This is a genomic window from Epilithonimonas sp. (assembly GCF_032055105.1).
Classification (GTDB): domain Bacteria; phylum Bacteroidota; class Bacteroidia; order Flavobacteriales; family Weeksellaceae; genus Epilithonimonas.
The window spans coordinates 173,015-229,585 of record NZ_DAMBRK010000004.1; the positions used below are offsets into that span (position 1 = coordinate 173,015).

At 35.6% G+C, this 56,571-nt stretch carries 65 protein-coding genes and 1 riboswitch (1 of these 66 running past the window's edge); of the genes, 52 read left to right on the forward strand and 13 right to left on the reverse strand.

From position 1 onward, the window contains the following. Positions 1-151: the 5' portion of an RNase adapter RapZ gene (locus tag RTY06_RS05000; RefSeq protein ID WP_312823273.1), read on the reverse strand. 281 nt of this gene lie to the left of the window's left edge; the window shows 151 of its 432 coding nt (coding positions 1-151); it begins with the start codon at positions 149-151; the stop codon falls past the left edge of the window. 149 nt (positions 152-300) lie between these two features. On the opposite strand from RTY06_RS05000, the gene RTY06_RS05005 reads away from it, so the two are divergent. The 5 genes from RTY06_RS05005 to RTY06_RS05025 all read left to right on the forward strand — a co-directional run bounded on the left by RTY06_RS05005 (position 301) and on the right by RTY06_RS05025 (position 4,292). Continuing rightward, a complete protein-coding gene (locus RTY06_RS05005) occupies positions 301-1,464 on the forward strand; it encodes a DUF6694 family lipoprotein (RefSeq protein ID WP_312823275.1) in 1,164 nt (387 codons plus the stop codon). Between the two features lie 9 nt (positions 1,465-1,473). Next, complete coding sequence (locus tag RTY06_RS05010) at positions 1,474-2,010, forward strand: adenine phosphoribosyltransferase (RefSeq protein WP_312823277.1); 537 nt, start codon at positions 1,474-1,476, stop codon at positions 2,008-2,010. Between the two features lie 83 nt (positions 2,011-2,093). Then, positions 2,094-2,798, forward strand: a complete 705-nt coding sequence (locus tag RTY06_RS05015) for a tetratricopeptide repeat protein (protein ID WP_312823278.1) — start codon at positions 2,094-2,096, stop codon at positions 2,796-2,798. 3 nt (positions 2,799-2,801) lie between these two features. Continuing rightward, the gene (ribH, locus tag RTY06_RS05020) at positions 2,802-3,293 is read left to right on the forward strand and encodes a 6,7-dimethyl-8-ribityllumazine synthase (RefSeq protein ID WP_312823279.1); all 492 of its coding nucleotides are present in this window, start codon (positions 2,802-2,804) and stop codon (positions 3,291-3,293) included. A gap of 153 nt (positions 3,294-3,446) precedes the next feature. Further along, positions 3,447-4,292: a neutral zinc metallopeptidase gene (locus RTY06_RS05025; protein WP_312823280.1), complete on the forward strand. Its 846-nt coding sequence runs from the start codon at positions 3,447-3,449 to the stop codon at positions 4,290-4,292. 85 nt (positions 4,293-4,377) lie between these two features. On the opposite strand, the gene RTY06_RS05030 is transcribed toward RTY06_RS05025, so the two are convergent. Further along, positions 4,378-6,648 carry an aconitate hydratase gene (locus tag RTY06_RS05030; protein ID WP_312823282.1) on the reverse strand — a complete coding sequence of 757 codons (2,271 nt, stop codon included), beginning with the start codon at positions 6,646-6,648 and terminating at the stop codon, positions 4,378-4,380. Positions 6,649-6,930: 282 nt separating this feature from the next. Beyond that, positions 6,931-9,711, reverse strand: coding sequence for a bifunctional aconitate hydratase 2/2-methylisocitrate dehydratase (locus tag RTY06_RS05035; RefSeq protein ID WP_312823284.1), 2,781 nt, complete (start codon positions 9,709-9,711; stop codon positions 6,931-6,933). Between the two features lie 292 nt (positions 9,712-10,003). On the opposite strand from RTY06_RS05035, the gene RTY06_RS05040 reads away from it, so the two are divergent. The 13 genes from RTY06_RS05040 to RTY06_RS05100 all read left to right on the forward strand — a co-directional run bounded on the left by RTY06_RS05040 (position 10,004) and on the right by RTY06_RS05100 (position 21,727). Beyond that, positions 10,004-10,423 carry a DUF2752 domain-containing protein gene (locus tag RTY06_RS05040; protein ID WP_312823286.1) on the forward strand — a complete coding sequence of 140 codons (420 nt, stop codon included), beginning with the start codon at positions 10,004-10,006 and terminating at the stop codon, positions 10,421-10,423. Between the two features lie 11 nt (positions 10,424-10,434). After that, positions 10,435-11,118, forward strand: a complete 684-nt coding sequence (locus RTY06_RS05045) for a WG repeat-containing protein (RefSeq protein ID WP_312823287.1) — start codon at positions 10,435-10,437, stop codon at positions 11,116-11,118. A 9-nt stretch (positions 11,119-11,127) separates the two neighbouring features. Then, positions 11,128-11,218: riboswitch (TPP riboswitch) on the forward strand. 127 nt (positions 11,219-11,345) lie between these two features. Next, complete coding sequence (locus RTY06_RS05050) at positions 11,346-13,439, forward strand: TonB-dependent receptor (protein ID WP_312823288.1); 2,094 nt, start codon at positions 11,346-11,348, stop codon at positions 13,437-13,439. A 122-nt stretch (positions 13,440-13,561) separates the two neighbouring features. Further along, positions 13,562-14,242 (forward strand): hypothetical protein, encoded by a 681-nt coding sequence (locus RTY06_RS05055; RefSeq protein WP_312823289.1) that lies wholly within the window; start codon positions 13,562-13,564, stop codon positions 14,240-14,242. Next, positions 14,214-14,732, forward strand: a complete 519-nt coding sequence (locus RTY06_RS05060) for an acyl-CoA thioesterase (protein WP_312823290.1) — start codon at positions 14,214-14,216, stop codon at positions 14,730-14,732. Before RTY06_RS05055 ends, RTY06_RS05060 begins: the two co-directional genes overlap by 29 nt. Positions 14,733-14,852: 120 nt before the next feature. Next, entirely contained in the window at positions 14,853-15,779 is a 927-nt protein-coding gene (locus RTY06_RS05065; protein ID WP_312823291.1) for a 2-hydroxyacid dehydrogenase, read from the forward strand. Positions 15,780-15,829: 50 nt separating this feature from the next. Continuing rightward, complete coding sequence (locus RTY06_RS05070; RefSeq protein WP_312823292.1) at positions 15,830-16,207, forward strand: hypothetical protein; 378 nt, start codon at positions 15,830-15,832, stop codon at positions 16,205-16,207. 11 nt (positions 16,208-16,218) lie between these two features. Further along, positions 16,219-16,767, forward strand: coding sequence for a hypothetical protein (locus RTY06_RS05075; protein WP_312823294.1), 549 nt, complete (start codon positions 16,219-16,221; stop codon positions 16,765-16,767). A 149-nt stretch (positions 16,768-16,916) separates the two neighbouring features. Next, on the forward strand, positions 16,917-18,176 hold the full coding sequence (locus RTY06_RS05080) for a serine hydrolase domain-containing protein (RefSeq protein ID WP_312823296.1): 1,260 nt from the start codon (positions 16,917-16,919) through the stop codon (positions 18,174-18,176). Positions 18,177-18,578: 402 nt separating this feature from the next. Continuing rightward, positions 18,579-19,097 carry a sigma-70 family RNA polymerase sigma factor gene (locus tag RTY06_RS05085; protein ID WP_312823298.1) on the forward strand — a complete coding sequence of 173 codons (519 nt, stop codon included), beginning with the start codon at positions 18,579-18,581 and terminating at the stop codon, positions 19,095-19,097. Further along, complete coding sequence (locus RTY06_RS05090; protein WP_312823299.1) at positions 19,063-19,800, forward strand: hypothetical protein; 738 nt, start codon at positions 19,063-19,065, stop codon at positions 19,798-19,800. The genes RTY06_RS05085 and RTY06_RS05090 overlap by 35 nt, the downstream gene beginning before the upstream one ends. A 149-nt stretch (positions 19,801-19,949) precedes the next feature. Then, the gene (locus RTY06_RS05095) at positions 19,950-21,197 is read left to right on the forward strand and encodes a DUF4252 domain-containing protein (protein WP_312823300.1); all 1,248 of its coding nucleotides are present in this window, start codon (positions 19,950-19,952) and stop codon (positions 21,195-21,197) included. 62 nt (positions 21,198-21,259) lie between these two features. Continuing rightward, positions 21,260-21,727, forward strand: coding sequence for a DUF4252 domain-containing protein (locus RTY06_RS05100; RefSeq protein ID WP_312823301.1), 468 nt, complete (start codon positions 21,260-21,262; stop codon positions 21,725-21,727). A 49-nt stretch (positions 21,728-21,776) separates the two neighbouring features. On the opposite strand, the gene RTY06_RS05105 is transcribed toward RTY06_RS05100, so the two are convergent. From RTY06_RS05105 to RTY06_RS05130, 6 genes are all read right to left on the reverse strand, one after another. Next, the gene (locus RTY06_RS05105; protein ID WP_312823302.1) at positions 21,777-22,232 is read right to left on the reverse strand and encodes a YciI family protein; all 456 of its coding nucleotides are present in this window, start codon (positions 22,230-22,232) and stop codon (positions 21,777-21,779) included. A 61-nt stretch (positions 22,233-22,293) separates the two neighbouring features. Next, complete coding sequence (locus RTY06_RS05110; RefSeq protein WP_312823303.1) at positions 22,294-23,499, reverse strand: FAD-binding oxidoreductase; 1,206 nt, start codon at positions 23,497-23,499, stop codon at positions 22,294-22,296. A gap of 100 nt (positions 23,500-23,599) precedes the next feature. Beyond that, positions 23,600-24,268, reverse strand: coding sequence for a hypothetical protein (locus tag RTY06_RS05115; RefSeq protein WP_312823304.1), 669 nt, complete (start codon positions 24,266-24,268; stop codon positions 23,600-23,602). 90 nt (positions 24,269-24,358) lie between these two features. Further along, positions 24,359-27,706 (reverse strand): methylmalonyl-CoA mutase family protein, encoded by a 3,348-nt coding sequence (locus RTY06_RS05120; protein WP_312823306.1) that lies wholly within the window; start codon positions 27,704-27,706, stop codon positions 24,359-24,361. A gap of 211 nt (positions 27,707-27,917) precedes the next feature. Further along, positions 27,918-29,552 carry a leucine-rich repeat domain-containing protein gene (locus RTY06_RS05125; protein ID WP_312823308.1) on the reverse strand — a complete coding sequence of 545 codons (1,635 nt, stop codon included), beginning with the start codon at positions 29,550-29,552 and terminating at the stop codon, positions 27,918-27,920. A 155-nt stretch (positions 29,553-29,707) separates the two neighbouring features. Beyond that, entirely contained in the window at positions 29,708-30,184 is a 477-nt protein-coding gene (locus tag RTY06_RS05130; RefSeq protein WP_312823310.1) for a Dps family protein, read from the reverse strand. 201 nt (positions 30,185-30,385) lie between these two features. Between RTY06_RS05130 and rpsL the strand changes: the two genes are divergently transcribed. The 6 genes from rpsL (at position 30,386) to RTY06_RS05160 (ending at position 36,792) form a co-directional block, all read left to right on the forward strand. Next, complete coding sequence (gene rpsL, locus RTY06_RS05135) at positions 30,386-30,796, forward strand: 30S ribosomal protein S12 (RefSeq protein WP_312823312.1); 411 nt, start codon at positions 30,386-30,388, stop codon at positions 30,794-30,796. A 23-nt stretch (positions 30,797-30,819) separates the two neighbouring features. Then, the gene (rpsG, locus tag RTY06_RS05140) at positions 30,820-31,296 is read left to right on the forward strand and encodes a 30S ribosomal protein S7 (RefSeq protein ID WP_027371737.1); all 477 of its coding nucleotides are present in this window, start codon (positions 30,820-30,822) and stop codon (positions 31,294-31,296) included. A gap of 6 nt (positions 31,297-31,302) precedes the next feature. Beyond that, on the forward strand, positions 31,303-33,420 hold the full coding sequence (gene fusA, locus RTY06_RS05145; protein ID WP_312823314.1) for an elongation factor G: 2,118 nt from the start codon (positions 31,303-31,305) through the stop codon (positions 33,418-33,420). 17 nt (positions 33,421-33,437) lie between these two features. Beyond that, positions 33,438-33,743, forward strand: a complete 306-nt coding sequence (gene rpsJ / locus RTY06_RS05150; RefSeq protein WP_002661363.1) for a 30S ribosomal protein S10 — start codon at positions 33,438-33,440, stop codon at positions 33,741-33,743. Between the two features lie 252 nt (positions 33,744-33,995). After that, complete coding sequence (locus RTY06_RS05155) at positions 33,996-34,433, forward strand: low affinity iron permease family protein (protein WP_312823316.1); 438 nt, start codon at positions 33,996-33,998, stop codon at positions 34,431-34,433. An 85-nt stretch (positions 34,434-34,518) separates the two neighbouring features. Further along, complete coding sequence (locus RTY06_RS05160; RefSeq protein WP_312823318.1) at positions 34,519-36,792, forward strand: TonB-dependent siderophore receptor; 2,274 nt, start codon at positions 34,519-34,521, stop codon at positions 36,790-36,792. Positions 36,793-36,856: 64 nt separating this feature from the next. Here RTY06_RS05160 and RTY06_RS05165 read toward each other — a convergent pair whose 3' ends face one another. The 4 genes from RTY06_RS05165 to RTY06_RS05180 all read right to left on the reverse strand — a co-directional run bounded on the left by RTY06_RS05165 (position 36,857) and on the right by RTY06_RS05180 (position 42,167). Then, positions 36,857-37,834 carry an FAD:protein FMN transferase gene (locus RTY06_RS05165; protein WP_312823319.1) on the reverse strand — a complete coding sequence of 326 codons (978 nt, stop codon included), beginning with the start codon at positions 37,832-37,834 and terminating at the stop codon, positions 36,857-36,859. 152 nt (positions 37,835-37,986) lie between these two features. After that, entirely contained in the window at positions 37,987-40,182 is a 2,196-nt protein-coding gene (locus tag RTY06_RS05170; protein WP_312823320.1) for a PepSY domain-containing protein, read from the reverse strand. Then, entirely contained in the window at positions 40,179-40,673 is a 495-nt protein-coding gene (locus RTY06_RS05175; RefSeq protein ID WP_312823321.1) for a DUF2271 domain-containing protein, read from the reverse strand. Before RTY06_RS05175 ends, RTY06_RS05170 begins: the two co-directional genes overlap by 4 nt. A 12-nt stretch (positions 40,674-40,685) precedes the next feature. Then, positions 40,686-42,167, reverse strand: a complete 1,482-nt coding sequence (locus tag RTY06_RS05180) for an ankyrin repeat domain-containing protein (RefSeq protein WP_312823323.1) — start codon at positions 42,165-42,167, stop codon at positions 40,686-40,688. Positions 42,168-42,608: 441 nt separating this feature from the next. On the opposite strand from RTY06_RS05180, the gene rplC reads away from it, so the two are divergent. From rplC to rplQ, 28 genes are all read left to right on the forward strand, one after another. Then, complete coding sequence (gene rplC / locus RTY06_RS05185) at positions 42,609-43,235, forward strand: 50S ribosomal protein L3 (protein ID WP_116034115.1); 627 nt, start codon at positions 42,609-42,611, stop codon at positions 43,233-43,235. After that, positions 43,226-43,855, forward strand: coding sequence for a 50S ribosomal protein L4 (gene rplD, locus RTY06_RS05190; protein ID WP_312823329.1), 630 nt, complete (start codon positions 43,226-43,228; stop codon positions 43,853-43,855). The genes rplC and rplD overlap by 10 nt, the downstream gene beginning before the upstream one ends. Positions 43,856-43,858: 3 nt before the next feature. Beyond that, the gene (gene rplW, locus RTY06_RS05195; protein ID WP_027383319.1) at positions 43,859-44,149 is read left to right on the forward strand and encodes a 50S ribosomal protein L23; all 291 of its coding nucleotides are present in this window, start codon (positions 43,859-43,861) and stop codon (positions 44,147-44,149) included. Positions 44,150-44,168: 19 nt separating this feature from the next. Further along, on the forward strand, positions 44,169-44,990 hold the full coding sequence (gene rplB, locus RTY06_RS05200) for a 50S ribosomal protein L2 (RefSeq protein ID WP_312823331.1): 822 nt from the start codon (positions 44,169-44,171) through the stop codon (positions 44,988-44,990). A gap of 2 nt (positions 44,991-44,992) precedes the next feature. Continuing rightward, on the forward strand, positions 44,993-45,271 hold the full coding sequence (gene rpsS, locus RTY06_RS05205) for a 30S ribosomal protein S19 (protein WP_028122169.1): 279 nt from the start codon (positions 44,993-44,995) through the stop codon (positions 45,269-45,271). 2 nt (positions 45,272-45,273) lie between these two features. Beyond that, positions 45,274-45,669 (forward strand): 50S ribosomal protein L22, encoded by a 396-nt coding sequence (rplV, locus tag RTY06_RS05210; protein WP_116034120.1) that lies wholly within the window; start codon positions 45,274-45,276, stop codon positions 45,667-45,669. Between the two features lie 8 nt (positions 45,670-45,677). After that, a complete protein-coding gene (rpsC, locus tag RTY06_RS05215; RefSeq protein WP_116034122.1) occupies positions 45,678-46,406 on the forward strand; it encodes a 30S ribosomal protein S3 in 729 nt (242 codons plus the stop codon). A gap of 78 nt (positions 46,407-46,484) precedes the next feature. After that, the gene (gene rplP / locus RTY06_RS05220) at positions 46,485-46,910 is read left to right on the forward strand and encodes a 50S ribosomal protein L16 (protein ID WP_027383314.1); all 426 of its coding nucleotides are present in this window, start codon (positions 46,485-46,487) and stop codon (positions 46,908-46,910) included. Positions 46,911-46,921: 11 nt separating this feature from the next. After that, positions 46,922-47,107 (forward strand): 50S ribosomal protein L29, encoded by a 186-nt coding sequence (gene rpmC, locus RTY06_RS05225; RefSeq protein ID WP_116034123.1) that lies wholly within the window; start codon positions 46,922-46,924, stop codon positions 47,105-47,107. 12 nt (positions 47,108-47,119) lie between these two features. Continuing rightward, positions 47,120-47,374 carry a 30S ribosomal protein S17 gene (gene rpsQ / locus RTY06_RS05230; RefSeq protein ID WP_027383312.1) on the forward strand — a complete coding sequence of 85 codons (255 nt, stop codon included), beginning with the start codon at positions 47,120-47,122 and terminating at the stop codon, positions 47,372-47,374. A gap of 2 nt (positions 47,375-47,376) precedes the next feature. Next, on the forward strand, positions 47,377-47,745 hold the full coding sequence (gene rplN, locus RTY06_RS05235) for a 50S ribosomal protein L14 (protein WP_027383311.1): 369 nt from the start codon (positions 47,377-47,379) through the stop codon (positions 47,743-47,745). A 17-nt stretch (positions 47,746-47,762) separates the two neighbouring features. Next, entirely contained in the window at positions 47,763-48,083 is a 321-nt protein-coding gene (gene rplX, locus RTY06_RS05240; protein ID WP_116034125.1) for a 50S ribosomal protein L24, read from the forward strand. Positions 48,084-48,095: 12 nt separating this feature from the next. Further along, positions 48,096-48,647: a 50S ribosomal protein L5 gene (gene rplE / locus RTY06_RS05245; RefSeq protein WP_312823333.1), complete on the forward strand. Its 552-nt coding sequence runs from the start codon at positions 48,096-48,098 to the stop codon at positions 48,645-48,647. Between the two features lie 3 nt (positions 48,648-48,650). Next, positions 48,651-48,920 carry a 30S ribosomal protein S14 gene (gene rpsN / locus RTY06_RS05250; RefSeq protein WP_034962852.1) on the forward strand — a complete coding sequence of 90 codons (270 nt, stop codon included), beginning with the start codon at positions 48,651-48,653 and terminating at the stop codon, positions 48,918-48,920. A 347-nt stretch (positions 48,921-49,267) separates the two neighbouring features. Next, positions 49,268-49,666 (forward strand): 30S ribosomal protein S8, encoded by a 399-nt coding sequence (rpsH, locus tag RTY06_RS05255; protein ID WP_027383307.1) that lies wholly within the window; start codon positions 49,268-49,270, stop codon positions 49,664-49,666. Positions 49,667-49,684: 18 nt separating this feature from the next. Next, complete coding sequence (gene rplF / locus RTY06_RS05260; protein WP_312823339.1) at positions 49,685-50,230, forward strand: 50S ribosomal protein L6; 546 nt, start codon at positions 49,685-49,687, stop codon at positions 50,228-50,230. Positions 50,231-50,241: 11 nt separating this feature from the next. Continuing rightward, the gene (gene rplR / locus RTY06_RS05265; protein ID WP_116034131.1) at positions 50,242-50,595 is read left to right on the forward strand and encodes a 50S ribosomal protein L18; all 354 of its coding nucleotides are present in this window, start codon (positions 50,242-50,244) and stop codon (positions 50,593-50,595) included. Positions 50,596-50,614: 19 nt separating this feature from the next. Further along, complete coding sequence (gene rpsE, locus RTY06_RS05270) at positions 50,615-51,133, forward strand: 30S ribosomal protein S5 (protein ID WP_027383304.1); 519 nt, start codon at positions 50,615-50,617, stop codon at positions 51,131-51,133. 11 nt (positions 51,134-51,144) lie between these two features. Further along, positions 51,145-51,321 carry a 50S ribosomal protein L30 gene (gene rpmD, locus RTY06_RS05275; protein WP_027383303.1) on the forward strand — a complete coding sequence of 59 codons (177 nt, stop codon included), beginning with the start codon at positions 51,145-51,147 and terminating at the stop codon, positions 51,319-51,321. A gap of 80 nt (positions 51,322-51,401) precedes the next feature. Continuing rightward, positions 51,402-51,851, forward strand: a complete 450-nt coding sequence (gene rplO / locus RTY06_RS05280) for a 50S ribosomal protein L15 (protein WP_312823341.1) — start codon at positions 51,402-51,404, stop codon at positions 51,849-51,851. A gap of 9 nt (positions 51,852-51,860) precedes the next feature. After that, a complete protein-coding gene (secY, locus tag RTY06_RS05285) occupies positions 51,861-53,240 on the forward strand; it encodes a preprotein translocase subunit SecY (protein ID WP_312823343.1) in 1,380 nt (459 codons plus the stop codon). Positions 53,241-53,248: 8 nt separating this feature from the next. Beyond that, complete coding sequence (gene infA, locus RTY06_RS05290; RefSeq protein ID WP_027383300.1) at positions 53,249-53,464, forward strand: translation initiation factor IF-1; 216 nt, start codon at positions 53,249-53,251, stop codon at positions 53,462-53,464. Positions 53,465-53,474: 10 nt separating this feature from the next. Continuing rightward, positions 53,475-53,591, forward strand: coding sequence for a 50S ribosomal protein L36 (gene rpmJ / locus RTY06_RS05295; RefSeq protein ID WP_007839480.1), 117 nt, complete (start codon positions 53,475-53,477; stop codon positions 53,589-53,591). Between the two features lie 16 nt (positions 53,592-53,607). Further along, positions 53,608-53,985, forward strand: coding sequence for a 30S ribosomal protein S13 (rpsM, locus tag RTY06_RS05300; protein ID WP_116034136.1), 378 nt, complete (start codon positions 53,608-53,610; stop codon positions 53,983-53,985). Between the two features lie 12 nt (positions 53,986-53,997). Beyond that, complete coding sequence (rpsK, locus tag RTY06_RS05305) at positions 53,998-54,387, forward strand: 30S ribosomal protein S11 (protein ID WP_027383298.1); 390 nt, start codon at positions 53,998-54,000, stop codon at positions 54,385-54,387. Between the two features lie 24 nt (positions 54,388-54,411). After that, entirely contained in the window at positions 54,412-55,020 is a 609-nt protein-coding gene (rpsD, locus tag RTY06_RS05310) for a 30S ribosomal protein S4 (protein WP_116034138.1), read from the forward strand. Positions 55,021-55,051: 31 nt separating this feature from the next. Next, the gene (locus RTY06_RS05315; RefSeq protein WP_116034139.1) at positions 55,052-56,047 is read left to right on the forward strand and encodes a DNA-directed RNA polymerase subunit alpha; all 996 of its coding nucleotides are present in this window, start codon (positions 55,052-55,054) and stop codon (positions 56,045-56,047) included. An 8-nt stretch (positions 56,048-56,055) separates the two neighbouring features. After that, on the forward strand, positions 56,056-56,571 hold the full coding sequence (rplQ, locus tag RTY06_RS05320; protein ID WP_312823345.1) for a 50S ribosomal protein L17: 516 nt from the start codon (positions 56,056-56,058) through the stop codon (positions 56,569-56,571).

Below are 56,571 nucleotides of genomic sequence, written 5' to 3' on the forward strand. Positions count from 1 at the left end.
CGGTTTGAGTTTTATATTCTTCAATTCTTCCCGGATTAAGGATTCCTCTGCAATCGAAAACGAAACCGCCTCCGTTCTCTGTATTATCTTTAGGGATTCCGCCTTTTTTATAAGAAAAACTGTGAATATCTATTACTAATTTGTTCTGCATCAACTTTAATTTTCTGTAAAGTTACTTTTTTTAATTTTCTTTGAAAAATTGATTAATTCTGAATTTTAAATTTAATTTTGCATATTAATTGGTATGAGGGGTTTCAAATCAAACATATTCCTTATTTTTAAAAATAAATCAAAATTAAAATGAAATTTATAAAATACTGTCTGTTAGCAACTTTACTGATTCTAATGGTAGGTTGCAAAAAAACAAGTGTTGACGGGAGCAACCGCAAAAGCTTTCAGGAAAGTATCAATGATATGGCTTCCAGCCTTTCAACCTTGCAACAAGTGAAATTCAACGAAGCTTTATATATTCTAAAGACATTTGGCGTAGAAGCTGATGGAGATATTGCAGAAATTGCAGCTCTTGGGAAACTTCTTGATGGAAAAAAAACAGCAGAAATTTTTGCATTGGCTGACCAAGTTGCACAGAAAAACGGTGTTGACTGGAGCAGTACAGCACCGCCAAGTCTCGGAGAAATGAACATCTTCGGAAATGAAGTGGCTTCTGAAAAAGACCCTAACGATATTGATGCAGCAGCACTAAATATTATTGTGACCAATATTGCTGGCGACAGTTTGACAGGTTCAAAAGGATTGATAATCACGCCGCAATTGGTTGACAACAATGGAAAAAAAGTTGATTTTGAAGGTGCTGCATTGGAAACTGTGATGGAAATCTCAAGTGGAGGAAACAAAATCTCTACTTCGAAAAACCTGATGCAAGACCCTGCTTTCAGAGGATTTACGATTAAATATTCATCGCTTCCAAAAGAAAAAATCTTTGAAGAAAAAATCGATATCAAGCTAACTGTAAAAACAACTAAGAAGCTTTTACAAATGCTTAAAATGGGAATTCCTGTGAATGGAAAAGCACTTTACACTCCGCCGGCTCCTGTAGTTTCGGATTCGCTTCAAGTTTCTGAGCCACAAGTTGACCCGCAGACCGGAGAAACTGTTACGCCTCCACCAGCTCCAAAAGCTGCAAATCCTGACCCAAAAACTACCGTAACAAAATTCCTGAACAATTTGTCTTCTCAGAATTTCAAGGCAGCTTTTGATGCTTCAGAAAACCCGAATTGGGGTTCTTATGACAAATTTTCGAATCCAAATTCAGGTTTTGGTTCTGTAAAAAACATCAGCGTAAAAAATATTGCTGTTCCTTATAATAAGGATAATTCGGCAAACGTTAACGTTACTTATGATGTAACCGACAAAAACGGAAAAACAACTTCCTTGAATGTGACTTACGGATTGAAAGCTGTTAACAACAACTGGAAAATTACAACTTATAAAATCAACAATTAAAAATAGAAGATGGCATCTGCAGAATTGATTAACAAATTAGAAGAGACAATCGATAATATTCCTGACTTTCCGATTCCGGGAATTCAATTTAAAGATATTTGTCCGATTTTTCTTCAGCCAAAGTTATATGAAGAAGTCATCGCAGATTTGGCTAATTTCAGCCGAGGAAAAATTGATGTCGTTTGTGGAATCGAAAGCCGAGGTTATCTTTTTGGGATCGCGATTGCTGTTGCTTTGGATGTTCCTTTTGTTTTAATTAGAAAAGCTGGAAAATTACCTCCGCCTTTCATCGGAGAAAAATATGATTTGGAATACGGTTCTGCTGAAATCGAAATGAAAACCGGACATTTGAAAGAAGGACAACGCGTTTTGATTCACGATGACCTTTTAGCAACTGGCGGAACTACAGAAGCTGCTGCAAAACTTGTTTCAAAGCAAGGCGCAATTCCTACACAGTTCAGCTTTTTGATTGATTTGAAAGATTTGAATGGCGAAGAAAGACTCAAAAAATTTAACGCAGAAGTTTACTCGATTCTGAAATATTAAAATAATTTAACCATCAGAAAAAGAAGTCTTTGCATATCAAAAGGAAAACATTAAATTTGCACTCTATTTATTAAAAAAAAATTATGGCAAACCAGCATAACAAAAATCACGAACAAGAAGGAAAAGAAACCGTAGAATTTTTCAGAGACCTTGATAAAGAAGCACTTAATATAGAATCATTCTTAGAAAAAAATGCAAAAGCACTTAGCATTGGTTTCGGAGTTCTAATTGTTGCAGTTTTAGGTTGGTTCGGATATCAGCAGTTCATTGTTGCTCCTAAAAATGAGGAAGCTACAAAAAGTTATCTTGCTGCTCAGAAAAATTTAGCTGATGGAAAAGAAGACCTTGCTCTTGGTGGGAAATCTGTTGCAAACCCAGGTTTTATTGGAACTTACGATGAATACAGTGGAACAAAAGCTGGTAAATTATCTGCTTACAATGCTGGACTAATAGAATTCAAAAAAGGAAATTATCAAAAAGCTTACGATTTGTTGGACAAATTCAGTTCAGATAACAAAGTTTTGGTAGCGCTTAAATTTGGAGCGATGGCAGATTGTCTTTCAAACCTTAACAAGGCTGATGATGCGCTAGCTATGGCAGATAAAGCTTCTTCTGCTTCTGATGATGCTTACACTTCTTATTATTTTACAAAAAAAGCAGGAATGTTGGCTTTAGCACTTAAGAAAAACGCTGATGCTAAAAAATATTTCGCTACAATCGACGAAAAATATCAGGACTATGACAACGGACAATCCGATGCTTTCATAGAAATGACAAAATATTACTAAACAATGGCAACTATTAATCTATCAGATTATAAGCCACTCAACATTTCTAATGCCGATGAATATTCAATCGGCATTGTTGTTTCTGAGTGGAACGATTTCGTAACTTATAACCTTCGAAACGGCGCAATCGAAACGCTGAAAGCCGAAGGAATCAAAGAAGAAAACATTCACATTTATTACGTTCCGGGCGCTTTCGAGTTAAGCTTTGCAACAATGAAACTTTGTCGATCTAACAAGTTCGCAGCAGTTATTGCAATAGGCAATGTGATTCGTGGAGAAACACCTCATTTTGAGTTTGTTTGTTCAGGCGTTACGCAAGGCATCAAAGATTGTAATATCTTGACCGATACACCGGCTATCTTCTGTGTTTTGACAGATGATACCAAAGAACAGTCCATTGCCAGAAGTGGAGGAAGTCTTGGGAATAAAGGCGTAGAAGCTGCTGCTACCGCTTTGAAAATGATTGATTTCAATAATAAAACATCTAAGCTTTAGATTTAATTCTCAAAGTCTTAATAAATTAGGCATCTTTTTTGTCTTTGGAAAGTTATTCTAAGAAATTTCAACAATAATATCTTTTTAGTAAAATTATGTTGGTTTTCTTTTCCAGAAAGAACTATGAATTTTAAAAATAACATAATCTAAGTTATGAAATGGACCAACGACAGAAGTGACAACGTAGATGACAGACGTGGCTCCGGCGGCGGTGGCATGCTTGTTGGCGGTGGATTAGGAACCATCATTATTGCAGCTATTGTCTTCTTTCTAGGAGGCGACCCATCTGCAATTCTACAAAACAGTAATTCTGCACCTCAACAAACAGAACAGAGACAACTTACCAAAGAAGAGCTCAACATCAGAGAATTTGTCAGAATGTTGACTAAAGAAAATGAGCAAACTTGGGACAAGGTTTTTCAAGAAAACGGAATCCAATTCAGACCTGCAAAAGTTGTTTTGTTCGAAAGTACAACAGATTCAGGCTGTGGAACTGCACAGTCAGAGATGGGACCTTTTTATTGCCCGTCAGACCACACTATCTATATGGATATGAGTTTCTTTAACGAGCTTCAGCAAAAATTTGGAGCCAAGGTTGGACAGTTTACAGTTGCTTATGTTCTTGGTCACGAGTATGGACATCATATCCAGAACCTTTTAGGGACATTGGATAAAGTTCATCAATTAAGCCAAAGAGGGAGCGAAACTCAAGCCAACAGAATCTCTGTCGCCAATGAATTACAAGCAGATTTCTATGCAGGACTTTGGGCAAAGCAAACCGATAACAGAGAAAAGATTATAGAACCTGGAGACATTCAAGAAGCGATGAGTGCTGCCGCTGCAGTTGGTGATGACAATATTCAGAAAAGAGGACAAGGTTATGTAAACCAAGAAAGTTTTACCCACGGTTCTTCCGCTCAACGCGAAGAATGGTTTATGAGAGGTTACAATACTGGTGATATCAGACAAGGCGATACGTTCAGTGCATTGCTGAAATAAATAAGAGAAACAGAGTTTTATAAAACAGAAAAAGCAAGAATCATTCAATTCTTGCTTTTTTATTATCCAGATATTGGACTTTATATTATCCTTGTTTTTCCATTTTCTTAATGAGATTAAGAGCAGAACCAGCTTTAAACCATTCGATTTGTCCAGCATTGTAGGTATGGTTAGCTTTAATAATATCTTTAGTTCCATCAGCGTGAATAAATTCCAAAGTCAGTTGTTTACCCGGTGCAAATTGATCTAAATCTAAAAAGTTAATCGTATCATCTTCTTGGATTTTATCATAATCTTCTTTGTCTGCAAATGTGATTCCTAACATTCCTTGTTTTTTAAGGTTGGTTTCGTGGATACGAGCAAATGATTTTACCAAAACAGCTCTTACACCAAGATGTCTAGGTTCCATCGCAGCGTGTTCTCTGGAAGAACCTTCACCATAATTCTCATCGCCTACAACAATGGTTGGAATTTCTGCAGCTTTATATTGTCTTGCAGAATCCGGAACTGGTTTATATTGCCCGTCCAATTCGTTTTTAACTTTGTTGGTTTCCATATTAAAAGCATTCACAGCACCAATTAGCATATTGTTGGAAATGTTGTCAAGGTGTCCACGATATTTCAGCCAAGGTCCAGCCATAGAAATATGGTCAGTCGTACATTTTCCGTAAGCTTTTATGAGTAATCTTGCGCCTGTAATGTTGAGTCCGTCCCAAGCCGGGAATTCTTCTAATAACTGAAGTCTGTCAGATTCTGGCGAAACAATAACTTCTACATTAGAACCATCTTCCGCCGGCGCAATATAACCCGGATCGTCCACATCAAATCCTAATCTTGGTAAATCATCTCCGTTTGGTTCGTCAAGAAGAACTTCTATTCCGTCTTTATTTTTAAGTTTATCTGTTAAAGGGTTGAATCTCAAATCTCCTGCAATTGCCAAAGCTGTTACCAATTCAGGAGAACCTACGAAAGCGTAAGTATTTGGATTTCCATCTGCTCTTTTTGAGAAGTTTCTGTTGAAAGAGTGAACAATTGTATTTTTCTCTTGTTTATCAGCTCCTTCACGAGCCCATTGTCCAATACAAGGTCCGCAAGCATTAGCAAAAACTTTACCTCCAATTTCATCAAATGTTTTCAAGAAACCGTCTCTTTCGACAGTGAATCTGACTTGTTCCGAACCTGGGGTAATAGTATATTCTGCTTTCACTTCCAGATTTTTATCTTTTGCTTGTTTTGCAACAGAAGCAGCTCTTGCTATATCTTCGTAAGATGAGTTGGTACAAGAACCAATTAACCCAACTTCGATTTTTGTTGGCCATCCGTTTTTCTCTGCAATTTCTTTCATTTTAGAAATCGGAGTGTAAAGGTCTGGTGTGAAAGGCCCATTCAGTGCAGGTTCTAGTTCATTTAAATTGATTTCAATAAGCTGGTCATAATATTTTTCAGGTTCTGCGTGAACTTCTGGGTCAGCTTTCAAAACGTGAGCAATTGCATCTGCTGCATCAGCCAAATCTTCTCTATCGGTTGAACGAAGATATTTGCTCATATTTTGGTCGTATTCGAAAATAGAAGTGGTTGCTCCGATTTCTGCGCCCATATTACAAATCGTTCCTTTTCCAGTACAAGACAATGAATTCGCACCTTCTCCGAAATATTCTACAATCGCACCAGTTCCACCTTTTACAGTAAGTATTCCGGCTACTTTTAGAATGATGTCTTTTGGAGCAGCCCAACCATTCAGTCTTCCGGTTAATTTAACACCAATCATTTTGGGGAATTTTAGTTCCCAAGGCATTCCTGCCATCACATCAACGGCATCTGCGCCACCAACACCGATGGCGACCATTCCGAGTCCACCCGCATTTGGTGTGTGAGAATCTGTTCCGATCATCATTCCTCCGGGAAATGCGTAATTTTCTAAAACAACCTGGTGAATGATTCCTGCGCCGGCTTTCCAGAAACCAATGCCGTATTTGTTCGAAACGGATTCTAAAAACTGATAAACTTCGTTGTTTTTGTTATTAGCATCTACCAGATCAGTTGCAGATCCAACTCTTGCCTGAATCAAATGGTCTAGATGAACAGTTGAAGGAACCGCAACTTTTTTCTTACCTGCTTGCATAAACTGTAAGAGAGCCATCTGTGCCGTCGCATCCTGCATCGCAACTCTGTCGGGAGCAAAATCTACATAAGATTCTCCTCTTTTAAATGCTTCTTTTACCTGTGATGGAAAAAGGTGAGCGCAAAGAATTTTTTCTGAATAAGTAAGAGGTCTTCCCATAAAGGCTCTTGCTTCGTTTACTCTGCTTTCGAAATCAGAATAAACTTTTTTAATCATATCCAAGTCAAAAGTCATATCTCGATTTTATTTTATTAATAGATTTTTCCTTGTTTTAAAAGGGAAATTAACTCTTGTATGATTAATCAAAATCCATTCCTACGCTTGATTTAAAAGAATAAATATGATTAATGATTACAATAATTTCTACCTATCAAGTTAAGCAAAAAATAAAGTCTCTTATTTTAAATTTCAATTGAAAACTTAATATGGAAACATTCTAAACAAAAAAATGGAAGAATTCAAAAAGAAATCTCCCATTTTATATTTAAAAAGTCTAAGACTTTAGTTTAAAATCAATTAATGACCAACCGTTACCAATTCTTTAATAGAAGGTACAAAAGTCGTCAAATCAATACCTTCAACAGCTGTTTTGTACTCTTCAATACTTGGGATTCTACCGATAATTGCAGACAATACAACAACCGGAGTAGATGCCAATAAAGATTCTCCTTTTTTACGTTCAGAATCTTCAACCACTCTTCCTTGGAATAGACGGGTAGAAGTTGCCAAAACAGTATCTCCTTTTTCAGCTTTTTCCTGGTTACCCATACACAGGTTACATCCTGGACGCTCTAGGTACATCATATTTTCGTATTGCGTACGAGCTTCGCCTTTTGGAGCCGCATCATTGAATTCAAAACCTGAATATTTTTCTAATAATTCCCAGTCACCTTCAGCTTTTAATTCGTCAATGATATTGTAAGTAGGAGCCGCAACTACTAATGGAGCCTGGAATTCTACTTTACCATTTTTCTTTTCAAGATTTCTCAACATCTGAGAAACAATTTTAAGGTCACCTTTGTGAACCATACAAGAACCTACGAAACCAAGGTCAACTTTTTTCTCACCTCCGTAATAGGTAAGATCTCTGATCGTGTCGTGCGTATATCTTTTAGAAACGTCGTCGTTGTTTACGTCTGGGTCGGCAATCATTGGTTCAACGATTACGTCTAGGTCTACAACAACTTCAGCATAATATTTAGCATTATCATCTGGAGTCAAAGCAGGTTTATCGCCTGTTCTGATTTCCTCGATTCTCTTGTTTGCTTTGTTAATTAAACCTTGAAGAACGTGATTGTGATTATCCATTCCTTTGTCAATCATAATCTGAATTCTGCTTTTCGCAATTTCCAATGATTCAATCAAAGTATCGTCTTCTGAGATGCAGATTGAAGCTTTTGCTTTCATTTCTGCAGTCCAGTCTGTAAATGTAAATGCTTGGTCAGCTGGAAGAGTTCCAATATGAACTTCGATAATTCTACCTTGGAAAACATTCTCTCCGTCAAATTGCTTCAACATCTGAGCCTGAGTTGCGTGAACCACATCACGGAAATCCATATGCTCTTTCATTTCACCTTTGAAAGTTACTTTTACAGATTCAGGAATCGGCATTGAAGCCTCACCAGTTGCTAAAGCCAAAGCTACCGTTCCAGAGTCAGCGCCGAAAGCTACACCTTTAGACATTCTTGTGTGAGAGTCACCTCCGATGATGATTGCCCATTCATCAACCGTAATATCATTAAGAACTTTGTGAATAACGTCTGTCATTGCGTGGTATTCACCTTTCGGGTCACGAGCTGTGATTACACCGAAATCATTCATAAATTTCATTAATTTAGGAATGTTTGCCTGTGCTTTTTTATCCCAAACTGAAGCGGTGTGACATCCTGACTGATAAGCTCCGTTTACGATTGGAGAAATCACCGTTGCAGCCATAGATTCTAGTTCCTGAGCAGTCATTAAACCAGTCGTATCCTGAGATCCAACGATATTAACTTCAACTCTAACATCAGAACCTGCGTGTAATAATTTACCTTCAGTAACACCCACGGCATTTCGGTTGAAGATTTTTTCAACAGCTGTTAAGCCTTGTCCTTCAATAGAGATTTCTTTAGAAGGAGCGAAAACCGTTGGAGCTGTAATTCCTAAAGTTTTAGCAGCAAACGTCTGGATTTTTTTACCAAAAACGATAGCGTAAGAACCACCAGCTTTGATAAATTCTAATTTTTGCGGAGTAAATGATTTTGAAATATCTTTCAATTCAACATCTCCGTTGTATAATTTCTTTTCTTTTGTATTGATAGTTAAAACAGTTCCTGTAGCAACAGAATATTTTTCTTCTAAAACGATGTCGCCGTTTTCGTTACGAACAGGATGTCCGTTTTCGTCTGTTTTCTTAACCCAGTTTTGAAGGTCGATTCCGATACCTCCGGTTACGTCAACTGTTGTTAAGAAAATCGGGGAAATACCGTTAGTTCCTGCAACAATCGGAGCGATGTTTACAAAAGGTACGTAAGGGCTTGCCTGTTTACCTGTCCAAAGTGCAACGTTGTTTACACCAGACATACGGGATGAACCAACTCCCATTGTTCCTTTTTCTGCGATCAACATTACGCTTGCATCAGGATGTTGTGCCTGTAAAGCCTTTATTTCTTCCTGCTGAGCAGGAGACATCATACATTTTCCGTGCAATTCACGGTCAGAACGAGAGTGTGCCTGATTTCCCGGAGATAATAAATCTGTTGAAATATCACCCTCTGCAGCGATGTAGGTCACCACTTTAATTTCTTCTGGAACTTTAGGCAGCTTAGTGAAAAATTCTGCTTTGGCATAGCTTTCCAGTATATCTTTAGCGATTGCACTACCCAATTCGTAAGCTTCTTTCAGACGAGCAGTATCAGCATCGTACAAGAAAACCTGAGTTTTAAGAACTTCCGCAGCTTGTTTTGCAATAGTTTCATCGTTTCCTAAAGCCAAATCAAGAAGAACTTCGATAGAAGGTCCACCTTTCATATGAGACAATAATTCAAAAGCATAAGTTGGAGTGATTTCCGCCACTACAGCTTCGCCAAGAATGATTTCCTTTAAAAATTTAGACTTTATACCTGCAGCACTTGTAGTACCCGGCAAAGTGTTGTAGATGAAAAATTTTAGAGAATCAGCTCTGTGCTCGTTCGCTGTATCTTTGATTTGCTCAATGATTGCGCTTGTTAAATCTGCGCTGTCAATTGGTTTTGGGTGAAGCCCCTGTGTTTTTCTTTCCTCGATTTCTTGGATGTAATCCTGATAAATATTCATAATAATGTACGTCTTTTCATTCTTTAAAAAATAGATTTGAAATTTCAAAAATTGTCTAAATCTAATTGATAACTAAATGTTTTTTTTGATTTTAATCCAACTTAATCAAAAATTCTATTTGAAGAGAAAATTTAATCTTGCTAAATTCGCCCAAATTTACGAAATTATAAGCGTTTTTAAGAATAGAATAATTTAGATTAATAATAAATTAGATATGTTTTATCTATGTTTTATATTTTTATCATATTAATTTATATTTTGAAAATCAGAATAATTTTAAAACTGTATCATTTTGAAAATCAAATTATTACTTAGAGATAGAAAAAAGGCAATCGCTGTTTTTGTCTTTTTTTTAATATTGATTTGTGTCTATTATTTTTTTGATCCTTTAAAATATTCCTTTTTCTTAAAATGTCCTTTGAAAACAATTACAGGTTATGAATGTGCTGGTTGTGGCGTACAGAGGGCGTTTCATTCATTGTTGCACTTTAGGTTTTTGGAAGCGTTTAAATTCAATCCGTTATTTGTTATTTCCATTCCTTTTTTATTGATGTTAGTTTTTATTAATTTTTCTAAAAATCCAAAACTTAAAGTTGGAGTTGACCGTTTCATCATTAATAAAATGTTTGTTTTTGTAGTATTAATAATAGTTTTCGTATTTTCGTTGTTGAAAAACACAGACTTTTATAAAGATTTTATAACTCATTTATAAAAACAAACACGATGAAAAAACTATTTAGCTTAATTCTTGTAAGCTTTTTTGGCGTCGCCTTTACTCAGGAAAAAGACGATTCTTTGCCGGCGTTGATTCCTCAAAAAATTAATCAAATGTCAGGCTATATTAATCAACAAGGAAAGATTGTTATAGAACCAGAATATCATATTGCAATGTTCTTTTCCCAAGATTGTAATCTTCTCAATTCTCCTAAGAAAGCCGTGAGGGTTTTTGGATCTGCAAATTATGCAACGGTTGAAAAAAATAATATATCGTATCGTATCAATAAAAAAGGGAAGAGAGTTTACCGCTACAAAAAAACAGACATAGGAAAGTGTTCCCAGCCATATGTCGTGCAGAAGTATAAAGCTTTTGTGTTAAATGGTGCGTATGGTTTGGTTAGTAAAGAAGATATTGACCTAGGTGGTTATAAGGATTTTGACATCTATCCACAATATCAGATGTTGTATGTGTTAGAAAGTGATCGTGAAAATCCGATGATTGTAGCGGTTAAAAATGATAAGTTTGGGATAGTAGATAAAAATAATAAAATAGTTATTCCATTTGTTTATAATGATATTAAAACTAATTTAAGTTGGAAAACAGCTAATCTTTTTGAAGTTTCTACAGATGGAAAAGATTATTTTTTTGTCAATAAGAATAATCACGCTTATCTGGCGAAAAAGTTGTAATTTCGCCGTCAGAAATTTAAGGGGTGCTGTCACAAGCTGAGATTATACCCAATGAACCTAGAACAGGTAATGCTGTTTAGGGAAACATTCATTATAATTGATGAATGATAATCGATAAATTGATTAATAATAACGTTATAAAAAATCATTTATCATTATGGATTATCAATTATAATCATAATCGCCCCTTTTATTCCAATAAATTTTAACAACAAAAATTTAAACGAATGAAAGGATTTATTTTTTTAGGGGTATTCATTGCTCCATTTTATCTTTCACAAACTGTTCAGGATTCTACACATGTTACATCAATCCAAGCAGTTGAATTTACCAAAAGAACACCGGTTGCAAAAGCAATCATCAATGTCGAAAAAGATTTGGCGGACAAAAATCTAGGTCAGGATTTACCAATTCTTTTGAAAAACCAAATGTCAGTAGTTTCTACTTCCGATGCAGGAAATGGCGTTGGTTATACAGGGCTTAGGATTAGAGGTACGTCGGGAACAAGTATCAATGTGATGTTGAACGGTGTTCCTTATAATGACTCCGAATCTCAAGGGACTTTTTTTGTTAATGTTCCGGATTTGACAAGTTCTGCTTCACAAATTGTAATTCAAAGAGGTGTTGGAACATCTTCAAATGGAGTTTCTGCCTTTGGAGCGAGTGTGAATGTGATTTCCAGAGATCCGTCTGATGAATTTTCTGTGAAAACAGATGATTCTTATGGTTCTTTCAATACTTACAAATATTCTGCTGAGGTCAACTCTGGAAAATTCTGGAAAAACCGATTGTCTGTAATGGGAAGATATACTTACATTCATTCTGATGGTTATATCGATAGAGCTTTTTCAAAACTTCATTCTTATAATTTTTCGGCTTTGTTTCAGGAGAAAAATACGGAGTTGAGATTCTTAGCTTTTGGAGGAAAAGAAAAAACTTACCAGGCTTGGAATGGTGTTGATAAAGCGACTTGGGAAACTAATCCGAGATTCAATTATTCTGGAGCGATTTATGATTCCAACTGGGAAAATATCACAGGGTATTATAATAACGAAACGGATAATTACAGACAAAATCATTATCAGTTATTATGGAATCAAAGATTCTCTGACGATTGGAAATTGGAAACAACGGCGCATTATACCAAAGGAAAAGGTTTTTACGAGAATTATAAACAAGGTGACCCTTTTGCGAGATATAATTTACCGGACTATAATGGTGAAGAATATTCTGACTTTATTAGAAAAAAATGGCTCGATAACGATTTTTATGGTGTGATTTCTACTTTATATGGAAACTTGGGAGATTTGAGTGTTAATGTTGGAGCGGTTGCGAATCAATATTATGGAAGACATTTTGGAAATGTTACAGGTGTTTTTATTCCGGAAATTAATGAATCAGAATATTACAGAAATCGCTCTATTAAGAATGAAGTTTCCGGATTTGCAAAAGCAATTTATAAATTGAATCGATTTGAGTTCTTTGGAGATTTGCAACTGAGAAACATTGATTATGATACCAAAGTCATTCAGCAAGGTGATGATGAAGGTGTGGATCTTGATAAGAAATGGACTTTTTTCAATCCAAAAGCCGGAGTTAATTTTAATTTAGAAAATGGGAAAGTTTTTGTGTCTTATGCGAATGCACATCGAGAACCGAATAGAGATGACCTTTTCGCTAATCCGGATACGAAAGCAGAAACACTTCACGATTTTGAAGCGGGTTGGGAACAACAGATCGGGAAAATTGCTTTCACAGCGAACGCTTATTATATGTATTATAAAAACCAATTGGTTTTAAACGGACAAGTTAATAATGTTGGGGCTTTTATTAGGACTAATAGTGGTACAAGTTATCGGCTTGGTTTGGAATTAGGTGTTTTGTCAAATATTACAAAAGATTTGCAGGTTTCGGCTAATGCGACATTCAGTAGTAATAAAAATCAAAATTTTTATTCAGAGAATGATGGTGTGATTCAGAATTTTGGAAACACAGATATTTCTTTCTCGCCAAGTTTCTTAGCGAATGGAAATGTTTTATATTCACCGTTTAAGAATTTTAATCTTGGAGTTACGGCTCAATATGTTGGGAAACAATTTATGGATAATTCTGGAGATAAAGAGAATCAATTAGATGCCTATTTTGTCCCTGATTTTAATATGTCATACAAATTGCCTCTCAAGAAACAAGATGTGACTTTGAGATTCTTGTTAAATAATTTTACTGATACCAAGTATGTCAATAACGGTTTTAGTGGACCATATTATTTCGCGCAAGCCGGAATTAACTTCCTTTTTGGGGTTTCTTTGAAATTGAAATAAATGTTTCTGATTTTAAAATCAAAGGTTTGTACATAGACCTTATATACAAACACAATTAAGGTTGCTGCAAAAGCAACCTTTTATATTTTCTTTAACATCAAAAATTATGTAGTTTTGCACCGATGAATTTTGAGTACTTTTTATATCAATATCTTCTGAAGCATAATAGAGCAGAGGTTCCGGAATTTGGAGTTTTCGAACTTACCAAAGAGTCTGCTAAAATTGATGCAGAAAATTCTATTATAATTCCACCGAAAGAAATTGTTACTTTCGATTACAACCCATCTGTATATGATAATCAGTTGGCGAAATATATTACCGATGAAACCAATTCTAATCTTTTCGTCGTTCAGAAAGATTTGAAAAACCAAGTGGCAAAATGGTTTCAAATATTACAAACAGCCAATTTCTTAAGCCTCGAAAATCTAGGACAATATCAATTGAATGAGGATAACAAAGTTGTTAAATTAACGGATGACGAGGAAGATGTTTTTGGTTTTGAGAAAGTTGATTTACAGCAACTCAAAACTTTAAAATCCAAAAAAACGTCTAAAGAAGAAAATTATACGTTCAACAAAAATGTTATTTGGACTTTTGTCTCTCTTATCATTATTGGCACTTTAGCGCTATTTCTTTTTGGTAATCAGGAGTTGATTTTCGGAAAGTCATCTAACATTCCAACGAAACCAATGGTCAAAAAAGAGAAGCTGAAAAAAGCGGTGACAATTCCTAAACAAGATTCTATAAAAACAGATAGTATAAAAACAACAACGAATGCAAAAATCCAAAAAACCATCAGATAGTCTAACAGTAATGACTAATATGGTGTTACCAAACGAGACCAATCACTTAGGAAATATGTTTGGAGGAGAATTATTAGCAAGAATGGATAGAGCAGCTTCTATTGCAGGTACAAGACATTCTGGCAATATAGTAGTAACAGCCTCTGTTAATCACGTTTCTTTTTCAAAATCTATCCCAGAAGGCGGAATTGTTGTTTTGGAAGCCAAAGTTTCTAGAGCTTTTTCTACATCTATGGAGGTTTATGTAGATGTTTGGTTAGATGATCCCATCAACCAGACAAAAGTGTATACCAATTCGGGCATCTATACATTTGTTGCGGTGGACGAGAATGGAAAACCAGTCAAGATTCCGGAAATTGTACCTGAAACCGAAGTTGAAATCGAAAGATTTGCCGCTGCAAAGAGAAGAAAAGAATTATCTCTCATCCTTTCTGATAGAATGAAACCAACAGATTCTGTAGAGCTGAAAAAGTTATTCTTAGGAGAATAATTATTAATAATATAAACAAAAAACGGGCTTTAGCTCGTTTTTTTTGAGTTTTACACATCTCAGACTGTGGTCAAAAATAATTAATCCAAAGTCTAATATCTAAAGTCTAATATCTAAATTATGAAAATCCTTCAACTCGATAAAAATCATCCATTAATATCCGAACAATTGACAGCAAAAGGTTTTGTTGTAGAAGAAGACCATTCTTCCCCTTATGATGAGGTCTTGGAAAAAATAAAAGATTATCAAGGAATCATTATCCGAAGCCGAATTCCATTAGACAAAAATTTTCTGACTAATGCTTCTCATCTCAAATTCATTGCGAGAGTAGGAGCGGGAATGGAAAATATCGATATCGAAACTGCTGAAAATTTAGGAATTAAATTAATTAATTCTCCAGAAGGTAACAGAGATTCTGTTGCAGAACACGTTGTTGGGATGCTATTGATTCTAATGAACCGATTGTTTATTGCATCTAATGAAGTCAAAAACGGAATCTGGAAACGGGAAGAAAATCGTGGTGATGAATTGCTAGGAAAAACTTTCGGAATCATCGGTTACGGAAATATGGGAAAAGCGACTGGTAAAAGACTTTCAGGTTTTGGGGTTGAGGTTATTTTCCACGATATTTTACCAAATCTTTCCGATGAATTTGCAACACAGGTCTCTTTGGAAGAACTCCAAAAAAGAGCAGATGTTTTAAGTCTTCATATTCCTTTGACTTCGGAAACGCATTATTTGATTGACGAAGAATTCATTTCGAAAATGGAAAAGAATTTTTATTTCGTAAACACAGCTCGAGGGAAAAATTTAAAAACTAAAGCTTTAGTACAAGCAATTGAGTCGGGAAAAGTTTTAGGTGCTTGTCTTGATGTTTTGGAATACGAAAAGTCTTCTTTTGAAAATTTGGAAACAGAAAATCAGGATCTGAAATATTTATTAGATTCTGAAAAAGCGATTGTTACGCCACATATTGGAGGTTGGACCAATCAAAGCAAGATTAAATTAGCACAATTTATCGTTGATAAGATTCTTGCAGATTTTTAAATTATTTGTTGTTTCTTTTCTTTGCAAAAACTAATTCCAAAAAAACTCAAATGAAATATTTTCTCTTAATTCAAATTTTAGGATTGTTTCTGTTATCCTGTTGTACTTCCGATGAAAATTTACAGATGCAATCCAATTCAAAGTATGAAGGAGAATATGTTGGTTTTTATGATGGAGGTGACAAGGGAGAAATGACCTTTAAAATAACTGATGCTGGCAATATTGTTGGAAATTTAAAATATAATAATTCTACTGCAACGGAAGAGTTTTTAGGATATGTCCAAGTTACAGGTGCGCTCTCCGCAAACACAAGAAGTGGTTTTGTTTTCAACGGACAAATAACAAATTTTGAAAACTCAACAGGTCAGTGGACGAAGAAAAATGGAAACGAGATATTAAAAGGGAACTTTAAAATTCAAAAAAAATAAAACTATATCCTATGAAAAAAATCATTCTAATGACTACCTTATTTTTAGGAATTCAGGTTTTCTCTCAAGAAAAGGCAAGTGTAGAAAAATCTGTAACAGGAATCCAAATAGGATTTTTTGGTGCAGAATTTTATAATGAAGCTGGGCTGTCGGAAAAATTTTCTATCAGAAGTCAATTGGAATTGTATCCTTCCATTTGGGGTGGCGATATGTACAGTAAAACAGGTTTTGCTTTGACACCAGCAATTTCATTAACGCCTAAATTCTACTATAATTTTCAAAGAAGAAAAGATTTAGGAAAAAATACTTCTAATAATTCAGGGAATTATGTCGCTCTTAAAGTAGAGTATATCCCTGAGTGGTTTGTGATTTCTAATACAAAAGATATACAGGTGAGCGAAACGATTTCCATTGTTCCGACTTGGGGATTTAGAAGAAATTTTGCAAAGAATTTCAATTACGAGTTCAAAGCAGGTTTGGGAGTTGGAAAGATTTTGAAAAAAGGATATTCTACTCAGGTAATTCCCGATTTAAGTTTCAAAATTGGGTATGATTTCTAAATATTATAATTACCAAAAACGAAAAACCTTTCAGAAATCTATTTTGGAAGGTTTTTTATTTCTCAAAATTTAACAATTCTTAAGAAAATTAGAGACTTCTAAAAACTCATTTTATGTTAACTTGCGAACCTTAAAGAAGTTTGGATATAATGAATTTTAGAAAAGTAATTACGGTAGGTTTAGCAGTGTTATGTATTAGTTCTTGTAAAAAGAAAGAAGAACAAATCAATGAGAATTACGAATCTAAACTTCCCAATTACGGCAACGTAGATTTAACCAAAGTTTTCACACCACAAGAATCTACACTTTCCAACGAGGCTACAATTCTTCCTCAAATCAACAATTATTATCAAAAAATCTGGGAACAAGGTGACCTTAGCGGTGGAATTCTTGTTGCAAAAGGGGATAAAATCATCTTTGAAAAGTACAGAGGTTTTGGAAGAGAAGGCAAGCAAATGCCGATTGATGCGAATACGCCACTTCACGTAGCATCCGTCAGTAAAACGATGACCGCAATGGCAGTTTTAAAATTGGTAGAAGCTGGAAAACTGAAAATGGAAGATAACTTGACCAAGTTCTTTCCAAAATTCCCTTACAAAGAAATCACGGTTTTCAGTCTGTTGTCACAAAGAAGCGGACTACCAAAATATGAACATTTTGACCAAAGTATAAAACCAGCTCCTGAAGAACTGAAGAAAGATTTCATTACCAATCAGGACGTTTTGGATATGCTCATCAAATACAAACCAGAATTGGCGCGACTTTCCAACACCGGATTTATGTATTGCAACACCAACTTTGCTTTGTTGGCGCTGATTGTCGAGAAAGTGACTGCAACACCTTTTCCGGAAGCCATGCAGGAGATTGTTTTCAAACCGTTGAAGATGAATCACACCTTTATCTTCCAAAAAAAGGATATTCCTACAGTGTCGCAATCGTTTTACAGCGGTTATAGATTATATCCTTTGGCGAATCTGGATTTGATTTATGGCGATAAAAATGTTTATACAACGCCGAGAGATTTGCTTAATTTTTCCATTGCCTTATATTCCAAAGATTTCCTGAAACCAGAGTTGGAAAACAAAATCTTCGAACCTTACAGCAACGAGAAAAAAGGAGTTAACAATTATGGTCTTGGTTTCCGAATGAAAGAATTTGACAACGGCGAAAAACTCACTTATCATAATGGCTGGTGGCACGGAACCAATTCGGTTTTTGCGCATCTTTTGAAATCCAAAGTAACCATTGTAGCCATTGGGAACAAGTATTCCGGGAAAGTTTATTCCGCATTGTCGTTGTCCGGTTTGTTTGAAAATTTCCCTTTAGAATTAGATAAATTCAACAAAACAATGAATCCAAAAGGAGCTTCGGAAAGTGATTCAACGTCCGCAGGAAACGGCGAATTGTAAAATACTTTGGGCGCCTTTATCCGCCTGTAGTTTATCCTGAGCTTGACGAAGGGTTCCCGCTTTTTTCTTTTTTGAGAAAAAAGAAAAAGAGCTCCACTCAAGTCGGGGCGCAGATTCAACATAAAATCAACATTTAACATAAAAATACAATTTTGTCATTCTTAGTTACTTTGAGTAACACATAACGTAAGAATTTTAAAAATATTATAAAAATAATAAATTGATTATCAGGACTTTGACGATTGTTGGAGTTCTTTTTTTTATTTTTGATGTAATAATTTGTAATTCCAAAATGTCTTACTTTTAAACAACCAAGAAATTAAAAAGGTTTTAAAATTTGATAGAGAGTCTTCGACAGGCTTAGACTGACAAAATTTTAACCTCAAACATTAAACAGAATCTATGACTCAAGAAATCTTTCAGCAAACGGTATTTATTCTCAAGGATGAGATGTATCGTTTTGCGAAAAAGTTTTTGATGAGTGCAGACGAAGCCGAAGATGTAGTCATGGATTTGATGATGAAGTTTTGGCAGAAAAAAGAAGAATTAATGGTTGTAGAAAATCTGAAAAGTTTTGCTTTGCGAAGTGTAAAAAACGAATGCCTGAACCGCTTGAAACATCACGAAGTGAAACTTGGGTTCGCAAGCCAAACGAGACACAATTCGGAGCTTTATCAGATTGAAACCAATAATATGAAAGAGCAGATTTTGGGATTTATCAACCAACTGCCAGAGAAACAAAAAATGGTCATTCACTTAAAAGATGTCGAGGAATATGAGATTTCGGAGATTTCGGAAATGATGGAAATGGAAGAAAATGCAGTCCGAGTCAACCTGATGAGAGCCAGACAAAAAGTGAAAGATTCTATTAACAAACTTTACGCGTATGAACACCGACAGATACAAGGATTGGGAATCTAAATTCTTCGAAGGCGAAGAGTTGACGCCAGAAGAGGAATTGTTCCTAAAAAATGAAAGCGATAATCCATATTTTTCTTTTCTAAAAGAAGAGAAACAGGAGAAATTAGATATCAACTTCGAGGATTTCTTAAACAAAGCGACAAAACTTGATATTGAAGAAGAACCGAAAATAGTGGCGCTTCCAATTGCGAAAAGAAAATCTTATACACAATATTGGATGGCAGCGAGTTTAGTTTTATTAATGGGAATCGGTGGATTTTGGATGTTTAACAATCCGGAAAATATAGAAACTCAAATTGTAAAACATACAGAAATTCCTAAGAAAGTTGAAACTCCAAAAGTTTCTCCAATTGAAAATGCTTCAACTCAACAACCAGTTTTGGCTCAACAAAATACTCAACCCAAAACACAGAAAGTAGAGAAGAAAAATGCAGTTGAAAATCAAGAATCAAAAGCACAGTTCGCTTATCATCAACCAAAAGAAATTAAAAAAGATCAAAACCTAAATAAAGTAAACTCAGATTTGGAATACAATCCTAATTATGTTATCATCAATGGAAAGCCGGTTTACAGCGAGCAGGAAGCAATTGCGGTGACAGAGGATACTTTTAATTATTTCGCAAGTAACGTTATTCAAACCATAAATCACGCAGAATCTGCTCAAAGTCAGTCATTAGACTTTTACAGGATTCTTAATTTTTAAATATTAATTAATTGAAATCGCTATCAAAGAATATTCTGAAAATAGTACTAAATAAAATGGCGATTGCAAGACCTTAGACCAAAATATTAAAATCATTATGAAATCGTTTTACGATTGCATAAGACCTTAAACAAATTATAAAATTACTTATGAAAAAAATATCATTATTAATCGTATTATTTCTTCTCTCGACGAATATTTTCGGACAGACGGAAGAACTCAATAAGCTCTTTGATAAGTATCAGGACACGGAAGGTGTGACCTCTATCAAGATTGCAAAACCTATGTTCAAATTGTTGAATAATCTTAAAATCGATGATGAAGAGCTTAGTAAGATTCAACCACTTTTAGGGAAAGTTAATGGGCTTAAAATGTTGGTTCTAGAAAAATCTGCAAAATCAGATAATCCGCTTGTAGATGAAAAGAAAATCGAAAAGGAAATAGCGAATTCTCTCAAAAATATGAAGTATGAGGAATTGGTAACTGTCAACAATCGTGACGCTAAAATCAAGTTTATGGCGCAGGATATCACTGCCAATGTAATGGATAATTTGATTCTTAATATTATGTCAGAAGATAGTTCTGTTCTGATGATGTTGGACGGTAAAATTTCTATGGAGGATGTCAATAATTTGATGCAGGAAACCAAAAATGTGACTTCTCTAAATCCGGTTTCTACGATCAAATCTGATAAAACGAATATTGGAAGCGTGAGGGATGTTCCTGCATTTAACGGCATAGAGACCTCTTCTGGCGTGGATGTAGAATTCACTCAAAGTGCAAAACAAAGTGTGATTGTGAAAGTGGAACCTGAAAAACAACAATACATTATCACAGAAGTAGAAAATGGTGTTTTGAAAATCTTCGTTAGAAACAAAGGTGTTAAAAACTTAAATTTCAACAGTCTTAAAGTCATCGTTTCTGGACCAAAATTATCAAAATTGATTACCAAATCCGGTTCTATATTCAAAGCTGTCAATCCAGTTAGCGAATCTACTTTTGCGGCAAGCTGTTCATCAGGTTCACAAGTTTCGGGAAGTTTTAAAATCTCCACAAACACAGCATTGGATGTTTCTTCTGGTGTAAGCGTAAAAATGAATCTGGAAACCAAATCTCTGGCTTTGGAAGCAAGCAGCGGAAGTTCTATTAAATTATCAGGAAAAGCAGACTCGGGAGTTTACAGTGCAAGCAGCGGAAGTTCTATCTCGGCAGGAGATTTCGTGACTAAATCTGCAGTTGTAGATGCATCTTCCGGAGCAAGTGTAAAAATCAATACAACGGAAAGTTTGACGGCAAGTGCAACATCAGCAGCGTCTGTACAATACAGAGGAAATCCTTCTAAAGTGACAAAATCTGCTAGCGAAAGAACAGGCTCAACTATTAACTCGATAAACTAAAGAATTATGTTAAGATTTATATACATTATCATTTTGACGATTGTTGGTTTCTTTCTACAGTCGTGTATGGTTTCTCAGAAAAAAGTTCACACCGATTTTTTGATAATCCAGGATTCAAAGAAAGTTCAACTTTCGTGAGTATTAATGTTCCTACTTTCTTAGCGAAATCTTATGTGAAGCAGGCTTTGAGAGAAGATGGAGAAAGTCAGGAAGTGATAGACCTAGTAAAGAAAATCAGTGATGTAAAAGTTTTGATTGTGGAAAGTTCCAAAACACCATTCAAAGCCGAATTTCAAAAATATCTTGACAAAAATAACTACGAAGAATGGATGTCTGTAAAGCAACAAGGAAATCTGATAAGCCTTAATGCGAAACAAACAGACGACATCATCAAACGTATGATAATTACAGTCAGAGATGATAATGATGAAACGATTTTTGTAGATGTAAAAGGGAAATTCACACCGGATGATGTTTCAAAAATCATCAATGCGACCGAAAAAAATCAAATCAAAATCATTAGAAATTAATTTTTCAACAGCCACTATTTTGTAGTGGTTTTTGTGCTTTGGAGAATTTCTAGAAATGAGTTTTTGTCACTTTGTCGTGAGATTTCAAATAGAGTGGAAGTGCGGCAGAACCATACCATTTATAAATTTCAACATCGAAAATTCCAGATTTTATAGAAGGGTCAGTCAAAACTAAACTTTCTGCTTCTTCTTTAGTTTTCGCATCCAGAATGAAAATTCCACTGTAATCATTTGGGTTTTTCTCCGCCATTGGTCCCGCGACAATCAGTTTTCCTGCATCAGCCAATTTTTGAATATTCGCCATATGACCTTTCATCAATTCTGATTTCTTGGCTTTATCTGTAATTTCTGTCTTTCCTTTTTTGAGAATCACGAGATAATAAGTTTTCATTCCGTATTGGTCAGCTCCGAGAGAGTCTGCTAATTTTTGGTCAAAACCTTTATTCTGAGCATTAATGAATGATGAGAATATAATTAAAGAAAGAATTGTAAATAGTGATTTCATTTGTTTAAGTTTCTTTCAAAATTAAAATAAAAAATGAAATCTCAAATTCGCATAAAACTTATTATCTTCGGAATCTGAAATATTTGGTCAACTCGTGTTTTTTACCTTTTAGAAAATCAGAAGCCATTTGCATTCCGATGACCGAAAATGTAATGCCATTTCCTCCAAAACCTAAAACAAAATAAGCACTCGGGAAATTGGGATGTTCTCCGATATAAGGCAATCCATCTTTGGTTTCTCCGAAAGTTCCAGCCCAAACAAAATCGGTTCGGAAATTATTTTCGGGAAGATACTTATCGAGTTTTTTAACCAGTTTTTTTTCTTTGTCCAAAAGTAGAGAATCTCGTTTTTGAGCATCTACAAATTCTTCATCTTCACCACCAATCAGAATCCGATTATCATCAGTTGTTCGCATATAAATGTAAGGTTCTGCTGTGTTCCAAACCAAAAGATTGTTCAGTTCTTTGTGATTTTTCTCGTGACGTTCACCGACAATCGCATAAGTTGAAAGTAGATTTACAAACTTGTCTTTAATGATCTCGGTACTTTCGAAACCGTTGCAGAAAATCACTTTTTTAGCTTTTATCTTATTTCCAAATTCTGTGGTCGCAGTAACTCCATTTTTCTTATAATCGAATTTTATAATATCGGTTTTATCGAAGATTTGTAACCCTTTTTTGTGATTGTAATGTAGAATGTCGTGAGCCAGACAAAACGCATCAATGCTTCCGCCTTGTTCCGATAAGATTCCACCAAACGTATTATCAATTTTAAATTCTTTTTTGATGTCTTCTGCTGACAGCCATTTTACAGGAAACTTCGCCGTTTTTCTAGCTTCGAATTCCTTTTTCAAATCATCCACATCTTTTTTGAAAGCAGCAAAATAAAGCGATTGTTTTTTCTTGAAACCACAATCGGATTTCACTTCTTTAGCAACCTTCTGCAAATCATCAATCGAATTATAACAAGCCCAATAAGATTTTTCTGCACCTTTTCGTCCAATCATTTTGGAAAGTGCAAAAAGCGGAACATCAATCTCATATTGCAACATAGAAGTTGTAGCGCTTGTACTTCCATTTCCTATTTCTCTTCGGTCAACCAAAACAGTTTTGTAGCCATCTTTTATCATTTGATGGGCGAGAAGAGAACCTGTGATTCCACCTCCGATGATGAGGATTTCGATTTCAATGTTTTCTCGAAGTGAGGGATAAGAATGTTTCAATCCATCTTTTACCAGCCAAAATGGTTCGGGAGATTTTAGTTTCATATAGTTCATTTTTGATTTGATTTTTTGTTCTAATCAAAAAGTAAACCGTTGAATTTTTAACAAAAAAAACCTCTCAAATTTGAGAGATTTTAAAGTCTTTTTATTTAGGATCAAATATTGCCTTTTCTTCTGATTCAGCTTTATCTAAAGCTGTTCTAACACCTTTGATTGAATTTTCATAATTATTGTCCTTCCATTTTTTCAAAATTTCATTTTTGAAATTATAATTAGCAAGAATTAAATGCTGGTCATTCAAATCAATGATTTTTGTGTCAAGTGCAGCGTGAGCCATCTTTCCAGTTTCAATCATTCCATAGTATGAAATCATAAAACCATAATTTACATTTACAAAGAGAAGTTCATCAACACCATACTTTGCTTTCAAATCGCTGAAATCATAACTCGAATATTTTTTACCTTCAGCCTTTGTTCCAGAAAATTTCTTTGCAGTTTTAGAGTCAAATTTTTCTTCAATAATGATTACTTCTTTACCTTTAGACTTGAAAATGTCCGAGTAAATAATTGTCAGTTCATCTTTGGGATGAATATTTTGTCCTATCAGATCTAGGGCTTCCTTGTATTTGTCGCCAGATGTCACCGCCATATCTAAAAGGCCTTGGGATCCTTCTTTGAATTTGGTAGGAGGATTGGAGTTTATTAGAATGCCGACTTTAGTTGGTTTTTGCCAATAGTCAGCGGACAACGCTACTTTTGGGACACAACTTGTTATTAATAATAAAAAGGAGAAAAATAAGATTAATTTTTTCATGATGATAATTTTTTCGATCGCGAAAATAATAAAAAAACCTCAAAGAATTTCCTTGAGGTTTTAATTAATAATTGCCAGTCCGGCTACGAACTACATATTTCTTCTGTATTTACCACCAACTTCAAACAAAGCATTGGTAATCTGTCCAAGCGAACAGTATTTCACTGCATCCATCATCACTTCAAATAAGTTTTGTTGATTAATTGCTGCGTGTTGTAAAGTTTTCAAAGCTTCTGCAGATTTATCTTCATTAGAATTCTGGAAATTATGAAGCATTTCAATCTGGAACTGTTTCTCTTCCTCAGTCGAACGGATAACTTCTCCCGGACGAACCGTCGGCGAACCATCTTTTCCTAAGAAAGTATTTACTCCAATGATTGGATATTCTCCAGTGTGTTTCAACCATTCGTAATGCATCGATTCTTCCTGAATTTTTGAACGTTGGTACATCGTTTCCATCGCTCCAAGAACACCACCTCTTTCTGTGATTCTGTCGAATTCTGTATAAACGGCTTCTTCCACCAAATCAGTCAATTCTTCAATAATAAATGAACCTTGAAACGGATTTTCGTTTTTCGCTAAACCTAATTCTTTATTAATAATCAACTGAATCGCCATCGCTCTTCTTACAGATTGCTCAGTTGGAGTCGTAATTGCCTCGTCATAAGCGTTTGTGTGAAGAGAATTACAGTTGTCGTAAATTGCGTAAAGTGCCTGAAGCGTTGTTCTGATATCATTAAAATCAATCTCCTGAGCGTGAAGTGAACGACCTGAAGTTTGGATGTGGTATTTCAACATCTGGCTTCTTTCGTCAGCGCCATATTTTAACTTCATAGCTTTTGCCCAGATTCTTCTTGCAACACGTCCGATCACTGAATATTCAGGGTCGATACCGTTGGAGAAGAAGAATGATAAGTTCGGTGCAAAATCATTGATATCCATTCCTCTTGACAAATAATATTCAACATACGTGAAGCCATTTGCCAACGTAAATGCCAACTGAGAAACCGGATTTGCTCCAGCTTCTGCGATGTGATATCCTGAAATTGAAACAGAGTAGAAGTTTCTTACTTTTTCTTTGATGAAATATTCCTGAACGTCACCCATCAATCTCAAGGCAAATTCAGTTGAGAAAATACAAGTGTTTTGAGCTTGGTCTTCTTTTAAAATATCAGCCTGAACGGTTCCACGAACGGTTGCGATGGTTTTAGCTTTAATTTCTGCATAAGCTTCCGCAGGAATTACTTCATCTCCTGTAATTCCTAATAATTTTAAACCTAAACCATTATTGGAAGGAGGAAGTTCTCCGTTATATTTCGGTCTTGCTAAACCTTTATCGTCGAATTTTGCTTTTAAAACTTCTTCAACTTTAGCCTCAAGATTATGTTCAGCAATATATTTTTCAACATTTTGATCGATGGCAGCATTCATAAAGAAAGCCAACAACATCGGAGCCGGACCATTGATAGTCATTGAAACCGAAGTCAATGCATTCACCAAATCAAATCCTGAATATAATTTTTTCGCATCATCTAAGGTTGCAATCGAAACTCCCGCATTTCCAATTTTTCCGTAAATATCTGGTGGAAGAGCAGGATCCTGACCATATAATGTAACACTATCAAAGGCTGTCGAAAGACGCTTTGCGTCCATTTCCGCAGAAACGTAGTGGAATCTTCTGTTGGTTCTTTCAGGGCCTCCTTCTCCGGCGAACATTCGCGTTGGGTCTTCTCCTGTTCTTTTAAAAGGGTAAATTCCTGCCGTGTAAGGAAATCCTCCGGGAAGATTTTCCTGACCTTTCCATTTAATTAAATCACCCCAATCATTGTATTTTGGTAAAGCAATTTTTGGAATTCTTAAATGAGATAAAGATTCTGTTGAGGTTTCAACTTTAATCTCTTTTCCTCTTACAAAGTATGAATAGAATTCTTCGTGGAAAGCTTTTTTTGTATCATCCCAAGTTTTTAAGAAGTCTATGTTTTCTTGTTGAAGTTCTTTTTCTGCTTTTTGATATTCTGCATCTAAAGTTTCGTTGGAGATGATTTTTTTAACACCATCAATATGATACATTGTTCTTGCTAATTCAGCTTGTTTTTCAATATTAGCGTCGTATTGTTTGTTGTTTTCAACGATTTCAGAAAGGTAACGAACTCTTTTTGGAGGAATAATTGTTACTTCGTCTGTAATTTCCTGTTCAACAAAACCTAGTAGATTTAAATCAGCAAATTTATCGTTGACTTTAGAAACTAATCTGTTGTACAATTCTGTTGTTCCGTGATCGTTGAACTGTGATGCTTTTGTTGCATAAACAGGCATTTCGTCCAATGGCTGTTCCCATAATAAATGGTTTCTCTGGAACTGTTTTCTAACCGCTTGAAGGGCATCAAGTGCTCCTCTTTTGTCAGATTTATTTAAAGCAACTAAATCTGCATAATCTAACATGTCAATCTTCTCCAACTGTGTTGAAGCTCCGTATTCAGGAGTCATCACGTACATTGAAACATCAGCAAAATCAGAAACTTCCGAACCGGATTGTCCGATACCTGAAGTCTCAAGAATGATAACATCTGGATGAGCCAATTTCAACACATTCAAAGCAGAATGGATGAACGGAGAAACAGAAACGTTATTTTCTCTCGTTGCCATCGAACGCATATAAACTCTTGGATCATTGATTGCATTCATACGAATTCTGTCTCCCAAAAGCGCACCTCCGGTTTTCTTTTTAGAAGGGTCAATTGAAATGATAGCAATTTTTTTATCCGGATTTGAACGAATGAGACGTCTTACCAATTCGTCTGTTAATGAAGATTTTCCCGCTCCACCTGTACCTGTGATACCGATAATTGGAATATTTAAGTCTTTTGATTTTTCGTCGATTGCAGCAACTAACTCAGGTTTTTCTTCTGAGAAGTTTTCAACTGCTGAAATGATTTTAGCAATACTTGTAGAATTTTCAAAACTGATTGAATCTAAATCTTCAGCAGTTACTTCTTTTCCTGTTGCGAAATCGGATCTTTTTACCAGATCGTCAATCATTCCCTGTAAGCCAAGCTCACGGCCGTCGTCCGGAGAATAGATTCTGTCGATTCCGTAAGACATGATATCTTCGATTTCTTCAGGCAGGATGACACCGCCGCCGCCGCCAAAAATTTTAATTTGCGGAGAGTTTTTCTCTCTTAAAAGGTCGTAGATATATTTGAAATATTCGTTGTGGCCGCCTTGGTAAGAAGTTAGGGCAATCGCATTCGCATCTTCCTGAATGGCTGTGTTAACAACTTCTTCAGCAGATTTGTCGTGACCAAGGTGGATAACTTCGCATCCTGTTCCCTGAATTACACGACGCATAATATTAATCGCAGCATCATGACCGTCGAATAACGATGCAGCTGTCACGATTCTTACTTTGTTTTTAGGAGTATATCTTTGATTTTCCATTTCTTAAATCGATGTTTCCAAAGATAAAATTTTTTTTGAAATGGGAAATAGGCGCAAGATGATAGACCGATAGATAATAGATTTTTGCTGAATCTAAATTTGAAGACTTAACTTCATAGCCCTGATTGTAGCGGTTACCCCACAGCAAGCATTGGAAGATGTGGCTGAGCGAGGAGTATGAGCGGAAAGCGGGATTAAGCTCCTAAAAAAATTATTGCTTGATAAATTTGAAATTCTTGTTTCCTTCCTGTGTTTTGATTATTAACATGTAAACACCGCTTGGAAGTTTGGAAACGTCGATTTTGGATTTGGTTTCTGATAACATTTGTTTTCCACTCAAATCGTAAATGTGAACTTTCTGAATATCATACCTTGTACTTACAATGTTGAGGTAATCTGAAGTGGGATTTGGGTAAATGTTGAAATATTTTGCTGTTTCTGCTATTCCAAGAACTTTAACCAAAGAGATAGGTTCTCTGAATAATGATAAATCGAAAACAACATTATTATCCAAAACTGAATAAGTATAAGCCTCTACCGTGTAAGTTGCATAATCTGATTCTTCTACATTACTAAAATTAAGATCTGTAGAAGTTACATTGGTCTTCTGATCCAGATTTTTGTACCATGTGAAAGTATAATTGCTGCCAGAAAGAGATTGGTCTAGTTTTGCTTGTTGACCTAATGCAGCTAATACTTCTTTTTCGCTGTCATAACGCTGAGGTGAGTAGTTGAAATCTGTTCGCTCAGTAAAATCTACGATGTAATTTTCTAAATCTGTTTTAGAAAATCTATTGTTGCTAATATGGGTAATTGCAGGCAATTGATCGGGAAGCTCACCAGTGAGTTGGTTGCTATTCAGGTTTACCATTAATAGTTTTGGCATTCCTAGTAAAATGGATGGAAAATTGCCAGAAAGTTGATTGTTATTAAGGAATAACTGCTGAAGTTCTGATAACTTAGCTATGGTTGCTAGACTTCCACTAATTTTATTTCTTCCGAGATTAAGGGTTTTGAGTTTCTTAAGCGAGGCAATTTGTGTTGGAATCTGAGATAGTTGATTATTTTCCAAAGATAACCACTCTAGATTTGTAAGTGTTGAAAGACCAGATGTATTAAGCTCCGTTATATTATTGTTACTTAGATTAAGGCTTTTGATCTGTGTGCTTTGTGAAACTTGAGTTGGAATTTGACTTAAGCCAGTTCCTGCAAGTGATATGGTTGTTAATCTAGGCAGTCCAGAAAGATTCCCATAAGAACTGTTAGGAATTTGATTGTTGTCTAATATTAATGTTTCGAGATTGTTAAAAGTGAAAATTTTTGAAGGGATATTGGACAAGTCTAGATCTGCGGCATTTAAAATTCGGATGTTGTTGAAATTCTGAAGTAGCCCATTCACATCAGGAATTGTAAACTTGTTTCCGCCTAGGCCAAGATCTTCCAAATTAAAAAGCCCAGATAATGCAATTGTAGGATTGCCTTCCAATCTATTATTACTGATATCTAATTTTGTCAATAGACTTAGAGAAGAAAGTCCCATTGCAACTTCGCCAGTTAGCTTATTATTACTTAAGTCTAGTTTGGCTAGCTTTGGAAAAGAGCCTATATAAGTTGGGAAAGTTCCGCTGAGAGCATTTCCAGAAAGGTTTAGTTCTATGACAGCTCCATTTTTGACGGAAACACCAAACCAGTTTCTTGGGTCTTTTTCTAGATCCCAGCTTCTGTTCCAGTTTTCCCCATTTGTGGAATTGTAAATGTTGATAAGCGCACTCCTTTCTGCATTAGAAATACTCCATTGTGCAAATATGAAATTTGAAATCAATAAAAAGAATAAAATTTTTTTCAAATGTATATAAGATTAAAGGGCAAATATAATGGATAATCGAACTAGTTTGTTTGTTTTTTGAAAAATTAATGATTATTTTAATTGTAATGATTTAGATTAATAAAAATAAAATCCAGCTTTGAGAAACTGGATTTTATTATTGATATTTTATTTTTTTACTTACCAAGATAAGAATTATACATCCAAACCTCTTTTTCCTGTTCTGTGATGTAGTCGCTCATTTGAGAATTGGTTCCTTCATCTCCGGCTTTGTCTGTTATGTCTAGTAATTCTCTTTGAAGATCAATCACAACCTTGAATGAATTAAGAATGATCTCTACACTCTTATTTCCGTCACTTACTTCCTTACTTTCCTTGATGGTAGAAACTTTCAAATAATCTGAATAATTGTGAGCAGGAATTGCACCCAATGTTAAAATTCTTTCAGCAATCTCGTCTATTTTCAATACAAGACTATTATATAGTTCCTCGAATTTTGGATGAAGTGTGAAAAATTGTTCACCTTTTATATTCCAATGGGAACCTCTTGTGTTCTGATAGAAAACAGAATAGTTGGCTAAAAGGATGTTGAGTTTTTCAGAAATGTTTTTACAATCGGCTTCTTTTAGTCCGATTAATGTGGCATTTTTCATTATAATTAAGTTTAATTGATTTTAAAATAAGTTATCAAGTTATCATCAATAATCTCTCCAAAAATGTTTTTTCTGAGCTCAATTTGATTAAAATATCACAAGCAACAGATTGAAAAATTCTATCATTAATTATTTTTCTCTAACTACTTGTAGATTAAAAAATTATTCATATTTTTGCACCCTAAAATAAAAAGCAATTAAATGCCTACTATTCAACAATTAGTTAGAAAAGGAAGAGTCGCACTTACCAAGAAGAGTAAATCGGCTGCCCTTGATTCTTGTCCACAAAGACGAGGTGTATGTACGAGAGTATATACTACCACACCTAAGAAACCTAACTCTGCACTTAGAAAAGTTGCAAGGGTAAGACTTTCAAACGGTAAAGAAGTTAACGCCTATATCCCAGGTGAAGGACATAATCTTCAAGAGCACTCGATAGTATTGGTACGCGGGGGGAGAGTTAAAGATTTACCAGGTGTAAGATACCACATCGTAAGAGGTGCGTTGGATACAGCTGGGGTGAACGGAAGAACACAAAGAAGATCTAAGTACGGAGCTAAGAGACCAAAACCAGGTCAAGCAGCTGCACCAGCTAAAGGTAAGAAAAAGTAATCATTAAATAAGGTACAGAAACAATGAGAAAGACAAAAGCGAAAAAAAGACCGTTGTTACCAGATCCAAAGTTTAATGATCAATTGGTAACTAGATTCGTAAACAACTTGATGCTTGACGGTAAGAAGTCAATCGCATTCAAAATATTCTATGATGCATTAGATATCGTAGAAACTAAAAAAGGAGAAACTGAAAAGACTGCCCTTGAAATCTGGAAAGATGCATTAACAAACGTTATGCCTCACGTAGAAGTACGTTCTAGAAGAGTAGGTGGAGCAAACTTCCAGATTCCGATGCCAATCAGAGCTGATAGAAAAATTTCTATGGCTATGAAATGGTTAATTAGCTACTCTAAAAAGAGAAATGATAAGTCAATGGCTTTGAAATTAGCTAACGAAGTTGTAGCAGCTTCAAGAGAAGAAGGTGCAGCTTTCAAAAAGAAAACTGATACTCACAAAATGGCGGAAGCTAACAAAGCGTTTTCACACTTTAAATTCTAATCTGAAATGGGTAGAGATCTTAAATTTACAAGAAATATTGGTATTGCTGCGCACATTGATGCAGGTAAAACTACCACTACAGAAAGGATTTTATTCTATACAGGTGTAAACCACAAAATTGGAGAAGTTCACGATGGTGCTTCTACAATGGACTGGATGGAGCAGGAAGCTGAAAGAGGTATTACTATTACTTCTGCTGCAACTACTTGTTCTTGGAACTTTCCAACAGACCAAGGTAAAAAATTACCTGAAACTAAACCTTACCACTTTAACATCATCGATACACCGGGACACGTTGACTTCACCGTAGAAGTAAACAGATCTCTTAGAGTATTGGATGGATTGGTATTCCTTTTCTCTGCAGTAGATGGAGTAGAGCCTCAGTCTGAAACAAACTGGAGACTTGCTGACAACTACAAAGTTGCAAGAATGGGATTCGTAAACAAAATGGACAGACAAGGTGCTGACTTCCTTAACGTGGTAAACCAGGTTAAGACTATGTTAGGATCAAACGCAGTTCCAATCGTTTTACCAATCGGTTCTGAAGAGGATTTCAAAGGTGTTGTTGACTTAATTAAAAACAGAGCAATCATCTGGGATGAGGCTGGACAAGGTGCTACTTTCGAGGTAGTTCCAATTCCAGACGATATGAAAGATGAAGTTCTTGAATACAGAGAAAAATTAGTAGAAGCTGTTTCTGAATATGACGAAACTTTGATGGAGAAATTCTTCGAAGATCCGGATTCAATTACAGAAGAAGAAATTAATGCTGCATTGAGAGCTGCTACTATCGATTTATCTATTATCCCAATGACTTGTGGTTCTTCATTCAAGAACAAAGGAGTACAGTTTATGTTGGATGCAGTATGTAAATACTTGCCTTCTCCATTGGATAAAGATGATATCAAAGGTACTGACCCAAGAACTGATGCTGAAATCACAAGAAAACCATCTGTAGACGAGCCTTTCTCTGCATTAGCATTTAAGATTGCTACCGATCCTTTCGTAGGAAGATTAGCATTCTTCAGAGCATACTCTGGAAGACTAGATGCAGGTTCTTATATCTTGAACACGCGTTCAGGAGATAAAGAAAGAATCTCTAGAATCTATCAGATGCACGCTAACAAGCAAAACCCAGTAGAATATATTGAAGCTGGTGATATTGGAGCTGCTGTAGGTTTCAAATCTATCAAAACTGGTGATACAATGTGTGACGAGAAAAACCCAATCGTTCTAGAATCGATGGTTTTCCCTGATCCTGTAATTGGTATCGCTGTTGAGCCTAAAACTAAAGCTGACCAGGATAAAATGGGTAACGCTCTAGCTAAATTGGCTGAAGAAGATCCTACATTTACTGTAAGAACTGACGAGGCTTCTGGACAAACGATTATCTCTGGTATGGGTGAGCTTCACTTAGATATCATTGTTGACCGTATGAGAAGAGAGTTCAAGGTTGAAGTAAACCAAGGACAACCTCAGGTAGAGTACAAAGAAAACTTAACAAAAGTTGCTAGCCACAGAGAGGTTTACAAAAAGCAGTCTGGTGGTAAAGGTAAATTTGCTGATATCGTATTTGAACTAGGACCTGCAGACGAAGGTAAAGTTGGTTTAGAATTCATCAATGAGATCAAAGGTGGTAACGTTCCTAAGGAATTTGTTCCTGCAATTGAAAAAGGCTTTAAAGCTGCAATGAAAAACGGTCCATTGGCTGGTTTCGAAGTTGAAGGAATTAAAGTTACTCTTAAAGATGGATCTTTCCACGCAGTGGATTCTGATGCACTTTCTTTTGAATTAGCTGCTAAGCTTGGTTTCAAAGAAGCTGGTAAAGCTGCTAAACCAGTAATCATGGAGCCTATTATGAAATTGGAGGTTGTAACTCCAGAAGAATATATGGGTAACATCATTGGTGACCTTAACAAGAGAAGAGGTACAATCAGTGGACAAGAAGAGAAGAACGGTGCCGTTGTTATCAAAGGTTCAGTTCCATTGTCTGAAATGTTTGGTTATGTTACTACTCTAAGAACACTTTCATCAGGAAGAGCTACTTCTTCTATGGAATTAGAGAAGTATCAAGCTACTCCGCAAAACGTTGCTGAAGATATCATTGCTAAAGCAAAAGGTTAATTTTTAAAGTACAAGAAATGTCACAAAGAATCAGAATAAAATTAAAATCTTACGATTACAACTTGGTAGACAAGTCTGCTGAGAAAATCGTAAAAACGGTAAAGGCTACTGGTGCTGTTGTAAACGGACCAATTCCATTGCCAACGAACAAGAGAATCTTCACAGTGTTGAGATCTCCGCACGTAAACAAGAAAGCAAGAGAGCAGTTCCAACTTTCAGCTCACAAGAGACTAATGGATATTTACTCTTCTTCTTCTAAAACTGTTGATGCTCTAATGAAATTAGAACTTCCTTCAGGAGTTGACGTAGAAATTAAAGTGTGATAATAGAGCCTTTGGCTTATCATATTATACAAATCCCTTTTCGAAAGAAGAGGGATTTTTTTTTAAATATGATAATATTATATTTGGAGAATTGAAGCTGAGATAAACGAATTGATTAGAGTATAATTGATAAACATCCTCAATTAAGTTTATAAAAATATAATTAGTTATTACAAAATTGATTGAAACATACTTCTATTTTATCAATCTTTTCTTTTTTAATATTAACTTCAGTTCTTCAAATATTTTCATATGAAAAACAATAATCTCTTCGAAAGATTCTCCAATTGGGCTACTAATTTTACAGGCAGTTCTTATGCATTTATAAGCGCTGTCCTTATTGTATTGATTTGGACAATTTCTGGTCCTGTTTTCAATTATTCAGAAACTTGGCAATTGGTGATTAATACAGGGACAACAATTATTACATTCTTGATGGTTTTCTTAATCCAAAAAGCTCAAAATAAGGATAGTAAAGCTATTCAATTAAAACTCAACGAATTGATTGCAGCAAGCAAACAAGCCAGCAATCGGATGGTAGATATTGAGGATCTTACGGAGAAAGAACTAGATCAGCTTCATCAATATTTTGTTAAAATTGCGGAGTTGTCTAAGCAAGAAGGTAATTTTCATAAATGCTACTCCATAGATGCAGCGGTGAAAAAACATAATAGCAAATTAGAAAATTAACTTTTTTTAAGAAAACTGAGATTTGTCAATGTAAAAATGTTATTTAGAATTAATAAAAATAATATTTTTGCTTCAAATTTAAACAATGAAGAAAACGTTAGCAGTCTCATCTGTAGTACTCGGGGTTATTTTTGCAAATGCCCAGCAAGTGAAAGATACTCTCAAAAAAGAAAAAGAAATTGAAGAAGTAGAACTTTTCGGTGAAAAGAAAAAGCAACCTCAAGGTCTAGAAGCGATTACGAGATTACCGCTTAAGACAAGAGATCAGATACAAAGTATTTCGGTAGTTTCTCATAAAGTGATTGAACAATTGGGAGGTCTTACTGTTACAGATGTTGCTAAAAACGTTCCGGGTGTCACTTTGTTTTCGAGCTATGGTGGCGGAAGCGAGAGTATGTCAATCCGTGGTTATAGAGGTGTTCCCGTTCTTAAAAATGGGGTACAGTTAGATTCAGATTTCCGTACGGCTGGGATGATTACAGATATGCAAGGCGTAGAAAGTATTCAGGTTATCAAAGGTTCGGCTGCAGTTAGCCAAGGTATTGGTAACGGTCTTGGTTCTGCTGGAGGCGTTATTAATGTGGTGACGAAAAGACCACAGTTCATCAATCAAACTAGTGTAGGTTTCAGATACGGAAGTTGGGATTTTTATCGTCCAACTTTAGACTTCCAAAGAGTTTTAGATTCTGAAGGAAAAGTAGCGGTTAGATTAAATGCTGCTTATCAGAATAACAATTCTTTCAGAAGTCACGTACAGGGAGAAAGAATTTATGTTAATCCATCCATTACTTATCGTCCAGATGATAAAACGGAGATTAATGTTGAAATGGATTATCTAAATGATAATAGAACGCCGGACAGAGGAACAATCAATACGGCTCCAGGTAATGTAGAAGCATTGTATCATATGCCAAAAGGTAAGTTTCTAGGTTATTCTTCAGATTATTCAAAAACAGAGACTTTTAACTTTGCAACGACAGCTACGAGAAAACTTACAGATAAATTAAAAGCTAGAGTTGCTTTTATTAGTTCGAATAGTAATTCAGATTCTGAAAGTTCTTCGGTTTCTTTACCACAAGGCGGTAAGGATTATAACATCAGACAAAGAATTATCGGTAAATCTGAAAGTGAAGATATTAACAGAGTTTTGCAGTTAGACTTCATTGGACAGGATATTAAAACAGGCTTTATCAACCACACTTTCCAAGTTGGATTTGATTGGAGAGAAACTGAAACGTCAGCAATTAATTATAATGCCTATAAAAACTCAATTTCTGATGCTAACTTAATCACCGCGAGATCAAGAACTGTTAATACGCCTACTGGTTCGGTAACGTATGCAGCTAATCCATTAGATACATTTGATGTGGTTAATGGTTCTATTTCTAATACTTTGCCCGTGAATGTTGTTTACGAGAGTCTTGGAAGATCTAATCCTATTTTGACACCTAGTATTGGTGCATTAGCACAAGACGTGATGTCTTTTGGGAAATATGTAAAAGCGCATTTGGGATTAAGATATAGTAGATTGAGTGGTTCTAGCAGTAGAATTGTTGATACTTGGAATCCTCAGTTTGGTCTGATTGTTTCTCCGGTAGAAAACATCAATGTATTTGGTTCTTACACCACCACTACATCCCTTCGTTCTGTGAATCAGATTTTGCAGGCAGGTGGAAACGTAGGAGCGTCTCATACAAAACAATGGGAAGCGGGAATCAAATCGGATTGGTTTAATGAGAAACTAAGATTTAACGTTACATTATTTGATATTAACTCAGATAATCTTTCTTTCCAAATTTTAGATTCCAATTATAATCCAGTTCAGGATGCCAACAAGAATATCCTATACGGAATTGCTGGAAATCTAAGAAGAAAAGGAATGGAGGTTGAAGCAATCGGAAGGATTTTTCCTAACTTACAGATAATGGCTGGTTGGGCGTATGTAGATGCTCAATATCAAAACAGTCCTTCTTACGTCAATGGTTCAGCGCCTATGAACACGCCGAAGCACACAGCAAACGGTTGGTTGAATTATAAATTTAATCAAGGTCTATTGGATAGACTTGACATTGGAGCCGGAATTTATTATGTAGGAAAACGTCCGGTGGATGAGTGGACTCAGAAAACATTCACCGCAGGACATATTAACAGTGTTGCTCCGGGAGTACAACCATTCGATATGCCAGAATACACAACTGTTGATGCACAAGTGGGTTATAGCCTGAAAAACGGAATTGGACTAAGAGTATTCTTCAATAATATCTTTGATACCGTTGGATATAGTTCTTATTTCCGAGGCGGTTATATCGATCAGATACGGCCAAGAAACTTTGCTGCTCAGATCAGTTACAAGTTCTGACATTTTAAGAACACCAATCAATTTTATATAGTAAAAGAAAGATTATCGCAATGATAATCTTTCTTTATTTTAAGCTTCTAATAATGTTGCCTTTGTCGGTAATCAAAACATAGCTGTATTCGGGGAATTGTTTCATCAATTTCTTGCCTTTTTTCTTTCCCAAAACCATTAATGAAGTACTGAAACCATTGGCGGTAGTTGCATCTGGACCAATGATGGTCACGCTGGTCAATCCAGTAGAAGGTATCCCTGTTTTGGGATTGATGATATGAGAATAGCGTTTCCCATTGATCTCGACAAACTTTTCATAATTACCCGATGTGGTCATAGACATCTCTGTTTTTTTCTGAATCACAGCTGCCACTTTGCCGTTACGGAAAGGATTGTTTACCCCAATTGCCCAAGCATCTCCATTGGGTTGAGTTCCCCATGTAGAGATATCGCCAGAAGCATTGATGATGCCGCCCAAAACACCAGCCTGCTTCAGAAGTGTTCTGGCGCGGTCTGCAGCATAACCTTTTCCAATGGATCCAAAACCGATTTTCATACCTTTCTTTTTTAAGAATAGAGTAGAGTTGATGCTGTCGATTTCGATGTTTTGATAACCGACATTTCGGATAGAAGATTGGATCGCCTCAGCATTGGGCAAGGTTTCCATTGTATCATCGAATTTCCAGATTTTGTCCATTGCCACAATACTAATATCAAAAGCCCCATCGGTCAATCTTGAGAATTGGAGTGCCAATTTGGTAAGGTCGATGACTTCTTGATCTACTTTCACAGGTTGGATGCCAGCATTGCGGTTGACTTGTGAGATTGGTGTTTCCGGTCGCCACTCGGAGATGAGATTTTCTATTCGGGTGATTTCGGTAATGGCTTTATCAATGGCTTGTTCTGCAGATATAAAGTCTTTTTCAACCACCGTAATCTCGAATTGACTACCCATCAAGTTCAAGGTTCTAATCCTCTGAACTTGCGCCAAAGCCATTGATGAAATACCGAATAGGATTATTAAAAATACTTTTGCAATGTTGTTTTTCATACGGACAAAGATAAGCGGGTTTTGGATAATCTTGAAATTAACAACGAGCTCCGAAGGAATTCAATCTTAAGACTTTGGATCGATGGAATGAATAATTATGAGGACTTCACCAAGTCTATTATCTCTCATCTATTATCTTTTCATCTACTTCATTAATAACAATCCGTAAGAATCTGCCCTCTATTTTTATAGTCACCAAGAGAAGTTCCTTTCTTCAAACAAATGTCGTCTAATAAGGTTTCGACATCGTGTTGCATTCTTAGTGCGCCACAAATCATAATGGTTCCGCCACTTTGAAGAAGTTGGTAGAAATACTCGACATCTTTTTCAATAAGATGCATCACATACTCGGCTTGTTCTTCTTTGGAGTAAGCAAATTGAAAATCCGAAAGTTGCCCTTTCTCTTTTTGACTTTCCAGAAACTGAGTATAACGGCGACTTAGTTCACTCGACTTCCTGAACCCACAGTAGAGGCGGATATCTTTCTTTTTGGTATTGTTATCAATCATTCCAAGGAAAGGTGCAATCCCAGTTCCGTTGGCGATTAATGCGATTGATTTAGGATTTTTAGGAATATGAAAATCCGAATTTTTAATTAATCTGGCATTGATTTCCTGTCCTTCTTCCAATCGGTATAAGTAGCCAGAACCTAAACCGTTCTCGAACAATTTGACAATCAGTTGCAGGCTGTCATCTACTTTCCCTACAGAGTAGAATCTTTCCTTGTGGTCATTGTCGGGATAGACGGCAAGCAAATCTCCGGATTGGTACTTCTGTCTGGAAGTTGGTTTTAGATTGAGTTTAAAAGTTGTGGCTTCTTCCACCACTTCGGATTTTCCTACGACTTTAAATTTTGATAAAGCTGGGATTTTAGGAGCGTAAAGTGAAGGTGCGGAGGCGATCGGAATCAGGCTTTCTGCACTCCATTCTCTTGCCCATTCTGCGAACTCGTGCGTTGAACGATCGTTAACTGTGTGTAACGGAATCAATGGTTTTGCCCAATCGGTTTCAGATAGATGTTGATTGATTTTCTCTGCAAAAGCACAAAACTCGTCATAAGATTTGGAACCAAATCCCACAACAGAGTAATGAACGTCTTGATTTTTCGGAATTTTATCAACCAATTTCAAAAACTGAGACGCATTAGTTGGCGGATCTCCCAAACCGTAAGTTGAAGCAAAAATGACTAATTGTTTTGCATTCGGAAAAAGTTTGTAATGGTTGAGTTCTGCCAGATAAGATTTCTTACCCGTTGATAATAATTGATGATGAACATTGGAAGCGAAATTCAAGGTGGTTCCGTTTTCTGAACCAACTAATAGAATGATTTCTGCCTGATCTGGTTTAAATTTATTCTTAATTTTAGATCGACTTCTTCTGAAAGTAATGGCAAATCCAGACCAAATGAACATCAGAATATTAGCAGACGATAATCCTAAAACTATTGCCCAAATCCAATTGGTTCTTCCCGTGTGCAGGTCGAGACTTAGATTTTCATAGACTGTTATTAAAGGATATTTTTCTTCTTTTTCAATCGCGCCTGTGATTTGGTTGACGGTGATTTCTCGGTCTTTTAGTTTTAAGACAAAGAATTCCTCTGGCTCATCTTCTACAAAAGGAAATTCGATTTTCTGAACATCTTTTAATAAGGTCGATTTAAAAATATCAAAATCAGCTAATTTTTTTTCTGTTTGATTATTTGATTTTGAACTCTTGATTTTCTCAGGTTCGGTTTTCTTGATGATTTCAAAACGTACAAGGAAAAGATAAGTCGCCGTGATGGAAACGATAAGAATCGGAATCAATAATAATCTCCCAGAAATCACGTGGTAATATTGAGAAAAAGAATCTTTGTTGATTTTGCCAAAGAAATTTCGGAAACTCTTTTGCCGTTTTAAAATTAATACGAACCCCGAAATGGTAATTAACATTAATAAAAACGAAACCACTCCAACCACGAATCTCCCCGTTTCTTTCAAAAATAATGAACGATGCAAAGAGAGGTTCCAATTGATGAACTCGCTTTTTTCTGTCGGTTTGCCTAAGATTTTTCCGGTTGTTGGATTGATATAGGCTTTTACATCATTGCCGTCGTTGTCAATACCTTCCAGTAAAACAAAACGGTTGTGATCTACACTCAGCTCAATAATTTCCGGATAATGTTTTTTCAGTTCCGGAATGGCTTGGGAAAGTGTAAAGGTATTGATATCATCTGCCCGGAGTGGTTGCAGATTTTCCTGTGCGGCGTCATAAGCCAAAACAATCCCTGTTACCGATGCGAGGATCAGAAACAAAAATGTAACGACTGCCAACGCGAGGTGCGCCAGTCTCCAAACAGATGATGTCATTTACTAAGATTAAATTTGATCAATTTGGCGTACTTGATGTAGCCTTTTCCATCTGTTTTTTGAGTAATCCCATCTGTTGTCAAAGGAATCTCCAAATCCTGAACGTGGTATTTTTGATCCTCCACAGCAGATTCGAAACGGATTTTGTATCCTTTATTAAGATATTTGTCTTCTATAGAAAATGTGGTGATGCTTCTATCGCCACCTGCTACAGATGCGCCGGTGATGGCATTGAGTTTCGTTGGTTTTTTGGTTTGTGCTTTGTGCCATTCTTTAAGCGTGTCGTACCATTTTTTGTCTGGTCCCATTACGTAAAGTGTTTTTTCGTATGTGCCTTTCGGATCGATTAATGAAACCACAACATAAGCGCCTTCGCCTGTGTAGCTTGTCATTTGGAGCATACATTTGTATTTGGAAACCTGTGCTGATGAAAATATTACAGCGAAAAAGGTCAAAATTCCGACTAGTTGAATTCTGAATGATGAAGTCATTTTTATTTTATTTTATTTTAAAAATTCGATAGAGGTGTTGTTCTTTTTTAGATATTCGTTTTCTGAAGCTAAGTCATAAGCGGTTTCATCAAACTCAGTTTTGATATCTTTTTTAGCGCCAAGGCTGATGAGATATTTTAGAATTTCGTCATTTTTTGCAATAAGCGCCGCTTTGTGAAGTGCGGTCATACTTTCTTTGTTCTTGGCATTTACATCAATCTTATATGGTTCTAATTTTTTTAGAAGGTCAAGATTGTTTTTTGCAATGGCGAGATGTAGCAACGTATTTCCATCTGCTTGTGGCGTCGAAAAGTTAATTCCTTTTGATTTTAGAAGCTCCATTTTTTCGGTTAAGTCATCTTTTGCATTCCCTCTTCCGCCAGCAGGATTGTAAGCTTGAATAATATGATAAGCCAAGTCATTTCCTTTTATATCTTTTATATTGATGTTGGCTTTGTTGTCCAAAAGAAGCGCAATGGTTTCTGCAGAACTACTTTTTACAGCTTCGGTTAATGCAGATTCACCTTTAGCATTCGTAGCGTTGATGTCTTTGATTTTTGGAAGAATAGCTTTAATATTATTGATGTCTCTACCACCAGCCGCAATGATTAAAGCATTGTTTCCATCAGCATCTTTTTGATTAGGATCAACACCTTTATTGATAAGGTAATCGATGATCTCCTTTTGGTTGGGTTTTCTTGCAATGATTTGCAGAGCCGTAGCTCCATCCTCATTGGTTGTTTTTGGATTTAATTTTAAATCATCCAGAAGGTATTGATAAACTGGCAATCCATTAGTATTAGTTCTTGTTCCCGAAGCTGCGTTGATTAGTGCATAATCTGTGGCCTTGATATTTTTTGTACGTAATGATTTTAAAATATCAATATTACCAAAACTTGTAGCATAATCGAAAGCTGTTCTTCCTTTGTTGTCTTTAGAATCCAAAGAAAGACCTTTTGACAAGAATAGTTTTTCTAGAGAGCCGTCTTTATCATTTCCTATGGCTAATAAAAGAATGTTGGCGTCGTTATTGTATTTAGTTTTTGGATCAACACCATTTCGAAAAAACAAGTCATAGATTTCTGCATTGGCTAGACCAAAATAAGCTGCAAAAGATATAGGCGTAAAACCTTTTGTGTCATATTTATTGGGGTTGTAGCCTTTTTTCAATAGGTAAGAGATTACTTCTTTGTTTCCGCTCATTGCTGCCCAATGCAAGTAAGTTCTTCCATCGTGTGTTAGTTGATCAACACTTTTCGCTTTTTCTAATAAGTAAATAATTACATCTGTCGAAGATCTATTATTAATAGAAAGTGCAGTTGGATCAAAAGCATTAGAATTAAATTCGTAAGGGTTGTTGCCTTGGTTGATTTCTGCTTTTACTTTTTCTACATCTGGTTTTGCTTTCCAGAAGTCAGCATTCAGAAGTGTATTTTTTTGCGCTTGGAAAAGCATACCTAATAATATGAAAGATGTGAAAAGTATCTTTTTCATTTTTAATTAATTTATTTTTATTAATTCTAAATAGCAAAAATACAAATTAATCTTTTTAATGCTTCCTAATGAAACTGATTTTTGGCAGTTCTAGAATAAAATTTCATTTTCAAAATGTAATGTTCTGTTTTAAATGTTAACAGAACTACTTAAGATGGGGGAACTTTGTCCAATTCGTATTGTTATAAGTTTACTTTTAAGCCTTAATTTTCTTAGAGTGATTATTCTGTCAAGATTTATTTGATGTTTTGTTTTTAAAATTGGTCTAGAATCTCGTAACTCACAAATTATCAAATAATTTCCTGAAAATATTTGTCAATATAAAAAATATTCATACATTTGCACACTCATTTTAGGGAAAGAGTATGCCTATTTCAGACATAGAAAATTACGAAGGCCACTAAAATGCTAAGTTTTAATATAATAGATATATAATAAATAATGTCAGGTATTATTGGTAAAAAAATCGGTATGACATCTTTGTTTGACGAAGCTGGGAAAAACATTCCTTGTACAGTTATTCAGGCTGGTCCATGTGCGGTTTTACAGGTCAGAACCGAAGAAGTTGACGGGTATGTTGCTGTTCAACTAGGTTTCGATGACAAGAGTGAGAAGAACGTTGGTAAAGCGTTAGCTGGTCATTTTAAAAAGGCTGGTTCAACTCCTAAAGCGAAGTTGGTAGAATTCAGAAATGCATTCGAACACGATGTTAAAATAGGAGATTTAGTAGAAGTTAACATGTTTGCAGAAGGTGAATACGTTGATGTAACAGGTACTTCTAAAGGTAAAGGTTTCCAAGGTGTTGTTAAAAGACACGGATTTGGAGGTGTAATGCAAGCAACTCACGGGCAGCACAACAGACTTAGAGCTCCAGGTTCTATCGGTGCTGGATCGGATCCTTCGAGAGTATTCAAAGGAATGAGAATGGCTGGTAGAATGGGAGGTGAGCAAGTAACTGTTCAAAACCTTCAAGTGTTAAAAGTGGATGAAGAACAAAATCTTTTAGTAGTAAAAGGTGCTGTTCCGGGAGCTAAAAATTCTTATGTAATTATCAAGAAATGGAACTAGTAGTATTAAATACATCAGGAAAAGAGACCGGAAGAAAAGTAACTCTTGACGAATCAGTTTTCGGAATTGAGCCAAATCAGCACGCGGTTTACTTAGAGGTTAAACAATATCTTGCTGCTCAGCGTCAAGGTACTCATAAATCTAAAGAAAGAAGCGAAATCACTGCTTCTACTAGAAAGCTTAAGAAGCAAAAAGGTTCAGGATCTGCGAGATATGGTGATATCAAGTCGCCAACTTTCAAAGGTGGAGGTAGAGTTTTTGGTCCAAAACCAAGAGACTACAGATTCAAATTGAACAAAGCGCTTAAGAGATTAGCTAAAAAATCTGTTTTGTCTCAAAAATTGAGAGATAACAGTATCAAAGTTTTGGAGAACTTGAGTTTTGATGCTCCTAAGACAAAAGAATTCATCACATTGTTGGATGCTTTGACTCTTACAGGTAAAAAATCATTATTCGTACTTCCTGAAGCTAACAAGAATGTATATTTATCTTCTAGAAACTTGCCTAAAACAAGAGTGTTGAATTATAACGAGATTTCTTCTTATGATTTAATCAATGCAGGTGAGATTATCTTCTTAGAAGGTGCAGTAGAGAAATTTCAGGACAACTTAAAGAAATAAATCATGTCACTTATTATTAAACCAATTATTTCAGAAAAAGCAAACTATCTTACAGATCTAAGAGGTGCTTATTCTTTCTTGGTTGCTCCAAAAGCAAACAAGATCCAGATTAAAGGTGCTATTGAAGCAGCTTACGGTGTAAAAGTAGCGGACGTTAGAACGATGATTTATGCGCCTAAAGTTTCTGCTAAACATACAAAAAAAGGACTTCAAGTTGGGAAAACCAATAAATTGAAAAAAGCTGTTGTAACATTAGCAGCTGGAGAAGTTATTGATATTTTCGCAACTAATTAATTAATTATAAATAATAGTAATGTCTGTTAGAAAATTAAAACCTATCACCCCAGGACAGAGATTCAGAGTTGTTAACAATTTTGAGGAAATTACTACCAACAAACCAGAGAAATCTCTAACAGTTGGTATTAGTAAGTCAGGTGGACGTAACCAAACTGGTAAAATGACCATGCGTTACACCGGAGGTGGACACAAAAAGAAATACAGAATTATCGACTTCAAAAGAAACAAATTCGATGTTGAAGCAACGGTAAAAACTGTAGAATATGATCCAAATAGAACTGCTTTCATCGCGTTGGTGGAGTACGCAGATGGAGAGAAGAGATATATCATCGCTCCAAACGGGATCAAAGTTGATCAGAAAATTGTTTCTGGAGAAAGCGTAGAACCTAACGTAGGTAACGCAATGAAATTGAAAAATATTCCATTGGGTACTGTAATTTCTTGTATCGAATTGAAGCCTGGACAAGGTGCAATCATGGCAAGAAGTGCTGGTTCTTCAGCTCAATTGACTTCTAGAGATGGAAAATATGCCATCGTTAAGTTGCCTTCTGGAGAATCTAGAATGATTCTTACAGAATGTATAGCAATGGTTGGATCTGTTTCTAACGGTGATCATCAGTTAACTGTATCAGGTAAGGCTGGTAGAAGCAGATGGTTGGGTAGAAGACCTAGAACAAGACCAGTAGTAATGAACCCAGTTGATCACCCAATGGGAGGTGGTGAAGGACGTTCTTCTGGAGGTCACCCAAGATCTAGAAACGGTAAACCAGCTAAAGGTTACAAAACTAGAAAGAAAAACAAAGCGTCTAACCGTCATATCATATCTAAACGTAAATAATTATGGCAAGATCACTTAAAAAAGGACCATTTATTCATCACACTTTAGATAAAAAGGTTCAGGCAAATATAGAGTCTAACAAAAAGACTGTAATCAAAACTTGGTCTAGAGCGTCTATGATCTCTCCAGACTTCGTAGGTCAAACTATTGCTGTACACAACGGGAAATCTTTTATCCCAGTTTATGTAACAGAAAACATGGTTGGACACAAGTTAGGCGAATTTTCTCCGACAAGATCTTTCAGAGGTCACGGTGGTAACAAAAATAAAGGAGGTAGATAATCATGGGATCAAGAAAAAGAGAAAGTGCATTAGCACGTAAAATAGCAAACCAAGATGTGGCAAAAGCGTTACACAACGATTGCCCTTCTTCTCCTAGAAAAATGAGATTAGTTGCTGATATCATTAGAGGAGTAGAGGTTGAAAAAGCTCTATCTATTCTAAAATATTCAAAGAAAGCTGCTTCTGAGAAATTGGAAAAAGTATTACTTTCTGCGATTGCTAACTGGCAAACTAAAAACGAAGGTGCTGACATCGAGGAAGCAAACCTTATCGTTAAAGAAATATTTGTAGATAGTGCAAGACAATTGAAGAGACTAAGACCTGCTCCACAAGGTAGAGGTTACAGAATCAGAAAGAGATCAAACCACATTACATTAATCTTAGGTACTAAAAATTAATTCAAGGTATGGGACAGAAGACAAATCCAATTGGTAACAGATTAGGTATCATCAGAGGATGGGATTCTAACTGGTTTGGTGGTAAAAACTACGGTGATAGAATCGCTGAAGATTACAAAATCAGAAGATACCTTGAAGCAAGATTATCTAAAGGTGGTATTTCAAAAATCTTTATTGAAAGAACACTTAAATTAGTAACTGTAACGATCACTACTGCTAGACCAGGTTTAATCATCGGGAAAGGTGGACAGGAAGTTGACAAACTAAAAGAAGAGTTGAAAAAATTGACTGGAAAAGATATCCAAATCAATATTTTCGAAATCAAGAGACCTGAGCTAGACGCAGTATTGGTTGCTGATAGCATCGCTAAGCAAATCGAAAATCGCATCTCTTACAGAAGAGCGGTGAAAATGGCTATCGCTTCTACAATGAGAATGGGAGCTGAAGGGATCAAAGTTCAGATTTCTGGAAGATTGAACGGCGCTGAAATGGCACGTTCTGAAAACTTCAAAGAAGGAAGAATTCCTTTATCTACTTTCCGTGCAGATATCGATTATCATATCGGTGAAGCATTAACTCAATACGGTAAGTTAGGTGTTAAAGTTTGGATTATGAAAGGAGAAGTGTACGGTAAAAGAGACCTTACTCCGCTTGTAGGACAACAGAAAAAAGCGCCAGCTGGAGGTAGAAACGACAGAGGAGAAAGAGGCGACAGAAAACCAAGAAGAAATAATTAATAAAATTTTAGAGGATAGTTTTTAAATGACCGTTACTTTTTTAAAATCTAAATTCTAAAATCTAAAATTTAAGAAATTATGTTACAACCAAAAAGAACCAAATTCCGTAGAGTTCATAAGATGAAAATGAAGGGGATTGCTCAAAGAGGTAATCAACTTGCTTACGGAACTTTCGGAATCAAAGCTACAGAGGGAGCTTGGGTTACTGCAAGACAAATTGAAGCGGCGCGTATCGCAGCTACAAGATATATGAAAAGAGAAGGTCAACTATGGATCAAAATTTTCCCAGATAAGCCAATTACTAAAAAACCAGCGGAAGTACGTATGGGTAAAGGTAAAGGTGCTGTGGAATATTGGGTAGCTGTAGTAAAACCTGGTAAAATTATGTTCGAAGTTGGTGGTGTACCTTACGATGTAGCAAAAGAAGCTCTTAGGCTTGCTGCTCAAAAGTTACCAATCGTTACCAAGTTCGTAGTTGCAAACGATTTTGTTAAACCTCTATAATCTCTATTAAAATGAAAAACGCTGACATCAAAAATTTAAGCAAAGAGGATTTAATCAATCAATTGACTGAAGCTAAAGCTAACTATGCTAAAACTAAATTGGCTCACAAAATCAGTCCACTTGAGAATCCAATCTTAATAAGAGATTTGAGAAAAACAATCGCTAGACTTAACACAGAATTAACTAACAAACAATAATTCCTTTTTACAATGGACAGAAATTTAAGAAAAGAACGTATTGGAGTAGTTTCCAGCAATAAAATGGAAAAGACTATTGTTGTTAGTGAAACTACGAGAGTGAAGCATCCAATGTACGGTAAATTCGTTTTGAAAACGAAAAAATATACTGCACATGATGAGAACAACGAGTGCACAGAAGGTGATACAGTTTTGATTACAGAAACTAGACCTTTGAGCAAGAGCAAAAGATGGAGATTAGTAAGAATCATTGAAAAAGCTAAGTAATAATGTTACAAACAGAATCAAGATTAAAAGTTGCTGATAACACAGGTGCAAAAGAAGTACTAGTGATCAGAGTTCTAGGAGGAACTAGAAGAAGATATGCTTCAGTTGGTGATAAAATCGTTGTTACTATCAAAGATTCTACACCATCAGGTAATGCTAAAAAAGGCCAAGTGTCTAAAGCAGTTGTAGTAAGAACTAAAAAAGCAGTTAGAAGAAAAGATGGATCTTACATCAAATTCGAAGACAATGCTTGTGTTTTACTAAACGCTGCTGGAGAAATGAGAGGAACACGTGTTTTCGGACCAGTTGCTCGTGAGTTGAGAGATAAAGAATATATGAAAGTTATTTCATTAGCTCCTGAAGTACTTTAATTTTAAAATTTACAAAAATGACAAAAGTTAAAATAAAAAGAGGAGACAACGTTATCGTTACTACTGGTAAAAACAGAGGTAGTAAAGGTGAAGTTCTTGAAGTAATTAGAAAAGAAGGTAAAGATCCTAGAGTTGTTGTTGCCGGTATTAATATCGTTAAAAAACATACTAAGCCATCTGCACAAAACCCTCAAGGTGGAATTGTAGAAAAAGAAGCTTCTTTGCATATTTCTAACGTAGCACTTGTTGATAAAAACGGTAAAGCTACTAAGACTGGTACTAAAGTAGAAGGAGGTAAGAAAGTAAGAGTTGCTAAAACAACAGGTGAAACTTTATAATTTAGAATTACAATGGAATATATAGTAAGACCAAAACAAGCATATAAAGAGAAAATTGTTCCTGCAATGATGGAAGAATTTGGGTACAAATCAGTAATGCAAGTACCTAGATTAGAGAAAATCGTTGTGTCACAAGGTTTGGGAGCTGCTACAGCTGACAAAAAAATCGTTGACTATGCAGTAGAAGAATTGACTGCAATTACAGGACAAAAAGCTGTTGGAACACTTTCTAAGAAAGATGAAGCAGCCTTCAAACTAAGAAAAGGAATGCCTGTAGGAGCAAGAGTAACTCTAAGAGCTGATAAAATGTATGAGTTCCTAGATAGATTAACTTCTTCTGCACTTCCAAGAATTAGAGATTTTTCTGGAATCAAAGCTGAAGGTTTCGACGGAAGAGGTAATTACAACTTAGGTATTACTGAGCAGATTATCTTCCCAGAGATCGTAATTGACAAAGTGAAAAAAATCCAGGGGATGGACATCACTTTCGTAACAACTGCGAAAACTGATAAAGAAGCAAAATCATTATTAACTCACTTCGGTTTACCGTTCAAAAAGAACTAAGAAATGGCTAAAGAATCAATGAAAGCGCGTGAGCGCAAAAGAGAAGCTACTGTAGCTAAATATGCTGAAAAAAGAAAAGCTTTGAAAGAAGCTGGTGATTATGATGCATTACAGAAATTGCCTAAAAATGCTTCTCCTGTAAGATTACATAACAGATGTAAATTGACAGGTAGACCAAGAGGATATATGAGAACATTCGGTATTTCCAGAGTAACTTTCCGTGAAATGGCAAACAATGGTCTTATCCCAGGCGTTAAAAAAGCTAGTTGGTAAGCAATTAAAATTTTACAGCTGACTTCTATATTTTATAAGTCAGCTGTATTTTAATAAATAGAGGACAAAACTATAATGATTTTAAGATATTTGAAAATTTTTAATTATTATTAATTTTTTTTGTACTTTTGCACCCGCTCAGTAAATTAATATTTTCTGAGAGTTAAACTTAGTTTTGACTATGTTTATTAAAGTTAATTGAATTTTAGAAAACAAAGTGACAGTTAAGTTGTTGAGATACTGTAAATAAAGAGTTTTTTTTGGAGAGTTATTCCAACTAAATTATCTTTAATTTTCAAGTCTTTTCAATACTGGTTGTCATTAACCAATAATTTAATAATAAAGAAATGGTAACAGATCCAATTTCAGATTTCCTAACAAGAGTAAGGAACGCACAAAGCGCAGGCCACAAAGTGGTGGAAATTCCTGCATCGAAAATCAAAAAAGAGATCACTAAGATTCTTTTTGACCAAGGTTATATCTTGAACTACAAGTTCGAGGACAACGCGGTTCAAGGAGCTATCAAGATCGCTTTGAAGTATGATAAGCAAACGAACAAACCAGCTATCAAGTCTATCCAAAGAGCTTCTAGACCAGGTCTTCGTCAGTACAAAGGTTCTGAGGAACTTCCAAGAGTACTTAACGGACTAGGTGTAGCTATCATCTCTACTTCTAAAGGAGTAATGACTGATAAAAAAGCTAGACAAGAGAAAGTAGGAGGTGAAGTAATTTGCTACGTATATTAATTTTTTAAAACAAGGAAAATGTCAAGAATTGGTAAAGCAATTATAGAAGTTCCTGCTGGAGTTACAGTTTCTGAAAAAGAAGGTGTTGTAACGGTAAAAGGTCCTAAAGGAGAGTTATCTCAGGAACTTACAGGGGGGATTAGCTTCGCACAAGAAGACGGTGTACTTACATTCACACGTCCTTCTGATTCAAAAGAACATAAAGCGCTTCACGGTTTATACAGAGCGCTTATCAACAATATGATTGTTGGTACTTCTACAGGATTCACTAAGCAATTAGAACTAGTAGGAGTTGGATACAGAGCATCTCACAATGGTCAAAGATTAGAATTGGCTCTTGGATTTTCTCACGGTATCGTTTTGGAACTTCCAAAAGAAGTTACAATAGATACATTGACTGAAAAAGGGAAAAACCCGATCATTACATTATCTTCTTACGATAATCAACTTCTTGGAATGGTGGCTGCGAAGATCAGATCTTTCAGAAAACCTGAGCCTTACAAAGGAAAAGGTGTGAAATTCGTGGGTGAAATCATCAGAAGAAAAGCCGGTAAATCTGCATAAAATTTAAGAAAATGGCATTAACAAAAGTTGAAAAACGAATCAGAATCAAAAGAAGAGTAAGAGGGAAGATTTCAGGATCTGCATCTTTACCAAGATTATCTGTATTCAAAAGTAATAAAGAGATCTACGCTCAATTGGTAGATGACAAAGACGGAAAAACATTAGTATCTGCATCTTCTAGAGAGAAAGGAGTAGACGCTAAAGGAACGAAAACAGAAGTATCTGTAGCTGTAGGTAAAGCTATTGCAGCTAAAGCTAAGGCGGCAGGTATCGAGAATGTTGTATTTGATAGAAATGGTTTCGTATACCACGGTAGAGTGAAAGCTCTTGCTGACGGTGCTAGAGAAGCTGGTCTTAAATTCTAATTTTAAAAATCTAGAAAACATGGTAGATAGTAATATAGAAAGAGTTAAACCTGGAGGATTAGAATTAAAAGATCGTCTGGTTGCTGTTAACAGAGTAACTAAAGTAACCAAAGGTGGTAGAGCATTCGGATTTTCTGCAATTGTTGTTGTAGGAAACGAGGATGGAATTATCGGATACGGACTAGGTAAATCTAAAGAAGTAGCTTCTGCAATTGCTAAGGCAGTAGAAGATGCTAAGAAAAACTTGGTAAAAGTTCCAGTAATCAACCATACAATTCCTCACCAGACTTCTGCAAGATATGGTGGTGCTGATATCTTTTTGAGACCAGCATCTCACGGTACAGGACTTATCGCAGGTGGTGCGGTAAGAGCGGTATTGGAATCTGCAGGTGTACACGATGTATTGTCAAAATCTAAAGGTTCTTCTAACCCACATAATGTTGTGAAAGCTACTTTCAACGCATTATTGGACATCAGAAGACCAGAAGAGATTGCAAGAATGAGAGGAGTTTCTTTAAGTAAAGTGTTTAACGGTTAATCAATATAGCAATGGCAACAATCAAAGTAAAATTAGTTAGAAGTGCTATTAATCGTTCTAAAACTCAAAAAAGAACACTTGAAGCACTAGGATTTAAAAGACTTCAACAAGTTGTAGAACACGAAGCTACGCCTTCTATTTTAGGAATGATCGCTTCTGTAAGTCACTTATTAGAAGTTCAGAAATAAGAACAATAGACATAGAGAAAAGAGACTAGTTTTTGCAGTCTCTTGTCTCTTATCTTTTAATCTATAATCTCAATACAACAATGAATTTAAATAATTTAAAACCATCAGCTGGCTCTACTTTTAGCATAAAAAGAATTGGTAGAGGACAAGGAAGCGGATATGGTGGTACTTCAACAAAAGGACATAAAGGTCAAAAAGCTAGAGCTGGTTATTCTCAGAAAATCGGTTTCGAAGGTGGACAGATGCCTTTGCAAAGAAGATTACCAAAATTTGGTTTCAAAAATATTAATAGAAAAGAGTTTAGAGCAATCAATCTTGATACTATCCAAACTTTGATCGATACTAAAAACATCACTGGTGATATCACTAGAGATGTATTAGTAGAAAACGGTCTTGCATCTAAAAACGAATTAGTAAAAATCTTAGGTAGAGGTGATTTGAAATCTGGTGTTTCTATCTCTGCTGACAAGTTTACTAAGTCTGCTGAAGAAGCAATCAACAAAGCAGGAGGTAAAGCAATTACTCTTTAATTAATAATAATGAAAGAATTTATACAAACACTTAAAAACATTTGGAGTCTAAAAGAGCTGAGGGATAAAATTATCCTGACACTTTCTTTGGTCCTTGTGTATAGATTCGCATCATATGTTTCTCTTCCTGCAATTAATACTGCAGAAGTAGGGAACTTATTACAACATTACCAAAATCAAGGCGGGAACCAACAAGGGGCCGGCCTTTTGGGTTTATTGTCTTCTTTCACAGGTGGAGCATTTAGCCGTGCTTCTATCATGGCATTAGGAATTATGCCTTATATCTCTGCTTCTATTATAGTGCAATTGATGGGAATGGCTATTCCTTATCTTCAGAAGTTACAAAAAGACGGAGAAAGTGGAAGAAATACATTGAACCAAATTACCAGATGGTTAACTATTGGGGTTTGTCTTGTACAAGCGCCTTCTTATTTAACTTCTGTTACGCAATATTTCTTGCCTTATTCACAGTTTGGATCAGCCTATTATATAGATCCAGCATCATTAATGTTTTGGTTACCGAGTATTATTATCTTGGTAGCAGGATCAGTATTTGCAATGTGGTTAGGAGAGAAGATTACTGACAAAGGTATTGGTAATGGTATTTCTATCTTAATTATGGTGGGTATCCTTGCGGATCTTCCAACAGCATTTTATCAAGAGATTCTTACGCAGAATGGTAAAGGTGGTTTAGGAAGCATCATGATTTTAGTAGAAATTATATTCTGGTTATTGGTCATTCTATTAGCTATTGTTTTATCTGTAGCTGTAAGAAAAATTCCAATCCAGTATGTAAGTAGAGCTCAAGCAAGAGGTGGTGTTAGCAGAAACTTGATGGATGGTGCTAGACAGTGGATTCCATTAAAAGTGAATGCTGCAGGTGTAATGCCAATCATCTTTGCACAAGCATTGATGTTTGTACCAGGATTACTTACAAAAGTAGACGAATCTAACACGTTTTTGGCTGGTTTCAAAAATGTTTTTAGCTGGCAGTACAACGTATTGTTTGCGTTATTGATTATAATTTTCTCATTTTTCTATACAGCAATTACCATTCCTGTAAATCAGATGGCTGACGATTTGAAGCGTAATGGTGGGCTTATTCCTAAGGTAAGACCTGGAAAAGAAACGGCAGATTATCTAGATGATATTTTATCAAAAATAACCTTGCCTGGTGCAATATTTTTATCTATCTTTGCAGTCCTTCCGGCAATAGTGCACGGAGCGTTTGTTCAGACAGATAGATTTGCTCTCTTTTTTGGGGGTACTTCGTTGTTAATTATGGTTGGAGTTATCTTGGATACTGTGCAACAAATTAACACATATCTGCTGAACCATCATTATGATGGGTTGATGCAATCTAAATTATCAAGATCATCAAACCTTTAATAAAGTAAATGGCTAAACAGAAACATATAGAACAAGACGGCGTAATAACGGAAGCACTTTCCAATGCGCAGTTCCGTGTAGAGCTAGAGAATGGGCATGTATTAATTGCCCATATTTCTGGTAAAATGAGAATGCATTATATTAAACTCTTACCTGGAGACAAGGTAAGACTCGAACTCTCTCCTTATGACTTGACTAAAGGGAGAATAACTTTTAGATATTAAAATTAACAAAATGAAGGTTAGAGCATCTATCAAAAAAAGAAGTGCTGATTGCAAAATTGTACGCAGAAAAGGTGTACTTTTCGTAATCAACAAGAAGAACCCTAAATTTAAACAAAGACAAGGTTAAGAACCGCAATTAAATTATGGCGAGAATTTCAGGTATTGATTTACCAAAGAACAAAAGAGGCGTTATAGGTCTTACTTACATCTACGGTGTTGGAAGAAGTACTGCTTCAGAAATTTTGAAAAGCGCTGGAATCAGCGAAGACAAGAAAGTCAACGAATGGAATGACGATGAATTGGCAGCAATCAGAACTTATATCTTAGACAACGTAAAAGTTGAAGGAGAATTGCGTTCTGAAGTGCAATTGAATATCAAGCGATTGATGGACATAGGATGCCAACGAGGAATACGTCACAGACTAGGACTACCTTTAAGAGGCCAGAGAACGAAAAACAACTCTAGAACCCGTAAAGGAAAGAGAAAAACTGTTGCTAACAAGAAAAAGGCAAGTAAATAATCGTTAGGAATTATGGCAAAACAAACTAAAGTAGTTAAAAAAAGAAAAGTAAAAGTTGAGGCTATTGGTGAAGCGCATATTCAAGCTTCTTTCAATAACATCATCATTTCTTTAACAAATAAAGCAGGAGAAGTTATCTCTTGGGCTTCTGCCGGTAAAATGGGTTTCAGAGGTTCTAAAAAGAATACTCCATTCGCAGCTCAAATGGCTGCTGAAAACTGTTCTCAGGTTGCTTTCGAAGCTGGTCTTAGAAGAGTTAAGGTGTTTGTAAAAGGTCCAGGTGCTGGTAGAGAGTCTGCAATCAGAACTCTTCACAACTCTGGTATCGAAGTAAGCGAAATCGTTGACGTGACGCCTATGCCTCACAACGGATGTCGTCCACCTAAAAGAAGAAGAGTATAATCTTTTAACCTCAAATCTAAAACAATGGCAAGATATATTGGCCCTAAAACAAAAATTGCTAGAAAATTTGGTCAAGCAATTTTCGGAGATGATAAAAACTTCGAGAAAAGAAAAAATCAACCACCAGGACAACACGGTCCTAACAAAAGAAGAGGTGCGAAAAAATCAGAATACGCAGTTCAGTTAGCTGAAAAACAAAAAGCTAAATATACTTACGGTATTCTTGAAAGACAATTTGCTAACCTTTTTGACAAAGCTCATAGAAGTAAAGGTGTAACAGGTGAAGTTCTATTACAACTTTGCGAATCAAGATTGGATAACGTAGTTTACAGATTAGGTTTTGCTAAAACTAGATCTGGAGCTAGACAATTGGTTTCTCACAGACACATCACTGTGAACGGAGAGCTAGTAAACATCCCTTCTTATTTGCTTAAAGCTGGTGATGTAATTGCAGTAAGAGAGAAATCAAAATCTCTTGAAGTAATTGCTAATGCATTAGCTTACAAAACAAATTATGAGTGGTTACAATTCAATGACGAGAAAAAAACTGGTACTTTCACGACTGCTCCTGAGAGAATTCAAATTCCTGAGGACATCAAAGAACAGTTAATCGTCGAATTATACTCTAAATAATAATTTTTTCAAATTTTTGCTCAACCAGACTATGGCAATTTTAACATTTATAAAACCCGATAAAGTAATCCTATTAAACTCGACAGATTTTAAAGGACAATTCGAATTCAGACCTTTGGAACCAGGTTTCGGGCTTACAATCGGTAATGCATTGAGAAGAGTTTTACTTTCTTCTCTGGAAGGATATGCTATTTCATCTATCAAAATAGAAGGCGTAGAGCACGAATTTTCAACTATTCCAGGAGTGATCGAAGATGTTACTGAAATCATTCTTAATCTTAAACAACTTCGTCTTAAAGCAAAAGTTGAAAATCCAGGAAATGAGCAAATTACTGCGAAAATCTCTGGACAAGAACTAGTAACTGCTGGAGATTTAGGAAACTCAATGGTTAACTTCGAGGTTCTTAATCCAGAATTGGTTATTGCAACTTTGGCTAATGATGTTACGTTTGAAATTACTTTCAACGTAGAAAAAGGAAGAGGTTATGTTCCGAGCGATCAGAACAAAACAAACAATGCTCCTGTTGGAACTATTGCTATTGACTCTATCTTTACACCTATCAAGAAAGTACAGTATAGTATAGAAAATTATCGTGTAGAGCAAAAAACAGATTACGAAAAATTAGTATTGGATATCGAAACTGATGGATCTATCACTCCTCAGAATGCTTTAACAGAAGCTTCTAAGATTTTGATCTACCACTTTATGTTATTCTCTGATGAGAGAATTACTTTAGAGACTGAGGCGGTAAAAGCTTCTATCCAGTACGATGAAGAGACTCTTCACACAAGACAACTTCTTAAGTCAAAATTAGCAGATATGGATCTTTCTGTAAGAGCCCTTAACTGTCTGAAAGCAGCTGAAGTAGAAACTCTTGGGGAATTGGTATCTTTCAGTAAATCTGATTTGATGAAATTCAGAAATTTTGGTAAAAAATCTTTAACAGAACTTGAAGAATTGGTTCACTCAAAAGGACTAAATTTCGGGTTTGATGTTGCAAAATATAAGTTAGACGCTGATAAATAATCCTTAAAATGAGACACGGTAAAAAAATAAATCACTTAGGTAGAACGGCGCCGCACAGAAAAGCAATGCTTTCTAACATGGCTTGTTCACTAATTGAGCATAAAAGAATCAACACTACTGTTGCTAAAGCGAAAGCTTTAAGAGTTTACGTGGAACCACTACTTACAAAAGCTAAAGAAGATACAACTCACAATAGAAGAACAGTTTTCTCTTACCTACAAAGTAAAGAAGCTGTTACTGAATTGTTCAGAACTGTAGCTCCTAAAATTGCTGAAAGAAACGGTGGATACACAAGAATCATCAAAACTGGTTTCAGACTTGGTGATGCTGCCGATATGGCAATGATCGAATTGGTAGATTTCAACGAGATCTACAATCCGAACGAAGCAGAGAAGAAAACAACTAGAAGAAGTAGAAGATCTACTTCAGCTCCTAAAGCAGAAGCTGTTGCAGTGGAAGCTACTGAAGCTAAAGTTGAAGAAACTCCTGCTGAGACATCTGCAGAAGAAAAAACTGAAGAATAA

What these genes read in the sequence shown, in the direction of transcription:
- RTY06_RS05005 (WP_312823275.1), top strand. Translation starts at nt 301, where the DNA reads ATGAAATTTATAAAATACTGTCTGTTAGCAACTTTACTGATTCTAATG.
- RTY06_RS05010 (WP_312823277.1), top strand. Translation starts at nt 1,474, where the DNA reads ATGGCATCTGCAGAATTGATTAACAAATTAGAAGAGACAATCGATAAT.
- RTY06_RS05015 (WP_312823278.1), top strand. Translation starts at nt 2,094, where the DNA reads ATGGCAAACCAGCATAACAAAAATCACGAACAAGAAGGAAAAGAAACC.
- ribH (WP_312823279.1), top strand. Translation starts at nt 2,802, where the DNA reads ATGGCAACTATTAATCTATCAGATTATAAGCCACTCAACATTTCTAAT.
- RTY06_RS05025 (WP_312823280.1), top strand. Translation starts at nt 3,447, where the DNA reads ATGAAATGGACCAACGACAGAAGTGACAACGTAGATGACAGACGTGGC.
- RTY06_RS05030 (WP_312823282.1), bottom strand. Translation starts at nt 6,648, where the DNA reads ATGACTTTTGACTTGGATATGATTAAAAAAGTTTATTCTGATTTCGAA.
- RTY06_RS05035 (WP_312823284.1), bottom strand. Translation starts at nt 9,711, where the DNA reads ATGAATATTTATCAGGATTACATCCAAGAAATCGAGGAAAGAAAAACA.
- RTY06_RS05045 (WP_312823287.1), top strand. Translation starts at nt 10,435, where the DNA reads ATGAAAAAACTATTTAGCTTAATTCTTGTAAGCTTTTTTGGCGTCGCC.
- RTY06_RS05050 (WP_312823288.1), top strand. Translation starts at nt 11,346, where the DNA reads ATGAAAGGATTTATTTTTTTAGGGGTATTCATTGCTCCATTTTATCTT.
- RTY06_RS05055 (WP_312823289.1), top strand. Translation starts at nt 13,562, where the DNA reads ATGAATTTTGAGTACTTTTTATATCAATATCTTCTGAAGCATAATAGA.
- RTY06_RS05060 (WP_312823290.1), top strand. Translation starts at nt 14,214, where the DNA reads ATGCAAAAATCCAAAAAACCATCAGATAGTCTAACAGTAATGACTAAT.
- RTY06_RS05065 (WP_312823291.1), top strand. Translation starts at nt 14,853, where the DNA reads ATGAAAATCCTTCAACTCGATAAAAATCATCCATTAATATCCGAACAA.
- RTY06_RS05070 (WP_312823292.1), top strand. Translation starts at nt 15,830, where the DNA reads ATGAAATATTTTCTCTTAATTCAAATTTTAGGATTGTTTCTGTTATCC.
- RTY06_RS05075 (WP_312823294.1), top strand. Translation starts at nt 16,219, where the DNA reads ATGAAAAAAATCATTCTAATGACTACCTTATTTTTAGGAATTCAGGTT.
- RTY06_RS05080 (WP_312823296.1), top strand. Translation starts at nt 16,917, where the DNA reads ATGAATTTTAGAAAAGTAATTACGGTAGGTTTAGCAGTGTTATGTATT.
- RTY06_RS05085 (WP_312823298.1), top strand. Translation starts at nt 18,579, where the DNA reads ATGACTCAAGAAATCTTTCAGCAAACGGTATTTATTCTCAAGGATGAG.
- RTY06_RS05090 (WP_312823299.1), top strand. Translation starts at nt 19,063, where the DNA reads ATGAACACCGACAGATACAAGGATTGGGAATCTAAATTCTTCGAAGGC.
- RTY06_RS05095 (WP_312823300.1), top strand. Translation starts at nt 19,950, where the DNA reads ATGAAAAAAATATCATTATTAATCGTATTATTTCTTCTCTCGACGAAT.
- RTY06_RS05105 (WP_312823302.1), bottom strand. Translation starts at nt 22,232, where the DNA reads ATGAAATCACTATTTACAATTCTTTCTTTAATTATATTCTCATCATTC.
- RTY06_RS05110 (WP_312823303.1), bottom strand. Translation starts at nt 23,499, where the DNA reads ATGAAACTAAAATCTCCCGAACCATTTTGGCTGGTAAAAGATGGATTG.
- RTY06_RS05115 (WP_312823304.1), bottom strand. Translation starts at nt 24,268, where the DNA reads ATGAAAAAATTAATCTTATTTTTCTCCTTTTTATTATTAATAACAAGT.
- RTY06_RS05120 (WP_312823306.1), bottom strand. Translation starts at nt 27,706, where the DNA reads ATGGAAAATCAAAGATATACTCCTAAAAACAAAGTAAGAATCGTGACA.
- RTY06_RS05130 (WP_312823310.1), bottom strand. Translation starts at nt 30,184, where the DNA reads ATGAAAAATGCCACATTAATCGGACTAAAAGAAGCCGATTGTAAAAAC.
- rpsL (WP_312823312.1), top strand. Translation starts at nt 30,386, where the DNA reads ATGCCTACTATTCAACAATTAGTTAGAAAAGGAAGAGTCGCACTTACC.
- rpsG (WP_027371737.1), top strand. Translation starts at nt 30,820, where the DNA reads ATGAGAAAGACAAAAGCGAAAAAAAGACCGTTGTTACCAGATCCAAAG.
- fusA (WP_312823314.1), top strand. Translation starts at nt 31,303, where the DNA reads ATGGGTAGAGATCTTAAATTTACAAGAAATATTGGTATTGCTGCGCAC.
- rpsJ (WP_002661363.1), top strand. Translation starts at nt 33,438, where the DNA reads ATGTCACAAAGAATCAGAATAAAATTAAAATCTTACGATTACAACTTG.
- RTY06_RS05155 (WP_312823316.1), top strand. Translation starts at nt 33,996, where the DNA reads ATGAAAAACAATAATCTCTTCGAAAGATTCTCCAATTGGGCTACTAAT.
- RTY06_RS05160 (WP_312823318.1), top strand. Translation starts at nt 34,519, where the DNA reads ATGAAGAAAACGTTAGCAGTCTCATCTGTAGTACTCGGGGTTATTTTT.
- RTY06_RS05165 (WP_312823319.1), bottom strand. Translation starts at nt 37,834, where the DNA reads ATGAAAAACAACATTGCAAAAGTATTTTTAATAATCCTATTCGGTATT.
- RTY06_RS05170 (WP_312823320.1), bottom strand. Translation starts at nt 40,182, where the DNA reads ATGACATCATCTGTTTGGAGACTGGCGCACCTCGCGTTGGCAGTCGTT.
- RTY06_RS05175 (WP_312823321.1), bottom strand. Translation starts at nt 40,673, where the DNA reads ATGACTTCATCATTCAGAATTCAACTAGTCGGAATTTTGACCTTTTTC.
- RTY06_RS05180 (WP_312823323.1), bottom strand. Translation starts at nt 42,167, where the DNA reads ATGAAAAAGATACTTTTCACATCTTTCATATTATTAGGTATGCTTTTC.
- rplC (WP_116034115.1), top strand. Translation starts at nt 42,609, where the DNA reads ATGTCAGGTATTATTGGTAAAAAAATCGGTATGACATCTTTGTTTGAC.
- rplD (WP_312823329.1), top strand. Translation starts at nt 43,226, where the DNA reads ATGGAACTAGTAGTATTAAATACATCAGGAAAAGAGACCGGAAGAAAA.
- rplW (WP_027383319.1), top strand. Translation starts at nt 43,859, where the DNA reads ATGTCACTTATTATTAAACCAATTATTTCAGAAAAAGCAAACTATCTT.
- rplB (WP_312823331.1), top strand. Translation starts at nt 44,169, where the DNA reads ATGTCTGTTAGAAAATTAAAACCTATCACCCCAGGACAGAGATTCAGA.
- rpsS (WP_028122169.1), top strand. Translation starts at nt 44,993, where the DNA reads ATGGCAAGATCACTTAAAAAAGGACCATTTATTCATCACACTTTAGAT.
- rplV (WP_116034120.1), top strand. Translation starts at nt 45,274, where the DNA reads ATGGGATCAAGAAAAAGAGAAAGTGCATTAGCACGTAAAATAGCAAAC.
- rpsC (WP_116034122.1), top strand. Translation starts at nt 45,678, where the DNA reads ATGGGACAGAAGACAAATCCAATTGGTAACAGATTAGGTATCATCAGA.
- rplP (WP_027383314.1), top strand. Translation starts at nt 46,485, where the DNA reads ATGTTACAACCAAAAAGAACCAAATTCCGTAGAGTTCATAAGATGAAA.
- rpmC (WP_116034123.1), top strand. Translation starts at nt 46,922, where the DNA reads ATGAAAAACGCTGACATCAAAAATTTAAGCAAAGAGGATTTAATCAAT.
- rpsQ (WP_027383312.1), top strand. Translation starts at nt 47,120, where the DNA reads ATGGACAGAAATTTAAGAAAAGAACGTATTGGAGTAGTTTCCAGCAAT.
- rplN (WP_027383311.1), top strand. Translation starts at nt 47,377, where the DNA reads ATGTTACAAACAGAATCAAGATTAAAAGTTGCTGATAACACAGGTGCA.
- rplX (WP_116034125.1), top strand. Translation starts at nt 47,763, where the DNA reads ATGACAAAAGTTAAAATAAAAAGAGGAGACAACGTTATCGTTACTACT.
- rplE (WP_312823333.1), top strand. Translation starts at nt 48,096, where the DNA reads ATGGAATATATAGTAAGACCAAAACAAGCATATAAAGAGAAAATTGTT.
- rpsN (WP_034962852.1), top strand. Translation starts at nt 48,651, where the DNA reads ATGGCTAAAGAATCAATGAAAGCGCGTGAGCGCAAAAGAGAAGCTACT.
- rpsH (WP_027383307.1), top strand. Translation starts at nt 49,268, where the DNA reads ATGGTAACAGATCCAATTTCAGATTTCCTAACAAGAGTAAGGAACGCA.
- rplF (WP_312823339.1), top strand. Translation starts at nt 49,685, where the DNA reads ATGTCAAGAATTGGTAAAGCAATTATAGAAGTTCCTGCTGGAGTTACA.
- rplR (WP_116034131.1), top strand. Translation starts at nt 50,242, where the DNA reads ATGGCATTAACAAAAGTTGAAAAACGAATCAGAATCAAAAGAAGAGTA.
- rpsE (WP_027383304.1), top strand. Translation starts at nt 50,615, where the DNA reads ATGGTAGATAGTAATATAGAAAGAGTTAAACCTGGAGGATTAGAATTA.
- rpmD (WP_027383303.1), top strand. Translation starts at nt 51,145, where the DNA reads ATGGCAACAATCAAAGTAAAATTAGTTAGAAGTGCTATTAATCGTTCT.
- rplO (WP_312823341.1), top strand. Translation starts at nt 51,402, where the DNA reads ATGAATTTAAATAATTTAAAACCATCAGCTGGCTCTACTTTTAGCATA.
- secY (WP_312823343.1), top strand. Translation starts at nt 51,861, where the DNA reads ATGAAAGAATTTATACAAACACTTAAAAACATTTGGAGTCTAAAAGAG.
- infA (WP_027383300.1), top strand. Translation starts at nt 53,249, where the DNA reads ATGGCTAAACAGAAACATATAGAACAAGACGGCGTAATAACGGAAGCA.
- rpmJ (WP_007839480.1), top strand. Translation starts at nt 53,475, where the DNA reads ATGAAGGTTAGAGCATCTATCAAAAAAAGAAGTGCTGATTGCAAAATT.
- rpsM (WP_116034136.1), top strand. Translation starts at nt 53,608, where the DNA reads ATGGCGAGAATTTCAGGTATTGATTTACCAAAGAACAAAAGAGGCGTT.
- rpsK (WP_027383298.1), top strand. Translation starts at nt 53,998, where the DNA reads ATGGCAAAACAAACTAAAGTAGTTAAAAAAAGAAAAGTAAAAGTTGAG.
- rpsD (WP_116034138.1), top strand. Translation starts at nt 54,412, where the DNA reads ATGGCAAGATATATTGGCCCTAAAACAAAAATTGCTAGAAAATTTGGT.
- RTY06_RS05315 (WP_116034139.1), top strand. Translation starts at nt 55,052, where the DNA reads ATGGCAATTTTAACATTTATAAAACCCGATAAAGTAATCCTATTAAAC.
- rplQ (WP_312823345.1), top strand. Translation starts at nt 56,056, where the DNA reads ATGAGACACGGTAAAAAAATAAATCACTTAGGTAGAACGGCGCCGCAC.